General features: G+C 60.7%; 28 protein-coding genes. 11 read left to right on the plus strand and 17 right to left on the minus strand.

Annotated features, from left to right (window positions below; genetic code table 11):
* Nucleotides 1–126: 126 nt before the first annotated feature.
* The gene (locus JNK74_24165) at nucleotides 127–2103 is read left to right on the plus strand and encodes a hypothetical protein (protein MBL7649285.1); all 1977 of its coding nucleotides are present in this window, start codon (nucleotides 127–129) and stop codon (nucleotides 2101–2103) included.
* Nucleotides 2104–2117: 14 nt separating this feature from the next.
* Here JNK74_24165 and JNK74_24170 read toward each other — a convergent pair whose 3' ends face one another.
* Complete coding sequence (locus JNK74_24170) at nucleotides 2118–2489, minus strand: hypothetical protein (GenBank protein MBL7649286.1); 372 nt, start codon at nucleotides 2487–2489, stop codon at nucleotides 2118–2120.
* Between the two features lie 166 nt (nucleotides 2490–2655).
* Between JNK74_24170 and JNK74_24175 the strand changes: the two genes are divergently transcribed.
* Nucleotides 2656–3288: a hypothetical protein gene (locus tag JNK74_24175; protein ID MBL7649287.1), complete on the plus strand. Its 633-nt coding sequence runs from the start codon at nucleotides 2656–2658 to the stop codon at nucleotides 3286–3288.
* A gap of 80 nt (nucleotides 3289–3368) precedes the next feature.
* On the opposite strand, the gene JNK74_24180 is transcribed toward JNK74_24175, so the two are convergent.
* From JNK74_24180 to JNK74_24225, 10 genes are all read right to left on the minus strand, one after another.
* Nucleotides 3369–3719, minus strand: coding sequence for a hypothetical protein (locus JNK74_24180; protein ID MBL7649288.1), 351 nt, complete (start codon nucleotides 3717–3719; stop codon nucleotides 3369–3371).
* A gap of 105 nt (nucleotides 3720–3824) precedes the next feature.
* Complete coding sequence (locus JNK74_24185) at nucleotides 3825–4058, minus strand: hypothetical protein (protein ID MBL7649289.1); 234 nt, start codon at nucleotides 4056–4058, stop codon at nucleotides 3825–3827.
* Nucleotides 4059–4215: 157 nt separating this feature from the next.
* On the minus strand, nucleotides 4216–8823 hold the full coding sequence (locus JNK74_24190) for a VWA domain-containing protein (GenBank protein MBL7649290.1): 4608 nt from the start codon (nucleotides 8821–8823) through the stop codon (nucleotides 4216–4218).
* Nucleotides 8824–8884: 61 nt separating this feature from the next.
* Nucleotides 8885–12697 carry a hypothetical protein gene (locus JNK74_24195; protein MBL7649291.1) on the minus strand — a complete coding sequence of 1271 codons (3813 nt, stop codon included), beginning with the start codon at nucleotides 12695–12697 and terminating at the stop codon, nucleotides 8885–8887.
* Between the two features lie 107 nt (nucleotides 12698–12804).
* A complete protein-coding gene (locus tag JNK74_24200) occupies nucleotides 12805–13416 on the minus strand; it encodes a hypothetical protein (GenBank protein ID MBL7649292.1) in 612 nt (203 codons plus the stop codon).
* 251 nt (nucleotides 13417–13667) lie between these two features.
* Entirely contained in the window at nucleotides 13668–13862 is a 195-nt protein-coding gene (locus tag JNK74_24205; GenBank protein ID MBL7649293.1) for a hypothetical protein, read from the minus strand.
* Nucleotides 13863–14094: 232 nt separating this feature from the next.
* A complete protein-coding gene (gene nifA, locus JNK74_24210) occupies nucleotides 14095–15645 on the minus strand; it encodes a nif-specific transcriptional activator NifA (GenBank protein MBL7649294.1) in 1551 nt (516 codons plus the stop codon).
* 171 nt (nucleotides 15646–15816) lie between these two features.
* Entirely contained in the window at nucleotides 15817–17391 is a 1575-nt protein-coding gene (locus tag JNK74_24215) for a diguanylate cyclase (GenBank protein ID MBL7649295.1), read from the minus strand.
* Nucleotides 17392–17713: 322 nt separating this feature from the next.
* On the minus strand, nucleotides 17714–18448 hold the full coding sequence (locus tag JNK74_24220) for an RDD family protein (protein ID MBL7649296.1): 735 nt from the start codon (nucleotides 18446–18448) through the stop codon (nucleotides 17714–17716).
* 140 nt (nucleotides 18449–18588) lie between these two features.
* Nucleotides 18589–19278, minus strand: a complete 690-nt coding sequence (locus JNK74_24225) for a hypothetical protein (protein ID MBL7649297.1) — start codon at nucleotides 19276–19278, stop codon at nucleotides 18589–18591.
* Nucleotides 19279–19557: 279 nt separating this feature from the next.
* On the opposite strand from JNK74_24225, the gene JNK74_24230 reads away from it, so the two are divergent.
* The 5 genes from JNK74_24230 (at nucleotide 19558) to JNK74_24250 (ending at nucleotide 24687) form a co-directional block, all read left to right on the plus strand.
* A complete protein-coding gene (locus JNK74_24230) occupies nucleotides 19558–20277 on the plus strand; it encodes a hypothetical protein (protein ID MBL7649298.1) in 720 nt (239 codons plus the stop codon).
* Between the two features lie 138 nt (nucleotides 20278–20415).
* Nucleotides 20416–21882: a glutamate--tRNA ligase gene (locus JNK74_24235; protein ID MBL7649299.1), complete on the plus strand. Its 1467-nt coding sequence runs from the start codon at nucleotides 20416–20418 to the stop codon at nucleotides 21880–21882.
* A gap of 131 nt (nucleotides 21883–22013) precedes the next feature.
* Nucleotides 22014–22991 (plus strand): ROK family glucokinase, encoded by a 978-nt coding sequence (locus tag JNK74_24240; protein ID MBL7649300.1) that lies wholly within the window; start codon nucleotides 22014–22016, stop codon nucleotides 22989–22991.
* Between the two features lie 27 nt (nucleotides 22992–23018).
* Entirely contained in the window at nucleotides 23019–23951 is a 933-nt protein-coding gene (locus JNK74_24245) for a 1-phosphofructokinase family hexose kinase (GenBank protein MBL7649301.1), read from the plus strand.
* A 103-nt stretch (nucleotides 23952–24054) separates the two neighbouring features.
* On the plus strand, nucleotides 24055–24687 hold the full coding sequence (locus JNK74_24250) for a hypothetical protein (GenBank protein MBL7649302.1): 633 nt from the start codon (nucleotides 24055–24057) through the stop codon (nucleotides 24685–24687).
* Between the two features lie 37 nt (nucleotides 24688–24724).
* Here JNK74_24250 and JNK74_24255 read toward each other — a convergent pair whose 3' ends face one another.
* A complete protein-coding gene (locus JNK74_24255; protein MBL7649303.1) occupies nucleotides 24725–25507 on the minus strand; it encodes a formylglycine-generating enzyme family protein in 783 nt (260 codons plus the stop codon).
* Nucleotides 25508–25509: 2 nt separating this feature from the next.
* A complete protein-coding gene (locus tag JNK74_24260; protein ID MBL7649304.1) occupies nucleotides 25510–25944 on the minus strand; it encodes a hypothetical protein in 435 nt (144 codons plus the stop codon).
* A gap of 722 nt (nucleotides 25945–26666) precedes the next feature.
* Between JNK74_24260 and JNK74_24265 the strand changes: the two genes are divergently transcribed.
* On the plus strand, nucleotides 26667–28184 hold the full coding sequence (locus tag JNK74_24265; GenBank protein ID MBL7649305.1) for a DUF4236 domain-containing protein: 1518 nt from the start codon (nucleotides 26667–26669) through the stop codon (nucleotides 28182–28184).
* Between the two features lie 66 nt (nucleotides 28185–28250).
* Nucleotides 28251–29519 carry an ADP-ribosylglycohydrolase family protein gene (locus JNK74_24270; protein MBL7649306.1) on the plus strand — a complete coding sequence of 423 codons (1269 nt, stop codon included), beginning with the start codon at nucleotides 28251–28253 and terminating at the stop codon, nucleotides 29517–29519.
* Nucleotides 29520–29602: 83 nt separating this feature from the next.
* Here JNK74_24270 and JNK74_24275 read toward each other — a convergent pair whose 3' ends face one another.
* Nucleotides 29603–30190 (minus strand): hypothetical protein, encoded by a 588-nt coding sequence (locus JNK74_24275; protein ID MBL7649307.1) that lies wholly within the window; start codon nucleotides 30188–30190, stop codon nucleotides 29603–29605.
* An 18-nt stretch (nucleotides 30191–30208) separates the two neighbouring features.
* On the minus strand, nucleotides 30209–30964 hold the full coding sequence (locus JNK74_24280) for a TerC family protein (protein MBL7649308.1): 756 nt from the start codon (nucleotides 30962–30964) through the stop codon (nucleotides 30209–30211).
* A gap of 188 nt (nucleotides 30965–31152) precedes the next feature.
* On the opposite strand from JNK74_24280, the gene JNK74_24285 reads away from it, so the two are divergent.
* Nucleotides 31153–33477 (plus strand): hypothetical protein, encoded by a 2325-nt coding sequence (locus tag JNK74_24285; protein MBL7649309.1) that lies wholly within the window; start codon nucleotides 31153–31155, stop codon nucleotides 33475–33477.
* A gap of 78 nt (nucleotides 33478–33555) precedes the next feature.
* Here JNK74_24285 and JNK74_24290 read toward each other — a convergent pair whose 3' ends face one another.
* Entirely contained in the window at nucleotides 33556–35802 is a 2247-nt protein-coding gene (locus JNK74_24290; GenBank protein ID MBL7649310.1) for a response regulator, read from the minus strand.
* 232 nt (nucleotides 35803–36034) lie between these two features.
* Between JNK74_24290 and JNK74_24295 the strand changes: the two genes are divergently transcribed.
* Nucleotides 36035–39196 (plus strand): DUF4091 domain-containing protein, encoded by a 3162-nt coding sequence (locus tag JNK74_24295; GenBank protein ID MBL7649311.1) that lies wholly within the window; start codon nucleotides 36035–36037, stop codon nucleotides 39194–39196.
* 117 nt (nucleotides 39197–39313) lie between these two features.
* Here JNK74_24295 and JNK74_24300 read toward each other — a convergent pair whose 3' ends face one another.
* Nucleotides 39314–40294 carry a D-glycerate dehydrogenase gene (locus JNK74_24300; protein ID MBL7649312.1) on the minus strand — a complete coding sequence of 327 codons (981 nt, stop codon included), beginning with the start codon at nucleotides 40292–40294 and terminating at the stop codon, nucleotides 39314–39316.
* Nucleotides 40295–40443 lie beyond the last annotated feature (149 nt).

A 40443-nucleotide genomic window follows, 5' to 3' on the forward strand; every position in this document is an offset into this window, starting at 1 on the left:
ATCATGGCAAAGCAAAACGCGGAGGGGACATTTTCATTGAGTTAAGGATGGGGACATTTCTAAAGAGTTCCGACAACACTTTCCGGCCCCCTTGTTTCATCGTTTCGGGCGCGTTAAACTCACGCCATGACCAGCCTTGCTCTCTCAGTAGTTGCCCTCGGCCTCGTCCTGGGTGCGCCGGAACTCCATCTATCTTCACTGGACGCCCCCATGCCGCCCGGTGAAAACAGCGATGTCCACAGTATCTCCCTGGCCGCCGCCGCAAATGAACAGGAGTCCTTCTATGTTCGTGTGGTGAACGATGGGGTCGCACGTACCCTCCAGTCCCTGGATCTGGCCTGGAACGGCGCTCTGGAGGGCCTCGCGACCGCGTATATCGTTACACCCGATCCGGCAGTCGCCCTGCCCGGTGCTGAGGCCCTGACCCCCCTCATCGATCCCGTCGCGCTCGCCCCCCAGGCGTCGCTCGATCTTCTGGTGTCCGTCAAACTGGCCGAGACCGCCCCGGCCGGCGCTTTCAGTGGCAATCTTCGCGCAGTGTTCGATAGCGGCCATTCGGAGCGGGCCGCCGTGCGGATGGAAGTGTTCGACTTCATTATTCCAGACGAGTCTTCATTGCCCGTGCTGTTTGGCCTTGACCGCGAGGCCATCCGCCGGAGCGCCGGATTGACGGAGGAGCTCGATGACTGGGTTGCCTTCTACGACACGCTGGCGGGGCTGCGGGCCGGATTTGCCGTTTGGCCCCAGCGCCATCCGCCCGGTGAAATGTTTTACGACTACCGCGATCTCGACGTGATCAAGGCCCACCTGGCCTACGCCGTCCGAACGGCCCATCTCCCCGCCATCGAAATTGGGGGGCGACCGGGCGAACTCCTGGCGGGCTGGCCTCCCCCGGTGGGCAACAACCCCCAGGATCCCCTGCAACTACTGCTCTCCAATATCATGACGAGCCTGTATGACCTCGGCTGGACTAAGCCGACGGTGCTCATACCGGACGTCATGCCCGCCCGTGACGCATGGCCCGAGCGGCGGCAGGCGCTGGCCCGTATCGCCCGCGCCGACGAATTCGCGACCCGGCTGCTCCCCGGGCCCCTGCACCCGTATTTCGAGCGCTACACGGACGTGTGGGCGCTGCCCTCGGCCACAGCGCCCGCCGCCATATCGCTGCTTCAGCGGGGCCTGTCGACCGTTCGTTATCGCCATCCGGCATACAGTTCCATCACGGGCTCGCCCGGCACGCTGGAAGAAACGGGTACCTTTCTGACGGAGCCCGGCGATGCCCTGGACGGTTGCGAATACAGCAACTGGCGCGTTGGAGCGCTGGAAAGGGGCGATGTGTGCGTCCTGGAAATCGCATTCGAATCGGCAATTCATCTGGAGCAAATCGCGGTACTCTGGCCAAACGACGCTGGTCATGCCACGATGGATGTCGAGACCGCCTATAATCCCGGTGCCTTCACGGCGGCGACGGTCCGCTGGGAGGAGAGCAATTTTTTGAGCGAGGGTGAGAACGGGATAAGCCTGGGCGTGTTCAAGCACCCCCGAGACTGCAAGGAGATCCGCATCCGCTTTGAACCAGGACAGTCCCCTACGATAGAAATTGCGGAAATCCTCTTCAATCAGGATGGGCGGACGGTAGAGAATATCGCTATCGAGCCCGTCGTGCCCTGGCTGAACCTTCGAACCGGGAAGAATATCTGGCTCGAATCCAAAGTTCGGGGCGCCGCGTGGCGCTTGCTCCCCTGGTTTTGCTGGCAGCGCAACTTCCGGGGGATACTCGGCGCGGAACTAACGCCCGAGCCGGCAAACGGAGGCACAAAACTCATTGCCACGGAGCAGGGGGGGATCTATCCCACCGTTGCCATGCTCCATCTGCTCGACGGGCTGGAAGACTATGAATATCTTATACGCTACTGGCGGGATGTTGCCGAAAAGAAATTGACGCCGCCGGAGCATGTTCGCCCCGGCTGGACCGAGCTACCCGCCTCCGTCCAGGACGGTCCCCAGGTTGAACTGGTCCGGTCACGGCTGGCGGAAGCGCGCCTGCAGATGGGCCGCCTGCTTTCGGGCAAGGCACTGGTCACCCGCAATTTTGGTCCGTGAGCGCTGCTCCCGCTTTATTCGGGGGACGGGGCCGCGCGAAGGTGGGTCGAAAGCAGTTCCCGCACATCGCAGTAGCTGTGGGACTTCCGAAATTGACCGGTAAAGCCGGCTCGCTCGAAGAGGTGGGGCTCGGCGGCATCGTCGGCCAGCAGCAGGATGGGGAGGTCCCGAGGGACATCCGGATCGCCGCGCAGGAGGGTCGCCACCTCAAAACCGTCGAAAATGGGCAATGCGGCGTCTACGAAGACCAACTCCGCGCCGGGTGCGAGGTCGCACGCTTCTTTGCCGTCGCCCGCCCACAGAACATCATGCCCCTCGCCCTGGATCTCACTGGAAAGGGACTCGAAAGCCTGGCTGTCGATGGTCGCAACAAGTATGGTGGACACGGAACGCCTCCGGATAAGCACTACGCACGTTGAATTCAAGAACACACCACCTTCGCCATCCGTCGGCATTCTAGCCCCCTCCGCGCACATTTACAAGCTCCGGCACGCCTTGACTGCCCCCGGACATCCCCGTAAAATGGAGTAAGGACAGGAGGGACAACATCGAATGCGCGCACTCGGTTGCATGGTTCTCGTTGCTCTCCTGCTCGACACGCTCTCTGTGGGCGCGCAGACGGTCGGCGCCGAAGACGCCGCGCCGCCACGTACGGAGGCACGGAACGATGACCGGATCACCCTGAAGTCCGGCAGGGTGCTGCGTGGCGTCAAGATCGTCAGGACCACACCCTTCAAGCTGGTGCTTGAAGTCCTTCCCGCCGTCGAACCACTGGAGATACCGGCCCGCCAGGTGGTCTCCGTGGCCTATGGCGAGCGCCCTTCCAGTGAGCCCCAAGAAGCCCGGCAGGAACCCGCGGAGAAAGGGGATACATCGCAGGTGTTGCAGGCGGTCAAAGTCTCCCCCGACTTGATCAAGAAATTGTCCGCGCCCCTCAGGGAGAAGTCGGTAAATTTCTTGCGCCAGGACCTGCTCAATACCCTGCGATCCGCCGGCATACTTTTTGGGGTGCCGGTTACCTTCGGGACCCGGCTGGAGAAGCTGCCGGTCGAGGAGCGATTGGTCTCGGTGAGTCTCTCCGAAGGGGCGTCATTCGAGGGATTCATCCGGGACACGCTGGCTCCGGAGCTTCCCTGGCTCAAGGTGGAGTATCGCTTCGACGCGGTGCACTTTGATCGCACCTGAGACTGCGAATTGGCGCAATTAGAATGGCCCGGCGGTCGGGCCGCCGGGCCAGGGTATCGCGAATTCACGATCGGGATGCGTCAGTCTTCGTCGATAAGCAGGCTGTCTCCAATGACGCCTTCTTCGTCATCCTCGTCCAGCACCACGTCCACATCGAGGCCGTCAACATCCCCTTCGATGGCAAAGGAATCCCCCAGATCGATATCGTCGCCAAATTCGGACTTCACTTCGGACTTGGCCTTGACCTTCGGCTTGAGCTTGCGCTTCGCCGCACCCTTGGACAGGGAGGGAGCGCCATCTTCACCATCGGGATGGGTTCCGACACGGAAAAGAGTTTCGCCGACGCAGGTGGGGCATTTGAAGCCCAGCTTCTCCGCGCCCCAGTCTATAAAGCGCTTTTCACATTTCGGACAATAGTATTTCAACGGCATCGGCGCCATTCCTTTCTCGGTTGTGCACGTCCCGATACTACTCTGAATTCGGGACGGTATTATAGCAATTTGATTCGAAGGTGCAAGTTTATTGTAGGTCGTCCGTCAGGAGCATGAACGCCCCGACGCCCCCCCCGATTCGCACGCGTCGTCGCGGCGGCAGGGCTCACCGGTGTGGCAACAAATTTCGTTGCCGAAGTCATCCGTCATCGGGCCCCGACAGCCAATCTGGCGGTCGCCCATGCGGTATCGGGCGAGGAGGTGGACACCGATCCAGATCCCGTAAACGGTGATCAGGGCAAGCACGGCCACAAGTCCATTTACCAGGGTTGGGTTCAAGTGGGTGCTCCTCGGTGATTGCCACCTTGCTCTCGTTGACGACGCCAACATTATACCCGAACTATGGATTGATTGGGCAAGTTTCGCAACAAAGAAATGGTGCCCGCTCCTTGAAGAGGAGCGGGCACCGGAACATTCATGTGAGCCGGACCCCGTATCAGGGATCGGGAAGACCTTCCACACCCACCCGCAACGTGATCGGATCGGCAAAATCGGAGGTAAACACGATATCGAACTCGGACTCGCCCTCCGGTACAAATTCGCGGATGATATTGATCACCACGACGGATTCCTGGTCCGGACCCGCCGCGCCTACGATGTCGCTCAACTCGAGCCACGTCGGGAAGGCCGCCGCGTTCGTCTCCCAGATCAGGGTGCTCTGGCCGACATTGCGCACGCGGATTTCCTGGCTGTCCGGCGTGAAGCCGAAGGAGATGAAGTCCACCGGAATCTGCTCGCCGGATATCAAGTCCTGCGATGTGATCAGGAACTCGGGGTTCTCGATCGTGTAGCGAATCTTGAGGGGATCCAGCGTGCCGCTGGCATTTACCGAGCCGGAGCCGTAGGTGATAAAGAGTTCGCCTTCGCGAAGTCCCGGCGGTACCGATGCGCGATCCAGATTGACGAACATGGTCGAGGGTGCGAAAGAGGAGGTGACGAACCCGGACTGCTGCGTGTTCTCTTCGAAGCTCAGGAAGTTCGAATCGGAGCCGATGGTCGCTTCCCAGAACAGGCCGACGTTTACCAGTCCTTCCGAGCTGAATTCACCGGTAATGGGATCGGGCGTCGAGCCGGGTGCGACGTGTCCACCGCCCAGATTAAAGATATCGATCTCGACCTGGTCGGTATTGCCGTCGGCCACCACGACGAACTCTCCGTCGACATCCAGGGGCGCCGGGCGCGAATCGAAGAAGGCCGCAGGGAAGGACGTGCCGAGGAAGGGGCCGCCGGCAACGATGATGCTGTCAGGATGGGTGAAGTATTTGGTCTCGAAGTTACCGGAGGTATAGATGGGGCTGGTAACTTCGAAGTTGAGTGTAAAGGCCTGGGTGACATTGGTCACCCGGACAGCCAGCAGGTCGCCAAAGTCCGAGAATCGGATCGGCTCGCCGTCGGGGGAGCTCAACGTGTAGGTGCCTGCCGGGGCCTCTACGAGATTCCAGTCGGAAATCAGGCCTCCGGAGGTCTGGGCGACGCGGCTTACGCTGAGGGTGGGCGTCTCCAGACTGGTTACGGACATCTCGAACTGCAATTCCGTGATATTGCGCGGCATGTAATCCGCGCGAACAAACACGGTGGCTTCGCCGCCGGAGATGCCTTCGGTGCGCAAGGAAATCTGGCCAAGGCGAACATCGCCCGCGATGGTGGAGAAGTCCTGCTGGCGATATTCCACACCCGCGCTGATGTCGCCCTGCTCGGGAAGACACGTCGTATTCTGGTCGTTCGGATCATTGAAGGTGATGTCGGCCGCGACGACCACACTGGGCTGCTGGTTCAGGGTCGTGTAGCTCAGGACCACCTGAGAGTTGAGATCGTTCGGCAGGGACTCATCGCACTCGTCCGCGCCGTCGAGGGAGCAGATGTCGGTAAGCTCGGAAACCAGAGGCACCCGGATCGGCACGCCGAAGGGATCAAGCTGCCCCGTGGACCGGGCATCGGTGGAATAGTAGTGGCCGCCGGTCGTGGACGAGAGACGGAGCATGGGGTCCGCTTCCACCTTCTGCCCCCAGCCGACCAGGAAGAGTCGAACGCGCTGGGCGCTGATGATGTTCGCGGTCTCCGTGACCCGGCTCAGGCTGGTGTCGCGACCGTCGGTAAATACGATGAGCCCTTTCACGTCCGCTTCGTCGAAGGGGCGGAGGTTGTCGTTGGAATCCTGCTCCTGGAGGATGGTCGAACCCGATTCCAGCGCGGGGAGGAGGTCCGTGGCGCCGTTGTCATCCACATTGATCGAATTGAGTCGGTTCGCCAGCACGGCCTTGTCCCGGGTAAAGTCCGGCTCGCCGTCATTGTCCGTAATGATTCGAACGACGCCGCCTTCGGGCAGAGCGTGGTCATTGAAGACCCCCAGTCCGACGCGGTAGTGGGCGGGAAGTTCGTCGAGGAGTTCGGGGATACAGCGCAGATAGACGGTCTTCAGCGCATCTTCGGTCAGGGCGCCGGGATCACCGAGCTGTCCGTCTGCGAGTACGGTGTTGGCGGCTTCGAGCATACTGCCGGAGAAGTCGAGAAGCACCAGAATATTGGCGGTGTAATCCTTTTTCAGGAACTGGTTCGTTTCGGAAAGTTCAAGGGGAATTTCGGTTTCCGAAATGCGGAAGAGATTTCCGATGTCCTCCAGGCGGCTATTCGGAATCGGGATGGATTCGGCGCGCACATTACGCAACATCAGGACATTCCGAACAAGGGAGGGGACCCGGGTGCCGGGAAGGGCGGATTCGATGGTCAGGGGCGACGCCTCCACCGTGACGGTAACTTCAACCTGGGGCACCGAGGGATCCGGAACCGCCACGCCGTCTTCGATAATGAAGGCGGAGATGATGATGCGGGCCGATGAACCCGCGCCGTCCAGACGGGAGCGGTCAACCGTGACGCTATGCTCCTGGAAATCCTTGATGGGAGAACTGGTGCCTTCGCTCGTGCCCGTGGAGGGGGAGATGGAGAGCCAGTCTTCGTTGGTGACGGCCTGATAATTCAGGATGGTGCCCGCATCGCCAATATTCGCGATGGAGAGAATCTTCGCATTCTCATCCGACTGGAAGCCGAGGGCGTCCCGGTCGGTCCCGATGAGAATGACCGGCGGCACAGATACCGCCACGTCAAGCTGGGCCACGGCGGTGTCGGGATCGTTCGTTGCGATGTCGAGGAAGGCCTGCACGCCGGGCGTCACCAGCCCGGTGCGGTCCACCGTCAAGGTGACCGTCTGTTGGACGTTGGAGTCGAGGCTGCCCTGGGAAGGGGAGATGGAGTCCACCCATTCCGGAAGCTCGCCAAAGCTCCACGTTAATACCCCCGTACCCTCATTGCGGATGACAAAGGTGCGAGACACGACATCGGCCGGGACGACCAGGGTGCTCACCCCGCGATCATCGACCGAGTCCGCCTCAATGACGAATTCGGGCACCTGCGCGACGGCTACATTCAAGCTGATCGTGATCCGGTTGGTGGCATCGCCGGAGGCAACGATTTCAAAATCGTGGGCCACTTCAAAGACCCCGTCGGGAACCTGTCCGCGATCAACGCGCAACACGACTTCGTCGGTGGTGTCGCCGCTGACCGTGCCCGAGGCGATATCGTCGCCGTCGACCGGCGTCAAGGCCAGCCAGGCGGGGAAGGCGCTTGAATCGATTTCCCAATCCACCGTCCCGATGCCCACGTTCCAGATGGCCACGCGGCGCTCAATGAGGGACGTGCCGAAGAATATGGTCTTGGGCGACGCTTCAAGACGTGCGGGCTCGGGGCGGCTCATGGTGATCGTCACGGTTTCGGTGAGATTGCTGGTCGCATCTCCGAAGCGAATGGTAACGTCCACTTCGTAGCTGCCCGCATCGGCCTCTTCCGGATTGGCCGTTACGGTGACGGCCTGGGTGTTGGTCAGCGTACCGGATGCGGGGCTGATTTCAAGCCAGGGGTTACCGGAAGGCACGGTAATTGTGAAGGGGAGGGCATTCGCGGTGAGGTTTTCCAAGGTGAAGCCGCCCGTGGCGGTCTCCGTTATCTCGCCAAATTCAACGAGCTCGGGGGAGACCGATATACCGGGGACTTCGAGTCGGACGGTGATCACATGGTTGAAATTCAGGGCCGCGGAGGAGACCGTTATGGACCCGGTGTAAATGCCGGGGGCGAGTCCCGCGGGATTCGCCGCCACCTGGATCGTCGCGGAATCCAGCGGATCGATAAGGGAGACCGGATTCGTGAGGGCGAACCAGGCGATGTCCGTTCCCGGGTGCGCCACGGCAAACGACACGCCCACCACGTCGTCGGAGGGATTCGTGATGGTGAAGCTCCGATTTGCAGTCTGCGTCAGCGTGCCGAAATCGATGAGATCGGTGGAAACGGAGAGCGGCGGGACCGACATGGTCACGGTGATCGTGCCGTTGCCGCCGTTGGAGGTCACCGGAACCTGCGTGGTGTAGTTGCCGCCGGGAAGTCCCGCGCGGTCCACGGTAAAGGTGATGGAATCGGCGCCGCCGTTCTGCAGGTTCGAGTTCTGACGCAGGGAAGCCGTGAGCCAGGGCGCGTCTTCGGGGATGGCGAGCGACCAAGAAAGGGCCTCGAAGCCCGCATTGCCGATTACCACGTCCATCGCGTTTGTCGCGGAGCCGAAGGAAAGGGTGGTGGGGGCGATCTGAAGCACGGCCGCGCCGCCCTCGGTGACGGTGACCCCGATGGTCTGATTTCCCGCATTCGACGTAACCACAACACTGGCGTTGCGCGAGGTGGACTCGGCAAGTATGGTGCGATTTACCGTCAGTTGGATGGTGTCGACTTCGGTGGTGGACTGCCCTTCGACGATCTGGGCCTGCTTGGTTCCGGAAACCGCTTCGAGGGTCAGCCAGGGCGCGCCTTCGGCGACGGCCACTTCCCAGTCGAGTGTGCCCCCCCCCTGATTCTGGATGCGGAGCGTCTTCGTGTTCTCGTTCGCGCCGAAGTTCAAGGCGAGTGGGGTAACAGACAAATCGGGTGTCGTAACCGGACAGCCCGACAGTGTAATCATGGTCGCCAGAAGACCAACCAAGGCTATGCAGCGCAGCGAGCGTAGCATCCCAAACTCCTTATCATCGTAATGACTCATTCGTATCGCCACCTTGCCAATCCGGCCTCGGTTACGGGTTCGTCACCAGGGTAATGGGTACATTTTCCGGTACAAAGAACGCGTATTCACTATTGCTGATGCTGAACTCTACGAGTGCAGAGGCCGTGGAGCCCGGCGTCTGGCCCGTACGGTCCACCGTGAAGTGAATCGTCTCGGACTCGCCGGGAAGCAGGGTGCTGCGTGGCTCGGTGCCTTCCGCGGCACCGTAACGTATGTCTTCGAGGGGAAGCCAGGCCGGCAGTGAGGCCGGCGCCAGCGTCCAGTTGAAGCGATCCAGCGTGTCGTTGCGGATCGTCAAAGTGAATTCGGTCACATCGCCATCAACTTCAAAGGGACTTGGTATTACGAAAGCGCCGGGAACCTCGTCGTCCAGCGGGCTCGGATCGTTGAAGTCAGGGAAACTGTCGGCGTCCGTGTCAAAGGCGCCGGGCAGCTCGGGATCGAAGCCGGGAAGACCAGCAAGTAGCGTCACGTCCTGTGCGGGCGGCGCCAGATCGGTGAGTCCGAGTTCCACCGTGAGGAGACGCTCCGCGTTGGCGGGGCCGCCGGGGAAGAGGAAGTAATTCGTTCCCGAAGGCTGACGTTCCGACTGTGGCGAAACATAGATTTGATTGTCCATGCGCATCGCGACCTGAAGGGCCGGCTGGCGCGCGCCACCGCCGAAGGCGGCAACGTACTCGTCAAGATTCGTCAGGGTAATCTTGAGGAGGTTGCCGAAAGCGCCCACGGGCAGGTAGTTCTCTTCGTCCGTGACGGCGCGGTAGCGACCGTCGCCGTCGCCGGTTATGAGGCGCCAGTCCGAGGTGCCTTCACCATCGTCCGCGAGGATTCCGTCGTCGGCGAGTTCGACGCTCATCTCGATGTCATCGAGAAGGGCGACAGCGGCGGGCGGGACGTCGCCCGGGGCTTCAAGATGGAAGCGGAACGAGAAAGAGGTCGTATTGCGGGGGATATAGTCCGCGTACACGTAAACATCGGCACGGAAGCGCTCGTCGGGATCGATGGTGGTCAGGTCCTCCTGAATGCCGGCGGTCTTCAAAGTGACCTGGCCCACTCGGGGATCGCCGATAAGGAATACGCCGTCCCGTTCGAAGGCCCCCTCGATCACGCGATTGTCGGGGAGGGTGTGCCGCCCGGACAGGAGATAGGCAAAGGCTTCTTCTTTAGGCGTGATGTACGTGACCACGGCCTGATTGTTGAGCTCTTCCCAGATTGTGCCGGGTTCATCCTGCACAAAGGTGGAGATACTGTTCGCGGTGGTGTCGGAAACGGCCGTGAACTGAACCCCGACCGTACCGTTGCCGTCGCCCGCGGTGACGTTGAGCGCGCCGCGAACCGTGGTGCCGGGGGCGATCCCGCCCGTGTTCAGTTCGACGGCGATCGTCTTGCTGGCATTGCCTTCAATTACCCCGCTGGTTTCGCTGAGGGCGCCGAGCCAGGGTGAATTGCCATCTTCGGACACGTCGAAGAAAATCGCCTGACCACTCAGATTGCGAATCGTGAAGCGGGCCTCGTCGCCCGTGGAGGACGACTGGGGCGACAATTCCATGTTGCTTCCGGTTCCCAGAACATCGCGGAGGTCCCGGACATCGCCGGCGTTGTACAGGAAACCGCCGGAGGACTGGGATACTGTGATCAGGTCGGCAAGATTGACGGGGTCGCCATTTGGGCTGTAGGCCACGGGAAACAGGCGGGTGTGAGAGTCTTCCGCTTCGCTTTCCACTTCGCTGAGCGCCACGCCCGAAACATTGTCTTCGCCATCAGTGATGTAGACGATTGCCCGCACATCCGCATCGTCGAGCGGCAGCGTGTCCAGGGGATCTTCGGCAACCAGACTATCCATGGCGTTCACCAGGGCTTCGTTGATGTCGGAGGAGCCGAACTGGGCGGGCGTCAGGTTGAAGCGTTCCAGCGCCGACTTGAGTAGGGCCTTGTCGGAAGTGAATGGCTGGATAATTCGGTTTTCAGGGGAGCGATCACTGAAATACATGAGCTGAAGTTTGAAGTTGGGGGGGAGGTCGGCGATGAATGCCGCCGCGGCTTCGCGCATCAGGGCAACCGCCTCGCCCTTCTCCAGGGGCTCTTCGCCGGTGGTGCCGGCGTTGTACATGCTGCTCGTGTAGTCCAGCATCAGCACCACGTTTCCGCGATAGTCATAGGTCAGAAACTGGCTTGTTTCATTCAGATCCAGCGGGACTTCGTCCTCGAAAATCGCATAGGAAAGACGTGACCGCTCCTCGGTCGTCTGGAGGGGGACGATCTGGCCCAGATCGTTTCGATTGCTGAACACATAGCGCATGATGTTCGGGGGACGGCTGCGATTCAAAGCGCCCGTTACGGTCAGGGGCTGCTTCTCGACGCGGATGTCGATGGTGGCAACTTCCACCGTCGCCAGGCGATTGACAAAATTGCTGTCGAAGGCGCGGACGGAGATCGTCCGTGTCTCAACATCCTCGACCAGCTTGCTGCGGTCGATGGTCACCGTAATCGGCACGCCGTCGGCCCACAATTGCTGATCAAGCAGGAAGAAGTCCTGATCCGCGCCATTGGTATCGCCCCGCGATGGCGCAATAGAGGCAATAAGGGGGCTGCTGGAGTCCTGATCGTCGTGGATGATGTCGAAGAACAACTCGGAATTCACATTGCCGACGTTGACTACCCAGAACTGCTGTTGAATCGTTTCCTTGCCGAAATCCAGTAGCGTCTGTTCGACAACGGGCGGCTGCAGATTGACCGTATCCGGCGGAAAGGACAACGCGATATCGGGCACGGGCAACACATCGATCACCACGGGCACAACCTGAAACGAGTCCCCGGAGCGCACCGTGAGTTCGTAGCGGCCCTCGCCCACAACGGCTTTGGCGGGGTCGGTGATGCGGACCGAAACTTCGCTGGTCGCGCCGACTGCGGTGGTCCCAAGGATAGGTGTCGCGGCGAGAGGCGGCGGGGTATTGCGATCCAGGCGGTCCGCCAGGCTGATCGTCCAACTGATCGGGAGCGTGCTGTCGTTTTCGAGAGTCAGCGTGGATGTGGGCTGGCCATTCTCGGCCGCTGCCCCCTCGGCCTTCGAAACGCGAAGGATCGCGGGATTGACGATCAGCCCGCTGAGGGACGCCCCCACGTTAAAGCGTACCGTCGCGCGTCCGGAAGTGGAGGTGACGAGTACGCCAAAGCTTGTCTGGCCCGCCGGGAAAGTGAGGCTGACGGAGGCGCTGGCCAGCGCCTGATTGGTGCCGTTGCCCGGGCTGACCGTGAAGGAATTGGGGAAGGGGATCGCGCTGTCCACATCGTCGGGGTCGGGGAGGTACTGGGTGCTCCAGCTCAGGGGAACATTGCCACTGTTGCTGATCGTGAAGCTGCCCGTCGTATCGGTCGAGGAGAGGGAAATCTGCAGCGGGGAGACGTTCAGGGCGGCTTCCACCGTCAGCGATACCGGTACGGTGGTGGTGCCCCCGTTGCTGGTGATCTGCACGCCTGTGTTGGTGATCAGGCCAGCGTCCAGTCCGTCGCGCGATGCCGTCAGAGTCACATTCTCCAAATCACTGCCGATCGCGCCTTCGGTGGTGCTGAGGCTCAGCCAGGGGATCTCCGCGGCAACCCACGGGGACTCGCTGTCTGCGCGGGTAACTTCCTGTGCGGTCCAGGTGAGGGTTCCGCCACCCGTATTGGCCAGGGAAAGATTCCGCGTGGTCTGGCCGGCGCCAAAGTCCACCGCGGCAGGTGTCGCGCTTAACTGGGGAGCCAGAACTGGGGGGCATCCCGCGATCAAGGTTGCAGCCAGGACCAGCGCCAGCTTCCCAACACGCGATTTCCATTCAGCCATAGTGCCTACCTCAATAACCCGTTTGTTCGTTCGCATCGTGGTTGGGATGCGGGCCGCGCCACCGTGCATGTCATGCCCAATCTGGAGACCGGCGCTCCTTGGACTTCTTAAAGTTGGGATTCAGTATCTTCGAAGAGTACGTCCACCCCGAGGTTCAGCAGCGTCTGATAGTCGTCTTCCCAGTAATCGAGAATATTGCCGTCGCCGTCCTGGGTCGTAGCCGTGGGAAGAACGACCACGTCGCCGGCGCCGAGGCCGCCGTTGGTCGCGTTAGCCGAGAGGGGGGACCAATCGATAATTTCCATCGCGGGACCGGAGAGGGTCAACTCTTCGAGAAGGAAGAGGCCGGAAAGGGCAGAGATCTGCCCCACGTTGTTGCCGCCGAGATCCAGCACCCGGAGGTTAACCAGGTTCTCCAGGGCGGTGATGGAGCGAACCTGATTGTCGCTCAGATCAAGCACCGTCAGGTTTCTGCAACCCTGTATTCCGTCCAGAGACTGAATATTGAGTGAGGCGGCGTTGATCTCGGTGACGTCCAGCAAGTCCCCTTGGGAGAGGAATCCCAGGGGCTTGCCCAGTTCCGCACGCACTGCGGATTCGAGCGCGCGATCCGCAAAAAATGCGGCGCCACCCTCCGCAACGGGGCAGCCGCTCAACGCGATACCCACGCCGACCAGGACACCAGGGAGCAGGAGCCTACGAACAGTTTGATTCATCATGGTTACCACCTTTTTATCGTGATCGCATTGCAGTGCAATAGGTTGCGGTGTCAAAGAACAGCGATGCGCCTCCCGTCGACGCCCATCATCCAATACTTAATATTATGCGTGAACACGGAGGATCTGTCAACAATATTCCCGGCCATTCGCGCGTAAATCATTGACATGCCTCTGGGGATGTCGTAACGCCGCCGTTGTGGCCCATGCAGGCGCCAACGGGGGTCTGTCCTCGACGAATGTCGCAACAAATACTAGACGGTGGTGTCGCTGCCTGAGTCATTGCCTTCCGGGATCAGGCACTTCTCACCGATGAACGATGTGATGGGGAGGGTGCCACCGATGATCGTGAGAAAGGAGTTCAGGGCCTGGGCGGTAAAGCAGAGGAAGTCCTGCAGTGCGTCAGCCTTCGCCGGCTGCGATTGGGTAATGCGGGTCAGGTGTTTCACGAATCTGGCCTCCGTGTATCGAGTCGATGTGGTTAAAGACTTTAGCGGGTATAAACCATAAAGCTAGCAGTTTTGTAAACAGTTTACTAGACTCCAGCAGCCTTGTCAAGTAGTCTCGAGCGGGAAAAATGAAAAAACCACCAGATATTGTGGTTTATGGCGGTACGCTCACCCCGTTCGGAATACATTTCCTCTTTCCGAATGTTCCCGCCCCCTCGCGCGTCGGCTTTTGTCAGTTTCTGAACTGCTTTGTCTCAACCCCGTACTTCGCCACGCGCAACCCCATCAGCCGTTCCGTGATGCCGAGCTCCCGGGCCGCTTTGGCCTTGTTGCCCTTCGCGGTCTTGAGGGACTCGATGATCATTTCCCGCTCCACCCGCTCCATACACTCTTCCAGCGTTCCCTTCATCGGCGTGTTGGAGGCCTCCGCCGTCTGAAGTGTGGGGGGCAAGTGATGTCCGTGGACCACATCGTCATTGGTGAGCAGAACGGCTCGCTCGATACAGTTCTCCAGCTCGCGGACGTTGCCCGGCCAGTGGTAGCTCATGAGCATATCGATCGCCGGGGTCGAAATGCGCCGAACATATTTGTGATTGGCCTTGCTGTACTTTTCCACGAAGAAGTTGGCCAGTTCGAGGATGTCGGTGCGCCGTTCCCGGAGCGGTGGAATGTGAATGGGGAACACATTGAGCCGGTAGTACAGATCCTGGCGGAAGCTTTTATCCACGATCATCACTTCCAGTTCCCGGTTGGTTGCCGCAATGACGCGCACATCCACCTTCAGGGTCTCCTGGCCACCGACCCGCTCAAACTCCCGCTCCTGAAGGATCCGGAGAAGGCGCACCTGGGTCTGGGGGGCCAGATCACCGATTTCATCCAGGAATATGGTCCCGCCGTGGGCCAGTTCGAAACGACCGCGGCGCATCTGGGTTGCGCCGGTGAAGGCGCCCTTCTCGTGACCAAAGAGTTCGCTTTCGATGACCGAATCGGGCAGGGCGGCGCAATTCACCCGAATAAAGGGCTTTGCGGCGCGCTGGCTGTTGTAGTGAATCGCGTGGGCCACCAATTCCTTGCCGACGCCGCTTTCCCCGCGAATCAGCACCGTGGCGTCGCTCTTGGCCACCTGGCCGATGAGATCGAATACATCCTGCATGGCGCCGGAGCGGCCGATGATGTTGGCGGGGCGGAAGCGCTCCTGAAGTTCATTCTGGAGGCGGGAGTTTTCTTCCAGGAGGCGCTTGCGCTCGTCCTGATGCTCCTGACGCAGCCGGACCGCCTGGGCGATCATGGAGGCGATGATAGTCATCAGGCGCACATCTTCATCGAGGGTTTCCGTGTCCGAAAAGAGGCGATCCGCGCTCAGCGCGCCGATCACCTGCGTCTCCATCTTGATGGGCACGCAAATATAGGCGATATCTTCCGGGCGGGCGTCTTCCCGTGAATTGGTGCGATTGAGGAACAGGGGCTCTTCGGAAATACGGGGCACCACGACGGGGCGGCCGGTTTGCACGGTTTTGCCGACAACGCCTTCGCCGGGCTTATAGCGCCCTCGTTCCAGTTCCTTGCCGGACAGTCCGTGGGCCGCCTCGATAAAGAGCTCGCCGTTCTCCCGGTTGACGAGGGTAATCGTTCCCCGGAGCATTCCCGTGTGCCTGGCAATCGATTTCAACACGGGTCCGAGCTCGTCGCGGAGGTCCATGCTGCGATCCAGGATCCGGCTGATATCGAAGAGCAGCGCCAGTTCGGAGATCTCATTTTTAACTTTGGGTGCACCGGTAGACATCGTAAATTCCTGAAGAATAGGGCTGCCTTTAAAACTTACCACATTGTAGGAAATGAGGGGGCGAAAAGTCAAATTTACGCACCCCGAGAGCGCTATTTTCTACGTGCTTTGCGCAGCCCCGTCCTCACTCGTTCCAAATGGTATGGCCCCCCGAGGGCCTGTGGCCCGGGGTCAGTCCGCGCCGGACTTGGTTACCACCCGGTTTCCCCCTTCCGATTTACCCTGCATGACCATCGCCCGCACCCGCTCCAGCAGGGGCGCGGCCGCGCGGTCTTCACTTCCAATGGATACCAGCGCCGAGGTAATGGTAAGGCGCAAGGGGCGACCGTGGGTGGTGGTGATCTCGGTCCCGCTCAGCGCCTGATGGCAACGCTCCAGCCCGTTGCGCGCGGCATCGGGCAGCACCTGGGGCATGAGCACACAGAATTCATCCCCGCCCGAACGGGCGATGATATCCTCACCCCGCAGTGTCTCCCGCAGCAATTTGCCCATGGAAATGAGGATGCGATCACCCTCGGCATGGCCAAACTCCTGGTTCAGCTCGGTAAAGTTGTCCAGATTGACGATTCCCAGACTTACCGGCGTCTTGTGGCGGGCGGCGAGGCAGAGCGCTTCGTCGAGGCGGGCCATAAAGCTTCGCCGATTGTGCAAGCCCGTCAGGGGGTCGTGCGTCGCCGCCAGAAACACGTGCTGTTCCGTCTGCTCGCGCCGGGAGATGTCCCGCGCCACGGCTTGTATAGCTGCGAGCGTCTGGTTGGCGTCATATACCGGAATCAGGGCGACGATAAGCATTTTTGGGGTGCCGTCCACGGCGCGGAACTCGGCTTCGACGGGGGTGGGGTGCTGTCCGGAGCGGCAGAGAATGATGGCGCGCCGCAGCACCGTATTGCCGGGGTGATCCGTGAGGAGCGTGAGAAAAGCCTGCTGGAAATGCACCGGCTTATAACCCAGGACGGTCGTGATGCCGGGGCTGACATAGCAGACCTCGCCGGTGATACTGAGTGTAAAGGAGAATTCCAGTTGCTGGCTGATTGCGCTGGTCAGCGGATTTCCCGACCCGTCCATCCCGCTGTGCACCGGGCTCTGGAAAATGCTGAGCAATTCGCCGAGCATGTCCCGCACCAGGAGATTGAAGTCGTCCCGCACCCAAGGCAAGCCGGACGGGGGCAAGGGCTTTTCCGGAGTGGTCTCTGCGGGTGCGGGGGGCTTGGCCGCCACGCGCGCGGGACCGAGTCCGAAGGCGGCCAGGCCGTAGGACTTCGGCGCGGACGCCTTTTCGGCGTCGTCGGAAATCAATAGTCGTTTCGCCACCGTTTCAAAGTGCTCCGGCGTGCAGAGAATCGGCTTGAGTTTCAAGTCCGGACAGGCCGCCCTCGCCTGTTCCAGCGCGTCAAGATCCAGCGGATTCACCATCGCCACGGTGAGAATGGTCCCCAGGTTGTCGATGGCCAGGAGCTTGTACTTCAGGCAGAGTTCGTTGGGGAGCAGGCGGACAATCCGCGGGTCGATGCTGTAGTCCACCAGATTGATGTGGGGGATCTTGCACTGCTTCACGAGGAAGGAGATAAGTTCATCCTGGCTCAAGTAACCCAGCCGGACCAGCGCCTGGCCGAGGAAGCATTTCTGTCGGTCCTTCTCCGCGAGTCCCTCTTCGAGCTGCCCGCGGGTAATCAGTCCACCTTCCATCAACATGTCGCCCAGTCGCTTCCAGCGTGCGACGGCGCTATCTTCCACGGAATGACTCACAGCTTTAAGCCTCCTTCTAACCCGGACCTCTCCCGGCGCTCGATGCCATAGGGACGCCCCAAGCATACTCCATGGGGCGGGCACATACAAACCGTATTTTCGGGTGAGGTCTTGAGCCGGCCATTTGTCGGTCTGAGAATGCTTGCCAGAGCCACCCCGGTCGGCCTGATACAATCGGACCGGTCTTCGACCCCGAAAGAAACACCAGGATTCTTCAGCGTTACAAGGGCGCATCTCACATCCGCGCGGGGTGGACCGAAAAAAGAAACGCACGGTACGCCATGGGGCGTTCCGTGCATTTCGAGCAAATGCGGGGGGGGGGTTAGCGTTTTTCGATCACTCGTGTGTCGCAGATGTGGTCGTGCAGACCGCGTTTCTGGTCGTCGAAAAGGGCCATGATATAGCCGACGTACATGATGCTCCCGGAGAGCTGATGGGCCCAGAAGCGCGCGAATGCGCGCAGGTAGGACACGGGGGCGCCGTTGCTTCGCACAATCTTGATGCCGAGGAGCATTTTTCCGGGCGTGGCCCCGAAGCGGCCTACGAACCAGGTCATGTAGAAGAGCACCCAGATACCGATGATTCCCATGAGCCCGAACATGATGAGCGCGGCCGTATCTTCCGAAGTCTGCCGCCCGTCGCTGCTGGCCACCATGGCGCCGACGCCGCCGAACATGATCGGGATCGCGACGACATTGACCAGAATGGAATCAATCACCACGGCGCCAAAGCGCTTGCCTATACTGGCCAGGACCATGGCGTCGGCGGCGACATTACCCTCGCGCATGCGCTGGAAGAAGATATCCTTGCACGAGGCGCAGACCCGCTTGCCCTCAAAAACGAGCAATTCCTCGACCAGGTGGGGCCGCCCGCACTCGGAACAGGGCGTTCCCCAGTCGGTCACCGTGCCCGCGATCTCCTGATAGGAAACCCACGAGGGCATGCCCTCACGCCACACCAGCGTCGACGGCCCGACAATCCGCTGATCTACGAGGATGCGGAAGGCCCCTTCTTCAACGGGTCCGATTTGCTCCTCGCCACGGGCGTAATACCACATGCACAGTCTCCCTCAATCCAAACCATCAACGACAAGCGGGTTCGAGGCCATTCACGACCTCCTGAATGGCAGCAAGTGTACCCATTTTTTTGTGGCGGCGCAACGCGGCGGATCGGCGTGGGGGCCCCGAAGACGCCATCTCAATAACCCATGCGATCCAGCGCCTTGTTCAGGCTGTTGGAATCCTTGAGGTCCCCTTTCTCCAGGGAGCCTACCGCGTTCACCGGCTTTACGGGTTCCGAGGCCGCCGTGGCGCTCGAATCCACCGCAATCTCCGCCGGGCCGTGCTGCTTTCCCTCGTCCGGGTGGGTTACCTGGCCGTTCTGGTTATCGTAGTTGAAAGGCTTTCCAGACGCCGTCCGGGGGAGCGTGGGGAGATAGGTGGGGTAGAGCGCGTCCAGGGTTGGCGGATAGTACCCCGTGTTGGTGCCGAAGGAGTTGATGGCCGTCTCGATGTTCTGCATGGTGAAGTAATCCGCCGGGGCCGGGCCGTCCGCGGACTCGTAGACCTCCCCGAGGATCGGATTGTACCCGTAGGGTTTCTTGTCCGGGCGGAGCGGGACCGCGTCAATATAGTTCGGTACCAGTGCCGACAAATCCGCCGGAAGGGCCTCCTTCTCCGCCGCGTAGAGCTCCACCGCTTCTTGAAGCCGCGTCATGTCGACATCGATCTGGGCGTCGTGAAAAGAGCCCTGAACTTCGCCCGCGTTCTGCGCCGCCATATCCGCCGTGACGGCCGTCGTCATCAACATTTCCACCAGACACCCCGAAAACAGGCACGACATCCCCAGACAAAGCGCGCCGTTTAGAAAACCGATCATCCCTTTCATGATCATCCTGCTCCTCAATGTTGGAAAATTGCCCAAGTGGTTCGACCCCGGTTTGCTGACCGGCTTCAGTCTAGCACACATGTGGTTAACTTACCACCGGGTCGAAAAATTATTCGGGCGGGGCTGGGGTGCGTTACCGCCGGGGGCCTTCCGAAAGGTTCGGTGGTGGTTTTCATGCCGCCAGACTTCTCACCCCGGACTTTTTCGTGCTAAAGTTATCTCCGTTAGCGGCAGTGAGCCCCGGGAATCCCGCACTGTATCGAGTTGGAGAGCGAGCGAATGACCATTGCGTTTAATTGCGTCTGCGGAAAGGCCTTTAGCGTAACCGATGACTATGCCGGTCAGACCGGAACCTGCCCGCAGTGCAAGATGCCAGTTACCGTTCCCGGCGAGCCACCCCGCGCGGCCCAGATTAACACACGGGGGCCGCGATTTCCGAGGGAGCAGCTCATGGCCTACCTCAGGGCCCACCAGTCGACCAATGTCCTCCTGCTGCACCCCCATATCCCGCCGGAGCGGGAAGCCCGGGCTCATGATTTCTTTGGCATCGCGGCGGAGGATCGGGTCCTGGCGGGGCTCCACCCATCCCTGCTTATCGCGGGGGAGGAAACCCTGCTGCTGACCGAAACCGGCATCTATGTCAAGAAAGCCGACCTCACCAAGGGGTATGTCCAGTACGAATCCCTCCTGGAGGGGAGCATCCACCTTGAAGACGGAAGAGACATCGTCATTCAGGCCACCAAACCCCAGCGGCTCCGTTATCGCGTGCTGGTATCCCCCAACATCGCCGAAAATCTCTCCAAAGTGTTGCGGGGGCTCCAGTTGCTCCTCAACGGCCGGGATCCGAGCCCCATTTTTGCCGAAGGAAACAACAACGCCCTGGCCGAACTCCGCGCCGAGCGTCAGGGCCTGCTTCCCAGCAGCAGCGCCACGGGAAATGGCGCTTCCAGTGCAAAAAGCCGGGGTGGACTGCTCGGTGTCATAAAACGGCGGGGCTGAGTTTTCCGCGCCCGAGGATCTCGGGGAGCGGCTGGCCTGAGTTGTGCCATGGCGGGACCGTACCGGAATTCTAAACCCACCTCCGCGTATGTTATTATCCCGGCGCTATTCTTCACACCCTGAACCTCTGGAGTACCCATGAGCACCGTTCGCTGCCGCATTGCGCCTTCCCCTTCCGGCTTCCTGCACATCGGCACGGCCAAGATGGCCCTGTTCAACTGGCTTTTTGCCCGTAAGTCCGGCGGCACCTTCGTGTTGCGCCTGGAAGACACCGACGCGGAACGGACCGATGAGACCTTCGTCCAGGCCATGTGCGAAGGATTCAAATGGCTCGGCATCAACTGGGACGAAGGGCCCGCTTTCGGTGATGAGCCCGCGAAAGGTTCTTTGGGGCCCTATCGCCAGTCTGACCGCAAGGCGCTGCATCAGGAAGCCGCGATGAAGCTGTTGTCCGACGGCCATGCCTATCGCTGCTTCTGCTCGAAAGAGGAGCTGGACGCCGAGCGAGAGGCGGCCATGGCGGAGAAGCGGGCGCGGAAAAAGTGCCCCTGCCGAGATCTGGACGCGGCGACCTCCGATTCGCGAAAGGCGGAGTCTCACGCGCTTCGATTTCGCACGCCGGAGGGCCAGACGGTAGTGGAAGACTGGGTGCAGGGCAACGTCCGTACGGACAATCGGGAACTGGATGATTTTGTCATCCTCAAGGCCAACGGCGATCCTATTTTTCATCTGGCGGTGGTGGTGGACGATGCGTTGATGCAAATCACCCACGTTATCCGGGGGGATGACCATTTGACGAACGCCGCCCGCCACGTGCTGCTTTTTGACGCTCTGGGTTATCCGCGCCCGAAGTTTGCCCACCTGCCCATGGTGCTGGACGATGCGGGCAAGAAATTCAGCAAACGTCTGCACGGTGCCAATGTGCTGGACTGGCGCGACGATGGCTATCTGCCTGAAGCGCTCATCAACTATGTGGCCCTGCTGGGGTGGACGCCGGCCGAGGAAAATCGCGAACTGTTTACCATCGCGGAGCTGACCGAGGCCTTTGTGGCCGAGCGGTGGACGAAATCCGCCGCGCGTTTTGACCGCAAGAAACTGGACTGGCTCAACGGCCAGCACATCCGCCTCCTGGAGCCCGCCGTTTTGCAGTCCCGCCTGGTGGCGGTGTTGCAGCGGGCCGGTATCGATACGTCGCAGCGCGACGACGCCTGGTTTGCCGCGCTCACGGAGATATGCCGGGAGAAGCTCTCAACGCTGAATCAGATTGTCGAGCTGAGCGATTTCTTCTTCCATGAGATCACGGAATATGAGGACAAGCCGGTTCAGAAGATCTGGCGCACGGAAGACGCGGCGGCGATCATGGCCCAACTTACGTCATGCCTGGAATCGGTGACGGACTGGAATCGAGATGTGCTGAAACAGGCCTTCCACGATCTGGGTGAATCCATGGGCGTGGGTATGGGCAAGCTGGTTCATCCGGCCCGTCTCGCGCTGACCGGAAAATCGGTCGGTCCGGGCTTGTTTGAGCTTGCGGAGCTGCTGGGCAGGGATGCCTGCCTGGAGCGGATGGCTAGGGCCTCGGCCTTCGTGGCGACGTTGTCCTGAAGCGCGGTTGAGGCCGGAGGCCGCCGGGGTCCAAATGCCCCCGCGACCGTTTCGAGCGACACTGAATCGGTCCGTTCTAAGAATATAGTCTACTACATTTCGGGCTTGGCGCCCGTGGAGGATGGGGTTTTATGAGCAGTAGAGTCATCGTCGGTGTGGATCTCGGCGGAACGAACGTAAAAACGGCCATGGTGTCCTGGGACAAGCAGGTCCTGGCCAAGGATTCGCGCCCGACCAACGCCGAGGGCGGTCCGGAGGCGGTTATCGAGGCCATCGAGTCCAGTGTCCGCGATCTTCTGGCCCAGTCCGACCTTTCGCCCGAACAGGTGATGGCTGTGGGTATCGGCGCGCCCGGTCCCATGGACTGGCGCTCCGGCGTGGTCTTCAGTCCTCCCAATCTGCCCGGCTGGAAGAATGTTCCCCTGGCGGAGATCATGCGCTCCCGTCTCAATGTCCCGTGCTACGTGGAAAACGATGCGAATGTGGCCTGCTACGGCGAGTTCTGGCTCGGTGCCGGGCAGGGCACTCAGAATATGGCCCTGCTCACCCTGGGCACCGGCGTCGGGGGCGGTGTGGTGATGTTTGGCATGCTCCTGCGCGGCGAAGACGGCACGGCGGCGGAACTGGGGCACTTGAAGATGCAGCGGAACGGCCGTCCCTGTGGTTGCGGCAGCCATGGCTGTCTGGAGACCTATGGGTCGGTGACGGGGATGGTTCGCACGGCGATCGAGGGGCTTTCAACGGGCCGCAAGTCGGTTCTTCGGGAGATGTGCGGTGATTCCTTCGGCGGCCTGACGGGCAAAATGATTAGTCAGGCGGCCGCCGATGGCGACGAGTTCGCCCTCTGGGTAATCGAAGAGACGGCCACCTGGCTCGGACTCGGTATTTCGAGCATCATCAATTATCAGAATCCCGAGAAGGTGGTGCTTTGCGGCGGCATGATTGCCGCCGGCGACCTGTTGTTGAACCCGATTCGGAAGGTGGCTTTCGAGAATTCTTTTGAAGTGCCGGCCAAGCGCTGCGAGATTGTCCTGGCGGGTCTGGGTTCGGATTCCGGCGTGCTCGGCGCGGCGGGCTGCGCGCTGTCGCGTTTTGAGAGCAGTTTCTAGCGGGAACACCGATCGGAACGAACGACGATGATTCTCACGGTAACACCGAATCCCTGCGTGGACAAGACGGTTTTTCTCGAAGCCATGGCGGTGGGCAGGAAAAACGTATGCCACCGCGTCACGACCATACCCGGCGGGAAGGGGAACAACGTGGCGAGGGCCGTGAAAGCCCTGGGAGAACAGAGCGCTTCGGTGGTGCTTGTGGGTGGTGCCCCTGGACAGCACGTGGTGGACATGATTACCGGACAGGATGGATTGGAATGTCATCCGGTCTGGATTGCCGAAAATACCCGCACCATCACTACGGTGCTCGAGGAAGGCCCGCACCGGCAGACGCCCCTGTTTGAGCCGGGGCCGCGCGTCGGCGGAGCGGAGAAGGAGCGCCTCATAGACGAAGTGCGCTCGCGACTCGGGGCGACGGGTATACTTACGCTCAACGGCACGGTGCCGGACCCGACCCTTCAGGACGTCTACCGCACCCTCATCTCCCTCGCGCGAGCGCAGGGCGTGACTGTCATCCTGGATACCCACGGCCCGGAACTTGCCCTCGGGCTGGAGGCCGCCCCGTATATGGTCAAGCCCAACGACGTTGAAGCGGCGGAACTGGTGGGCTACGCGCTGGATTCCGAAGCGGCCCGTTGGCGCGCCATTGACTGGTTCCACGGGAAGGGCGTCAGCCTGGTCGTCTTGTCCCTCGGCGCGGAAGGCGTCCTTGTGTCGGACGGTCTTGAGCGCCTTCATGTGAAGCCGCCCCCGATTGAAGAGGTCAACGCCGTAGGGTCCGGGGATTGTCTGGTCGCGGGCATGGCGGTGGGCCTGTTGCGCCAGTGGCCCCTGGAGCAGTGTGCCGTGCTGGGCGTCAGCGCGGGAACGGTCAACGCCATGCGCTGGGACATCGGGCACGTAACCCAGGCGGAGGTGGAGCGGATAGCGCCCCGTGTTGCCGTCGTGCGCTGCTGAAGGTTCCGCCGGGTTCCGCCCCGGGTCCTGGGGTTCGCCCTGACCCGTTCTCAAAGTCTGTATTATTCTACGAAGTTCAGTTCCATTACCGGAGATTCTTCACATGAGTGTTTTGGGTCAACCAACCAAAAGAGAATGGAGCTTCCTCGGGGCGGGAGTCGCCATCGGAATCGGCGCCATGCTGGTGTACTCGGGCGGCAACTTTTATGGCACCGTTCACAAGAATGGCACCACGCTGCATTCCTGGCCGGGCCCTTCAACCGCCCGTGAGAGCCTGATAGACAAAGGCGAAGATGGGACGCCCGAAGGGTGGATGATGACCATGAATCCCTACAAGGACACGACCATCGATTGCGGCCTTACCGACGCCGATTCCGACGGCGTTTTTGATGTCTGCAAGGTCGAAATCCGCCCGGAAGGGGAGGCGAAAGACGGCTTCATGCTTGCCGTCATCGATACGGACAAGAATGGCGTCTTTGACGGGGTTCAGTTCAGCAACACCGGGGAGAAGGGTGCCCGATACTCGGATTATAAAGACTGGGATATGGACGGATTCCTCGATATCTACACCGATCCGGCGCGCTCGACGAGCTGGATAATGACCGGAACGGAATGGCTCAGCGTCATCAAACGCGTCGACTCGGAAGAGAAGCGTTTCTCGGTTATGCGCAACGGCGAAGAACGCGAGATGGTCTATCGGGGCGGGACCTGGAGCGACGTCACGCCGGTTCGCTGACAAGAAGGGCAATGGAAGGAGCGCGGCGGGAAAACCCTCATCGGCGCGCTTCCGCGACGACACGAAAGCCCAGGTTTACATGCGCCGAATCGGCGGGCGCGTCGTTGCGCTCGGCCGAGCGGCACCGGGAAGCTTCGTAGGCCCAGCAACCCCCGCGACACACCTTGCCTTCGCCCGCCGCCGGACCTTGGGGGTCCTTCGTCTCCTCCGGGACGTAGGGCCCCATCCAATCCTGGCACCACTCCCACACATTGCCATTCATGTCGTGAAGGCCCCACGGATTGGGCTTTTTCTGCCCGACAATGTGGGTCTTGCCGCCGCTGTTTGCCTTGTAGAAGGCGTGGTCGCCTATAGATGCAAGCTCGGGATCGTCGCCCCAATAGTAGCGCGTTGCGGTTCCCGCGCGGCAGGTGTACTCCCATTCGGCCTCGGTGGGGAGGCGGTAGCGCATGCCGGACTCTTGAGCGGTGAGCTTGTCGCAGAAGGCCACCGCATCGTGCCAGGTTACGTGGTCCACCGGCAGCGTCGCCCCCTTTTCCCTGGCGGGATTGTGCCCCATGACCGCCTCGTACTCGGCCTGCGTGACCTCATAAACACCGATGTAGAATTCGCGGCTGATTGTGATCCTTCGCTCAGTCTCCGTTGGCTTGCGATCCTTTTCGTGTTCGGGCGAGCCCATGATGAAGGAGCCGGGAGGGACAGGTTGAAGTTTCATTCCCACGCTGTTGGTGATGGGGTCCGCCAAAGGGGATGCGACGGCGAATACGCACGGCATCAGCGTGACGGCAAATGCAGACAGAAAGGCGTGGGCTCGACGCATCGTCAAGAGTCCTGTCCGTGTTGCGTTGCGCCCGGTAACTCGGGAGGTTGCCCATCCCAGCCGCTGCTGGGAGGAAGTGGGCTTTCTCTGGGAAAATAGAAGCGCATGGCCGATGCCACGAGCAGAACCAGCACGAGATTGAGAAATGCGATGAAGGGGGCGCCGGTGCTGAAGGCCAGCACGTGAAGAATTCCCACAACGATATTCAGGACGAATACCCAGCGCCATCGGTTGAGCAGGCCGGTAATGAAGAGTACCTTGGCGGCCAGCCACCACAGGGCGACGAGGTTATGGGCGATGGCCGGCAAGTTTCCCAGAAGCCCTTCCAGCCCGAGCACGGTTACGACCACCCAGATCTGCCAGGGGGCATCCCGCCAGGTGGTGGGGGCCGTCGCGTGGGCAACGTTCTCGTGCTGAAATTGGGTTGCGGGATTCATGATGCATTCCCTCGCGGGTTGATCCCATTGATTTGTCGATCCATGTGGGTGTGTCTGCTTTACGGTAGCATATGGAAGTGTCGACGTAAAAAGGATTTGTAGCTATCGCGGTGGCGATACCGTTGAGGCCAGCCCAAGGCGTTCGTATCAGAGTCCATACAGTGCATTGGATTTGTAATTTTCAATAGGTCTGAACACGCCTGGAATTGGTTGTCCGAAACTAAAGTATTGGGCCACGAGCCACGGAGTCTCGGAGAGAGAAAAGAGTTCTGGGACGCGGGTTGAATCAGGAATGGACTGTATTTCAGAGGGCACCTTTAACGTATACCACTTGAACATAAGAACCTTACAAAGTTGAATTTCGAGGTTCAGTATCCGGGAATTCAGTGCAAATTACAATACGCGGGCGCGAGAAGAGGACTGACTACGGAAAGGCACGGAATTTCACGGAAGTGAGCATGTTGAACGTCCTAGTTTCGTCGTTTGTTGAGTCGACGCGTTCCGGAATCCACGCGAATTGGTCCCACTCGCTCTCGCCAGATCCACGAGCCTCCAGCACATACACCAGAACAGACCGGATACACAATCTCGTTGAGAGTCGGACAACAATCTGATAACCTTGTGTGCCAGTCCAGTCAGAATTGGGAGAGTACCGAATACCGCTCCACTTTGTGACAAGAATACGACTAACATAATCGCGGCACAGGCAGGAGACGAAACCGATGGCGTTCAGATTCCGAAAGTCTATTAGAATAGCCCCGGGAGTACGAATGAGCTTTAGCAAGTCAGGCATTGGCCTCAGTGCTGGCGTCAAGGGGGCACGGATTGGGGTGAATAGCCGGGGCACATATACAAGTCTAGGTATACCCGGCACGGGAATTTCCATGCTCAATTATCATGGAAATAGTAAGTCAATTCGGCGGTCTGCGATTTCGATTCCAGACGACTATGTATTGACCAGCGAGTTCGGCGAGGTTCAGGTTACGCACACCGTGCGAGGCATTCCAAAGTACTCAATCGAGATATCTCATGAAGGAATTAACAAATTCCAAGTCATTAAGGGAGATAGTCAAGAAGACGTCGAGCAAAAAGCTTGCGCCAAGATGCGCCAATGGAATGAGATCTGGGAGCGAAGTCAGATTCTCGAGCAGGAACGTTCCGCGAGGCAGTCAAGAGCAAATGCAATTGCAGAAAAAAAGAAACTTGCCTCAGAGCAGACGGAAGAGGCGCAGGCTTTGTTGGCCGAATTGGACGGTATCCTAATATACACATTGGGCGTTGATGACACTATCGATTGGGCTTCGCTTAAGGGACCGAAGTCATATCCCGAGCCGCGACCCGAGGAGCCGCAGCTTCCAACACCACCCATCGAGCCCGAGCTTCCGAGAAAGCATCGGCGAGATGATGCAAAATATGAGGTTCGACCGGACCTGCTCGGAAAGCTTTTCAAGTCCATTCACGCGAAGAGGCTTGCTGAGGCGGAAACGCTATATCTGGCGGATCACGCACGTTGGGAGTCCATTGCCAGAAGTATTTACAGCGAGTACGAGTCTCGACGAAATGAGCATCTCCAGCTGGTTCATCGCCTCGAATCTCAATATCGTTCCGAACTTGATGCGTGGGAACGACGGCGAGAAGTTTATAGTCAACGTTGGCAGGTTCGGAGCGACTACGTAGATGCGAAGCGAAATAGATACTTCGCGGGCGACTCCAGGGTGGTTCAGGACTACTGCGAGTTGGTACTTGGCAACTCGAAGTATCCAGATTATTTTCCGCAGGCCTATGAGCTATTGTACGAGGTCGATGATAAGCTCTTGGTTGTCGACTATCAAATTCCAGCGCCCGAGGCACTCCCGACATGCTGTGAAATAAGGTATATCCAATCCAAAGATGAGTTCGTCGAGAAGGAAATTGGTCAAGCGCATCGCAATAAGGCATTCTCGAAAGCGGCATATGAGATCGCTCTCCGCACTCTACATGAACTGTTCGAGGCTGATAGAGCCGACGCACTGCTCGAAATTGTCTTCAATGGATATGTTGCAACTGTAGACTCCCGCTCCGGCGAGGATGTCGAGCTTTGCATCATGACAGTCAAGGCGGAGAAGAACCGATTTCTCTCAATACAGCTAGATCGAATCGAGTCCAAGGAATGCTTTGATTCCCTTGGAGGGCGCTGTAAGTCTCCACTTCACAAACTTGTTCCTGTAGAGCCGATTCGCTCAGCCACGCCAAGAGACTAAGTCAGAAAGACATGAGGTCCATCCATTTACGTGGATGTGGACTGCCATCACGATAGGAAGTTGATTATGACAAAACCGAATCCCCCCTCTCTTCTCCTCCGAGTCCTAATGGTCTGTGTGTTCACTGCGGGCCAGTTCACAGTCTCAGTGTTTGCCGAAGATTTTCGCCGCATTTCGATCGAAGACTATCGCGACAAGATGGCCGGGGCCTGGCTGGGGCAGATGGCCGGGGTCGGCTGGGGCTTTCCCACGGAATTCGAGTACTTGAGTGCAATCATCCCGGAAGACAAAGTGCCGGCGTGGACGCCGGAAACGATCAATCAGTTCGATCAGGACGACCTCTATGTGGAGATGACCTTTATGAAGTCCCTGGAGGACTACGGCTTCGATGTGACGAGCCGCCAGGCGGGGATAGACTTTGCCAACAGTGAGTACCAGCTCTGGCACGCCAACGGCCACGCCCGGGGCAACTTGCGTCAGGGCATAGCGCCGCCGGATTCGGGTCACCCCGAGTTTACGAAGCACGCGGACGATATTGATTATCAGATCGAAGCCGACTTCGCGGGGCTTATCGGGCCGGGGATGCCGAATCTGGGTATCGAGATGGGCGAGAAGTTTGGCTGCATCATGAACTACGGCGACGGCATCTACGGCGGGCAGTTCATGAGCGGCATGTACGCCGAGGCCTTTATCGAGCGTGATATCCAAAAGATCATCGAGGCGGGCCTGCGCTGTATCCCGGCGGAGAGTCAGTACGCCGAGTGCATCCGCGACACGGTCGCCTGGCATAAGGAACATCCGGACGACTGGCAGAAGGTATGGCGCCTGCTCCAGGCCAAGTATCATGAATCGCCCGAGGGACGACGCTTTGTTTGCAAGGCGAGCGAAAAGGGAAACATCGACGCCAAGCTGAACGGCGCCTATGCCGTTCTGGGACTGCTCTATGGTAAGGGTGATCTGGACCAGACTATCATCATTTCCATGCGTTGCGGCCAGGACTCGGACTGCAACCCGGCCAGCGCCGCCGGCGTGCTTGCGACGACCATGGGCCGGGCCAAGTTGCCGGAGAAGTTCACGTCCGCGCTTCAGACCGACACCCCATTCAAGTATACGGCCTACACCTTCACGACCCTCCTGGAGGCCTGCGAAAAACTGGCGCGTCAGGCCGTGCTGCGCTCCGGTGGGCTCATTGAAAAGGACGACGCCGGGAGGGAGTTTCTCTTGATTCCGGTGCAAACGCCGAAGCCCAGCAAGTTCGTCCAGTCGTGGAAGGCCGAGCCTTCCACCGGAAGCCGATACACGGACGAGGAACGGGCAAAGATCACCGCGAAATAGTCCATCCGCATGAAACATGGAAAGAGCACAAAGAATCGACTTCTTTGTGCTCTTTGCGTACTCTGGGGGCTAAACAATTCGGACTACGGCGCGGGCGTTGTCTCTGGAACCTGTGCGGGTTCCGAGGGGACTTCCACGGCTTCCTCGACGGCGACGGGCGCAGTTTCGGGCGCGGCGTCTGCGGCCGGCGCGGGGGCCGGCGCTTCCGAGGGCGGTGCGGGGTTCAGGGGCGCGGCCGAGTTCGCCGGAGGCTTCCCGCCGTGCCAGTGGTTGTGACCGGGCTCCGGATTGAAGTGCTGGTCCGTCGCTTCGTCGTATTGCCACGGTTCGGGATTGGGGATATTCGGTATCGGCTTGGGCGCAGGCGCGTTCTGGTTGGGCGGGTGACCCTTGTGCCAGTGCTTGTGGGTGGGATCCCAGTGTTGGTCCGTGACGGAATCATAGGTCCACGGCGCGGGCTCGGGCTTCGCGGCGGAGGCTGGCTTCAGCTCTTCTTCTGGAAGGCGGATGGGCTCTCGGGAGCCTCCTTGAATTACCGCCACCGCTGCGGCGAATCCGCCGAGCACCACGACCACCGTTCCGATTCCGACAGCCCAGGGCAGCGATGACGCGCGTTCGACGGGTGCTTCAGCCTCCACCGGGGTCTCGGGGGCTTTGTTTTTCTTCGACATGATGCGGCGTCCTACCGGTTAGAGCTTCTTGTGCAGGTGGACCTTGTCCGCCTGGCGTTTGCGCATCTTGATGTTGAGCATTTCCACCGCCACGGAGAAGGCCATGGCGAAGTAGATGTAGCCCTTGGGCACGTGCACGTCGAAGCCTTCCACCATGAGCGTCACACCCACGAGGATGAGGAAAGAGAGCGCGAGAATCTTGATGGTCGGATGGGCATCGACAAATTCGCTGATTCCCTTCGCCGCGAAGAGCATGACACCGACCGACAGGATAATGGCCACGACCATAATGGAGACGTGCTCCACGAGGCCCACGGCGGTGATGACCGAGTCGAGTGAAAAGACGAGATCGAGGACCGCAATCTGGGCGAGAACCGAGCCCACGCTGCGCGGCGCAGAGGCGGCGCCATGCCCCTCCACGCCCTCAAGGCTGTGATGGATCTCGTGGGTCGCCTTGGCCAGCAGAAACAGGCCGCCGCCAATGAGTATGAAGTCACGTCCGGATATTTCCTGGCCCAGAACGGTAAACCAGGGCTCCACGAGGCCCACGACCCACGCGATGGAGAAGACCAGCAGGAGCCGCATCACCATGGCGAGGCCCAGCCCCGTGTTTCGGGCGAAATTGCGCTGTTTCTCGGGCAGTTTGCCCACCAGGATCGAGATGAAGATGATGTTGTCGATGCCCAGCACGATTTCCAGTGCTGCGAGCGTACCCAGCGCAATCCAGGCCTGGGTACTGTCGATCCAGCCAAACTGGGCAATAAGCCATTCCATGATAGTGTCGTTCTCCCGTGACGAAGGTACTGCAAGGCGGATGCCGGACTCTTCATGGGGCACCCGCGGTTCCCCCGTAGACTACCGATTTGAAGCGCCTGTTGCAAGGCGGCGGGCGTGGCGAAAAGCCTGCTGGAATGGCGCCATGCCCGCAGGCTAGCATGGTCCACCAACCCAAGGAGTTTTCCGTGCGATTCACAATCCTCTCTTTCGTCTTCGCGGCCCTGGTCGTTCTCCCGGCCAGCGCCCAGTCCACCCTGGGCCTGGAGCCCGGTGATCACCGCCTTCAGAATGACGACCTGGGCGTGATCCTATGGGGGCCCGACACCGCGCCGACGCTCAGCATTGGTAAGAGTGACATCTGGGATCGGCGACTTCCGAAAGAACAACCCGTGATCACCATGGACGAAATCACGAAACGGGCCCTGGCGGGCGACAAGAGCATCCTCAATGGCGCGGCCTACTACACGGCATACAGCCACTACGACTTTCCCTGTCCCAAGCCCGCGGGCCAGTTGATCGTGCGGGTGCCCTTTGTCGAAGGGGGCGGCGCGCTCCACGTGGAAAAGGCGAATGGGGCGTCCACCCTGACGGCGGAGCATGGCGCAAAAAAACTACGCCTGCGCATCTTCGTCAGCGCCACGCGCAACGTTATCGTGATGGAGGGCGAGGCCGCCGGGTTGTCGCCGGGCGATGTGTCGTTTCGCCTCTGGCGTCACCAGGACACCATCGTGCCGGGCGGCGAACTGCACCCCACGCTGGGCAGTGAAAAGAATTCCCCCACGGACTTTGAGCCCCTTGCCGCGCCCCGTGCCGGAAACGACGACGGCGTGGCGTGGGTGGCGCAGGATTTTCCCGGCGAGCTGACCTTCTCCGAGGGCTTCCAGAGTGTGCTGGCCCTCCGGGTGGAGGGTGCCCCGTCGACCGTCGCCCTCCAGGAAAACACCGCGGGTCTGGGTACGCCCATGGTGGCGGAAAAGGAGGGCCGTCTGGACCACGGCACGTTCAAACGTTTCACGCCCATCAATCAATCGCCCGGCGCGGCGGCGACCTTGACGCCATCACAACTGGACGGCGTGTTTACGGCCTATGCGACCGTTGCAACCACCCAGGACTCGCCCAATGCGCTGGGTTATGCGCGAAAGACGCTGAAAGAGTGCGCTTACGAGGGGGCCGACGCGCTCTGGGTCGAACACGCCGCCAAACTGGCCGAATACGAACAGCGCCCCCGCGCCCGCGCCTGGTCCGCCGATGGCAGGCTCAGCATCGATCAGGCGTGGGGGGGCGTGCCCTATACCGTGCGGCCCGCGGGTTACTACGGCGATGTGGCGCTTTGCTCGGTGGACAGCACCAAATTCTGTTTTCAGGATTCGGGGCGCTGGCACGCGGACTTCCATTTCAACGAGATCGACGCCACGGGACCCTGTACGCTGCGCCAGTTTGATTCCCTGGCGCCCTACTACGACATGATTTTCACCATGCTTCCCATGGCCCAGGCCAACGCCCGCGCGGTCTACGGCTGCGATGGCGCCATGTATCCGTTGGTTCACTACCCCCTCAAGGCCGAAACGGTCATACACACCCACATGACTTGGGAACAGAGCGTGGAGATTACCGCGCTCCTCGCGCGGCCCTTCTGGTTGCGCTACCGCTACACGGGTGATCGGGATTTCCTTCGGGACCGGGTCTGGCCCGTCCTGCGGGAGGGGGCCCGTTTCTACGCGGAGTACCTCAAGCTGGAGGAGGACGGCCTCTACCACGTGTTTCCGACGGTCTCCCCGGAGCACCGGGGCATCACAGCGAACCTCGAGTTTAACAAGGACAGCCAGTCCGGCATCACCCTTATACGCTATCATCTCCGTGCCGCCGCCGAGGCCGCAGGGCTGCTTGGCGAAAATGGGGAAGAGCCCGCCCGCTGGCGGGCAATCGCGGAAAAGATGCCGCCCTACCCGACCATCGACACGCCCGACGGATCAATCTTCACCGACGTGGCCGGGGCGCCACCCATGGAGTTCAACATCGCCGTGCCCCTCACGTCCGTCTTCTGGGGCGACGACATTGGCCTCGATTCACCCCCCGACCAAATCGAACTCGCCAAACGCACCCTGGAGAAGATCAACGTATGGCAGCCCCATCAGGGCTACCTCACCACCGTGCGCCGCCGCCTCGGAATCTACAAACCCGAAGACGGCCTCGGCATCGACAACGTGCTCCAATCCCATACGGGCGTCATCCGGGTCTTTCCGACAGTGCCCGACGACTTCGAGGGCGGCTTCGAAAATCTTGGTGCGCAGGGAGCCTTTGTGGTGAGCGCGACCCGAACGAAGTCGGGCGTGGAACGTGTTACCGTCCAGTCGCTCGTGGGAAACACGTGTCGGTTGGCGAATCCATGGCCGGGGAAGGATGCGAAGGTGATCTGCGTGGAGACCGGTGGGGAAGTGGGGGTGGAGGGCGATGGCGTATATGTCGTTTTCAGCACGGAAAAGGGCATGACGTATACGCTTGGCGCGTGAGGAGGACGGAAGCGGTACCGCAGCAGGCCCCGATGCTGTCAGAGCATCGACAACACCGGCCTCAGTCCGGGCGCCCAGTCAGGATGAGGGCGCGTGTTCTCCTTCGGACGGATCGGCGTCGAGCACTTCACGCAGGGTTTGCAGTATGGCCTCCGCAGTGTACGGTTTCGGCACAAAGCGTACGATGGAGGTGCCCGAGACGGAGGCGTACTTGCCATTGTCGCTCAGACCGCTTGAAGCGACCACGCGGACGTTGGGGGCAATCGTCCTCAACGCCGCAATCATCGCGGGGCCGTCCATCACCGGCATGCTCATATCGGTCAGCACCACATCGATGCTGGCCCGGTGCCGGACAAAGAGCGACACGGCTTCTGCGCCATTGCTTGCGGTCACGACCTCATAGCCAAAGAGTTCGAGCGCTTTTCCAGTGGCGTCCCGAATGGATTCCTCGTCATCCACCAGAAGGACGCGCTCGCCGTTGCCTCGGGGCAGGGTGGGGAGGACCTGGGCGGAAGACTCTGGAAATTCGGCGCTGTCGGCTGGAAAGTAAATCCAGAACTGGGTGCCCCGGCCGACCTCACTGTACAGATCGATAAATCCGCCGTGGTCCCGCACGATGGAGAAGGTGGTGGAGAGGCCGAGGCCCGTGCCCTTGCCCACTTCTTTGGTGGTGAAGAACGGCTCGAAGATTTTCTCCCGCGTCTCCTCCGACATGCCCTCGCCCGTATCTCGCACACCGATCTTGACGTAGGGCCCGGGTGTCGCCCGCAGATTCATCCCGGAGAAAACATCGTCCACCACCGTGTTCTCCAGCGTCACGGTCAATCGCCCGCCTCTGGGCATGGCGTCGCGGGCGTTGACGCAGAGGTTCATCAACACCTGGTGGATCTGGGTCGGGTCCGCGTGAATTGACCAGACATCCTCCGGGGCGATGAGATCGAGAACGATGTTTCGCGGAAAGGTGTCCTGAAGCACTTTGCGGAAGTCGCGGGCGATTTCGGCGGGGGCTACGGAGCGGCGCACGCCTTCGATGCCGCGGGCAAAGCCGAGCACCTGCTGAACAAGATCGGCCCCGCGCTGGGCGCTTGCGCGCACCATGTCCAGCATGGCGTGCCCTTCGGCATCCCGCACGTGCTCCGGGAGCATTTCCGTGGCCATGAGGATGGGCGTCAGCACGTTGTTGAGATCGTGGGCGATGCCCCCGGCCAGGGTGCCGATGCTTTCCATTCGCTGGGCGCGCAGAAACTGCTCCTCCAGCTTCTTGCGTTCGGTCAGGTCGCTCATGCCCCCGATCATGCGGAGCGGGCCGCCGCCCTCGCCGCGAATCACCTGGCCCCGGTCGAGCACATGGGCGTAACCGCCGTCCTTCCGGAGAAAACGATACTCCTCGATCCAGAGGTCACCCGTCCCCGCCACCGCGGCATGGAGGCTTTCGGTCACGCGCTTGCGGTCGTCCGGGTGGATCCGTCTTCCCCAGGCGCCGATGTCGGGGGCTTCCTCGCCGGGCAACAGGCCGAAGAGCGCCTCGAAGCCTTCGTTCCACCATAGGGTATCGGCCGAGAGGTCCCAGTCCCAGATGGCGTCGGTGGTGGCGCGGGAGAGCACGTGAAAGCGCTCCAGACTGACCGCCAGGGCGCTCTCGGTGTGGCGGTGTTCCTCGACTTCGCTCTCCAGTGCGCGGTTTGCGAGGGTGAGTTCGGCGGCGCTCTGCTCGGCGACGGCTCGGGCCTGCTTCTGATGGGCGAGGGCCTTTTCCAGCGCCGCGATAATGGCCCCGATCGCGATCACGAGCAAAGCGTTCATCATGAGGAAGTTGGCGGTGATCACGATCCAGGAGAGTGGATTCTGATCCCACACCGCGGCCATGTTGGGCGAGGCCGCCCCGGCCAGCCCTATAACGAGCAGGGTGACGCCGTTGATGGCGACACCGACGAGCCCCGCGCGCAGCCCGAGGAGGAGCCCGGTGAGTATGGAGAATCCAAAAAGATAAATCTGGCTGATCGGACCCAGGTATATGAGGAGAACGGTCCCGAGCATGTAGCAGATGAGCGCAAAGCCGAAGGCTTTCGTCGTGAAACTGATTCCCCGGAAATAGTACAGACAGATGAAGCCGATGATTGCGGCGGTATCGGTTGCCGCGATGGTCGCGTATCCGCCGACATAGCACATGTAGAGACTGGGAAAATAGACCCAGGGCGCCAGGAAAAGAATCACCCGAAGCAGCAGGGAAAGCAGCCCCTCGCGCCAATCGCCTTGCGGCGATTGCCACAGGACGGGATCGAGTCCCGCGCGCAGGCGCTTCACTAGAGCTGGGCGTGACACCATTGAATCCACCCCTGTGGTCGATACGTCTATTGTGCGGATAAGCTGTCTAGGACAGCAGCAAGACAACGATCCTCGTCAGAAGTGTAGCACACGGCCTATGGGCTGAATAAAGCAGCCCGCCCCATGCGCCCGCCACGCTGGACAGGCCCGCGCCCCGAGGTGTACCCTCGTCGGCAATCGAGTGAATTCTCAAGTTCCACTGTGAACGATGTATCGACTTGCGAGACCACCCATGCCCATTTCAGTTCGCCACATGCTCGCCGCGCTCCTGTTGCTCGCGGCCACCCTTCCCATCGCCGCCATGGAGCTCGTCTGGACCCGGCCCGCCGCCCAGTACCGAAGCGAGGCCACGCCCCTGGTGACCGATCTCGATGACGACGGTGCGCCGGAAGTCCTATCGGTCAATATCGGCGGCCAGGTGCTCCTCTGGGAGGCCGATGGCACGCCCATAGGTACCGGACAGGACGGCATGGTCGCCCAGTTGCCCGAGGGCCGCTGGACCTCGCAGCCGGTGCAGCTAGTCCGTCCGGAGGGACCCTTGGTCGTCTTCGGTAGCGTGGAAGGGAACATCGTCGCGCTCGACAGCGCCTGGGCGGTGGCCTGGCAGCATGCCCTCGGCGCGGAGACGACCTGGTCGCGCGCGGTGCCCGTTGTGGTGGACGCGGGCGACAAGACGCTCGTGGTCATCGGGGATGCCTCCGGCAAAATCACCGCGTTGGGCGCTCAAGGCGCGGTCGCGTGGTCCACGGCGCTGGAGAGCGGACACAGCCGCGCCATGGTGAAGTCCTGGACCGATCCAGCGGACAAGACGCTCCTGTTGGCCTCGGCGGGCGAAACGCTCTTCGCGCTGGACACCACCGGCGCGGTGCAGTGGAAGCGCGCCCTCGGCGGCGAAATTATTTCCCAGGCGGAGGTCTTTGCCACGCCCGAAAGCACCCTGATCCTCTGCGGCACCCGGGCGGGCTCGCTTTTCGCGTTGACACCCGAAGGGGAGATAGCGTGGGAAGCGAAAGTGGGCGGGGAAATCGATACCTCCATCACCTTTCTGCCGCGCAAAGACAAAGCGCCGCTGATCCTCTGCACCGGCGTGTGGGGCAACCTCTACGCCATCGAGCCCGATGGCACGCACGTATGGACCCACATCTTCGACACCAAGAACCGCGCGCGGCCCCTCGTGGTCGATGCGAACGGCGACGGCACCCTGGATGTGCTCGTGGCGACCTACGATCAGCGGCTCCTCGTCTTCAACACCGAGGGCCTGCTCATCGACGAAGTCCGTCTCAGCGGTGCGGTCAACGCCTCGCCCGTACTCGTGCCCGGCGCGGAAGCGGGGGAGAGCGACGTGCTGGTCTTCAGCAATGTCCTGCTGGCCCATCGATTCCGTCCGGGATTGCCGGTGGCACCTTATGGGGCGGGGGAGGATTATTCGAAAGTTGGGGCTGGATTCAGACCAGAACAACTAAGCTCAGAAGTCTCCTCGTTTAATGTAGACAACAGCGACGGCGCGTTGCTTCGGGTAAATCTTACGGTAGCGAAAGAGGGGCAGGTTACGGAGATATCAGGAGCTTTGACTGCCCGCTCTTTTGTTGAAATGCCGCTGCATGATCGGAACGAGTCAACAAAAGCCAAGATACTTTTAGAGCGAGCCAATGGATGGTTCATACGCGAAGCGACGGCAGTGCCCCGAACATCGGAGAAGGACCCCGTCGAAGTCTCCAACCTTGCCCTGTGGTCATCCGTCGCCTATGGTGACTTTGATCCCACACGTTTGAATCCGACGCTTGCAGATGGCGCTCAAAGAGAATTAGCCTCGGCCCTGTCCTCCGGTTGCGGAGAATCGAGCGAGTTCTCAGATGACTATGACAACTTGCCTGATGGCCCCGTCGTGACATCCGCTGTCCTCTACCAGGGCGAAGTCTGGCATGCGGCATTCGTCGTCGCGCGTGGAGATGACGCGTCGGCACGTGTCCGTGCTTCGATTGAGTGGCCGATCCGCTCGGACGGAGCGCGCTTTGGCGGGACATTGTTGTTGCGCGAACAGACGACTGTAGGGACCGTAAATGGAGAGGAGGCCGCAGACGCGCTGGTTGAACTCGGCGATTCAGGGTTGCTGCAGATTCCGGGGAAACGTGCTGCAAAAGTTTGGTTGACTGCAGACACGAAAGACACCGAACCGGGGTTTTACCTGGGAAAAATAGTGATTCAGCCACTCGGCGGGGGTGAATCGAAGGCGCTCCCGTTAGTAATCCACGTAACTTCTCTCCGCATGCCCGACAAATTCCCCCTCTCCCTGTGTACTTGGGACTACATCCCCAATCAATGGTTTCCGAATCATTCCGAGGCCGTGCTGGACGGCATGGGCGATCACGGCGTCAACGTCTTTCCCCGCACCACGGTGCCGACGGCAACTGCGGATGGCAATGGCGCTCTTGCGATTGACTGGGCCGCGCTCGATGCCGAGCTGGATCGCCTGAAAGGGCGTGGCCAATTGTTGCTGCAGGTGGCGGAGCCGCCCGTCACGTGGACCGAAGGATTCCCCGAGGACGGCAAGCGCGCCGTCAAGGTAGCCTATCTCCGTCAGCTCCGCGATCACCTGAAAGCGCTTGGCTGGGACTACGGCGACTATGCCCTCTATCCCGTGGACGAACCGGGACTGGACTACGGCCCGCGCGTGCCCATCTATGTGGACGCGGCGGAGCTCTTCCGCGAGGCTGATCCGAAATTCCGGATCTATACCGACCCCGTGCCCGGCCTGTCCTGGCGTGATTTCGAGCGTATCGATCCGCTTGTGGACGTGTGGTGTCCCAACATGCGGCTCGTCACTGGCCTGCTGGTGGACGATCCGCGCATCCAGCGCATCCTGGATTCGGACAAGCCCGTCTGGTCCTACGAATGCGTTTCGCAGGTGAAGTCCCTGTCGCCCCTGCTGTACAACCGGGCCAACGCCTGGCGCGCCTGGCACTTCGGCCTCGACGGCATCGGCATGTGGACCTTCAGCACCACCCAGGCCGACCACTGGCTGGCCAACGCCGACAAGAATGACGAATACGCCCTCGTCTATCCCGGCGATATGCCTGTGTCGAGCGTCCGCTGGGAGGCCCTCCGCGATGGCCTGGAGGACGTGGCCGCGATGGCCATGCTCAAAGAGCGCATCGAGGCATTTCGCAAGAAGCCCGACATGAAGAAAGGCGAAAGAATGCTCTTGAAGGAAGCCGAAGACGCCCTGCGCATCGCCACCGTGGATGTCATGGAGATGTCCGCCCCGGCGTTCATCGAGTCCCGCGACTTCCGCGCCCAAGGCAACCGCCGGATCTGGCACACACCGGCGGATGAGTGGCTTTTCCGCATTCACCGCGGGCGGATCGCACAACTGACGATGGCATTGGGGGAGTGAGGGAGACGAACCCAATATTGGTGGCACCCGGGGAAAGCATCCGATAGGAGTGTGGTGGCAGGCTTGCAGTTTGGCTGCGTCCTTTACGTCCCTTCCGTCCTTTAAGTCCTTACGTCCCTACAGCACCCCGGGATTCACGCAGGTCGGCGGCGTGTTTCCCTTTAGCAGCGCGATGATGTTTTCCGCCGCCAGGTTGGCCATGGCGGATCGCGTTTCCAGTGTGGAGCTGCCGATATGGGGCAGGAGCACGATATTGCTCACCGTCAGCAAATCAGGGTGAATCTTGGGCTCTTCCTCGTAGACATCCAGGCCCGCGGCGAAGATTTCGCCGTCGTGAAGCGCCGCCGCGAGGGCCGTCTCGTCCACCACGGGACCGCGCGTCGTGTTCACGAAAATGGCCGATTTCTTCATGGCCTTGAACGTGGCCGCGTTGAATACATGGCGCGTTTCATCGGTCAGGGGGCAATGGGGGGAGACGATGTCTGACTCCGCCAGCAGCGTGGGGAAGTCCACATAGGTCAGGCCGAGGCCCACTTCTTCCGCGGCGGGCAGTTGCGTCCGCGAGTGATAGAGCACCTTCATGTTGAAGGCCTTCGCTCGCCGCACCACGGCCTTGCCGATTCGGCCGAGGCCATAAATGCCCAGGGTCTTGCCATAGACATCCATGCCCAGCATGAACGTGGGGGACCAGCTCGCCCACTGGCCCGAGCGGAGGAAATGCTCCGACTCGCAGAGCCGCCGCGCCGTCGCCAGGATCAGCGCAAAGGTCAGGTCTGCCGTCGTCTCCGTCAGCACATCCGGCGTGTTCGACACCGCAATGCCCCGCTCCGTCGCCGCCGAAACGTCAATGTTGTTGTAACCCACGGCCATGTTCGCCACGATCCGGAGCTGCGGCCCGGCGGCGTCGAAGACCTCGGCGTTCATTGCTTCCGTAAGCATGGATAGAATCGCGTCCACACCCCTCACGCCCTCCAGCAGCACCTCTCGCGGGATAGGCCGGTCCTCGGGATAGATGAATACATTCTCCGCGCCAAAGGCCTCATGAAGCAGGACAACAGCGCTCTCCGGGGGGCGGCGGGTGACGAAGATCTTGGGCATGGGGATAGACTCCAGAAGGGTTTTGGGGTGATGCCAAGAGGGTGACACAGGGATGCGCGAAATATCAAGGGGGCGAATTGCCTCACAATAAATCTACTCGAAATGTATTCGTTGCCTCACGAAGGAAATCTATCCGAAACGGGCTGGGT

It is taken from the genome of Candidatus Hydrogenedentota bacterium, assembly GCA_016791475.1.
Classification (GTDB): domain Bacteria; phylum Hydrogenedentota; class Hydrogenedentia; order Hydrogenedentales; family JAEUWI01; genus JAEUWI01.

Coding starts and splice junctions, on each gene's coding strand:
- JNK74_24295 (MBL7649311.1), top strand. CDS start 36,035: ATGCCCATTTCAGTTCGCCACATGCTCGCCGCGCTCCTGTTGCTCGCG.
- JNK74_24190 (MBL7649290.1), bottom strand. CDS start 8,823: ATGCTACGCTCGCTGCGCTGCATAGCCTTGGTTGGTCTTCTGGCGACC.
- JNK74_24225 (MBL7649297.1), bottom strand. CDS start 19,278: ATGAAAGGGATGATCGGTTTTCTAAACGGCGCGCTTTGTCTGGGGATG.
- JNK74_24195 (MBL7649291.1), bottom strand. CDS start 12,697: ATGGCTGAATGGAAATCGCGTGTTGGGAAGCTGGCGCTGGTCCTGGCT.
- JNK74_24270 (MBL7649306.1), top strand. CDS start 28,251: ATGACAAAACCGAATCCCCCCTCTCTTCTCCTCCGAGTCCTAATGGTC.
- JNK74_24290 (MBL7649310.1), bottom strand. CDS start 35,802: ATGGTGTCACGCCCAGCTCTAGTGAAGCGCCTGCGCGCGGGACTCGAT.
- JNK74_24230 (MBL7649298.1), top strand. CDS start 19,558: ATGACCATTGCGTTTAATTGCGTCTGCGGAAAGGCCTTTAGCGTAACC.
- JNK74_24180 (MBL7649288.1), bottom strand. CDS start 3,719: ATGCCGTTGAAATACTATTGTCCGAAATGTGAAAAGCGCTTTATAGAC.
- JNK74_24200 (MBL7649292.1), bottom strand. CDS start 13,416: ATGATGAATCAAACTGTTCGTAGGCTCCTGCTCCCTGGTGTCCTGGTC.
- JNK74_24165 (MBL7649285.1), top strand. CDS start 127: ATGACCAGCCTTGCTCTCTCAGTAGTTGCCCTCGGCCTCGTCCTGGGT.
- JNK74_24235 (MBL7649299.1), top strand. CDS start 20,416: ATGAGCACCGTTCGCTGCCGCATTGCGCCTTCCCCTTCCGGCTTCCTG.
- JNK74_24300 (MBL7649312.1), bottom strand. CDS start 40,294: ATGCCCAAGATCTTCGTCACCCGCCGCCCCCCGGAGAGCGCTGTTGTC.
- JNK74_24240 (MBL7649300.1), top strand. CDS start 22,014: ATGAGCAGTAGAGTCATCGTCGGTGTGGATCTCGGCGGAACGAACGTA.
- JNK74_24255 (MBL7649303.1), bottom strand. CDS start 25,507: ATGCGTCGAGCCCACGCCTTTCTGTCTGCATTTGCCGTCACGCTGATG.
- JNK74_24275 (MBL7649307.1), bottom strand. CDS start 30,190: ATGTCGAAGAAAAACAAAGCCCCCGAGACCCCGGTGGAGGCTGAAGCA.
- JNK74_24260 (MBL7649304.1), bottom strand. CDS start 25,944: ATGAATCCCGCAACCCAATTTCAGCACGAGAACGTTGCCCACGCGACG.
- JNK74_24220 (MBL7649296.1), bottom strand. CDS start 18,448: ATGTGGTATTACGCCCGTGGCGAGGAGCAAATCGGACCCGTTGAAGAA.
- JNK74_24175 (MBL7649287.1), top strand. CDS start 2,656: ATGCGCGCACTCGGTTGCATGGTTCTCGTTGCTCTCCTGCTCGACACG.
- JNK74_24280 (MBL7649308.1), bottom strand. CDS start 30,964: ATGGAATGGCTTATTGCCCAGTTTGGCTGGATCGACAGTACCCAGGCC.
- JNK74_24250 (MBL7649302.1), top strand. CDS start 24,055: ATGAGTGTTTTGGGTCAACCAACCAAAAGAGAATGGAGCTTCCTCGGG.
- nifA (MBL7649294.1), bottom strand. CDS start 15,645: ATGTCTACCGGTGCACCCAAAGTTAAAAATGAGATCTCCGAACTGGCG.
- JNK74_24245 (MBL7649301.1), top strand. CDS start 23,019: ATGATTCTCACGGTAACACCGAATCCCTGCGTGGACAAGACGGTTTTT.
- JNK74_24265 (MBL7649305.1), top strand. CDS start 26,667: ATGGCGTTCAGATTCCGAAAGTCTATTAGAATAGCCCCGGGAGTACGA.